Source organism: Pseudomonas taiwanensis DSM 21245, assembly GCF_000425785.1.
GTDB classification, from domain to species: domain Bacteria; phylum Pseudomonadota; class Gammaproteobacteria; order Pseudomonadales; family Pseudomonadaceae; genus Aquipseudomonas; species Aquipseudomonas taiwanensis.
On the sequence record NZ_AUEC01000025.1, the window covers coordinates 1 to 54,451 of the forward strand.

At 63.5% G+C, this 54,451-nt stretch carries 57 protein-coding genes (1 of these 57 cut by a window edge); 24 read left to right on the plus strand and 33 right to left on the minus strand.

Annotated features, from left to right (window positions below):
- Positions 1-90: 90 nt before the first annotated feature.
- Positions 91-864 (plus strand): AraC family transcriptional regulator, encoded by a 774-nt coding sequence (locus tag H620_RS0111980; RefSeq protein ID WP_023381779.1) that lies wholly within the window; start codon positions 91-93, stop codon positions 862-864.
- On the opposite strand, the gene H620_RS0111985 is transcribed toward H620_RS0111980, so the two are convergent.
- On the minus strand, positions 852-1,739 hold the full coding sequence (locus H620_RS0111985) for a LysR family transcriptional regulator (protein WP_023381778.1): 888 nt from the start codon (positions 1,737-1,739) through the stop codon (positions 852-854). The genes H620_RS0111980 and H620_RS0111985 overlap by 13 nt on opposite strands.
- A 208-nt stretch (positions 1,740-1,947) precedes the next feature.
- Here H620_RS0111985 and moaB point away from each other — a divergent pair, with 208 nt between their 5' ends.
- Positions 1,948-2,487: a molybdenum cofactor biosynthesis protein B gene (gene moaB / locus H620_RS0111990; RefSeq protein ID WP_023381777.1), complete on the plus strand. Its 540-nt coding sequence runs from the start codon at positions 1,948-1,950 to the stop codon at positions 2,485-2,487.
- A gap of 41 nt (positions 2,488-2,528) precedes the next feature.
- On the opposite strand, the gene H620_RS0111995 is transcribed toward moaB, so the two are convergent.
- A complete protein-coding gene (locus H620_RS0111995; protein WP_027907421.1) occupies positions 2,529-3,428 on the minus strand; it encodes a bestrophin family protein in 900 nt (299 codons plus the stop codon).
- 20 nt (positions 3,429-3,448) lie between these two features.
- Complete coding sequence (gene moaA, locus H620_RS0112000; RefSeq protein ID WP_027907422.1) at positions 3,449-4,453, minus strand: GTP 3',8-cyclase MoaA; 1,005 nt, start codon at positions 4,451-4,453, stop codon at positions 3,449-3,451.
- 282 nt (positions 4,454-4,735) lie between these two features.
- Here moaA and H620_RS0112005 point away from each other — a divergent pair, with 282 nt between their 5' ends.
- On the plus strand, positions 4,736-7,066 hold the full coding sequence (locus H620_RS0112005; RefSeq protein WP_023381774.1) for an FdhF/YdeP family oxidoreductase: 2,331 nt from the start codon (positions 4,736-4,738) through the stop codon (positions 7,064-7,066).
- A gap of 69 nt (positions 7,067-7,135) precedes the next feature.
- Here the strand turns inward: H620_RS0112005 and H620_RS0112010 are convergent, their stop codons facing one another.
- Positions 7,136-7,597: an Lrp/AsnC family transcriptional regulator gene (locus H620_RS0112010; RefSeq protein ID WP_023381773.1), complete on the minus strand. Its 462-nt coding sequence runs from the start codon at positions 7,595-7,597 to the stop codon at positions 7,136-7,138.
- Between the two features lie 129 nt (positions 7,598-7,726).
- Here H620_RS0112010 and H620_RS0112015 point away from each other — a divergent pair, with 129 nt between their 5' ends.
- Positions 7,727-8,911 (plus strand): trans-sulfuration enzyme family protein, encoded by a 1,185-nt coding sequence (locus tag H620_RS0112015; RefSeq protein WP_023381772.1) that lies wholly within the window; start codon positions 7,727-7,729, stop codon positions 8,909-8,911.
- Between the two features lie 52 nt (positions 8,912-8,963).
- On the opposite strand, the gene H620_RS0112020 is transcribed toward H620_RS0112015, so the two are convergent.
- Positions 8,964-9,200 carry an HP1242/YdcH family protein gene (locus tag H620_RS0112020; protein WP_023381771.1) on the minus strand — a complete coding sequence of 79 codons (237 nt, stop codon included), beginning with the start codon at positions 9,198-9,200 and terminating at the stop codon, positions 8,964-8,966.
- Between the two features lie 116 nt (positions 9,201-9,316).
- Between H620_RS0112020 and H620_RS0112025 the strand changes: the two genes are divergently transcribed.
- The 5 genes from H620_RS0112025 (at position 9,317) to H620_RS0112045 (ending at position 14,043) form a co-directional block, all read left to right on the plus strand.
- Positions 9,317-9,682, plus strand: a complete 366-nt coding sequence (locus H620_RS0112025; RefSeq protein WP_023381770.1) for a 5-carboxymethyl-2-hydroxymuconate Delta-isomerase — start codon at positions 9,317-9,319, stop codon at positions 9,680-9,682.
- 164 nt (positions 9,683-9,846) lie between these two features.
- Positions 9,847-11,484: a phosphoethanolamine transferase gene (locus H620_RS0112030; protein ID WP_023381769.1), complete on the plus strand. Its 1,638-nt coding sequence runs from the start codon at positions 9,847-9,849 to the stop codon at positions 11,482-11,484.
- Between the two features lie 124 nt (positions 11,485-11,608).
- On the plus strand, positions 11,609-12,742 hold the full coding sequence (rnd, locus tag H620_RS0112035) for a ribonuclease D (RefSeq protein ID WP_023381768.1): 1,134 nt from the start codon (positions 11,609-11,611) through the stop codon (positions 12,740-12,742).
- Positions 12,739-13,032: a YcgL domain-containing protein gene (locus tag H620_RS0112040; protein WP_023381767.1), complete on the plus strand. Its 294-nt coding sequence runs from the start codon at positions 12,739-12,741 to the stop codon at positions 13,030-13,032. The genes rnd and H620_RS0112040 overlap by 4 nt, the downstream gene beginning before the upstream one ends.
- A gap of 78 nt (positions 13,033-13,110) precedes the next feature.
- Positions 13,111-14,043 carry a D-2-hydroxyacid dehydrogenase gene (locus H620_RS0112045; RefSeq protein ID WP_023381766.1) on the plus strand — a complete coding sequence of 311 codons (933 nt, stop codon included), beginning with the start codon at positions 13,111-13,113 and terminating at the stop codon, positions 14,041-14,043.
- 76 nt (positions 14,044-14,119) lie between these two features.
- Here H620_RS0112045 and H620_RS0112050 read toward each other — a convergent pair whose 3' ends face one another.
- Entirely contained in the window at positions 14,120-14,713 is a 594-nt protein-coding gene (locus H620_RS0112050) for a nitroreductase family protein (protein ID WP_023381765.1), read from the minus strand.
- A 144-nt stretch (positions 14,714-14,857) separates the two neighbouring features.
- Here H620_RS0112050 and H620_RS0112055 point away from each other — a divergent pair, with 144 nt between their 5' ends.
- The gene (locus H620_RS0112055; protein ID WP_023381764.1) at positions 14,858-15,307 is read left to right on the plus strand and encodes a YcgN family cysteine cluster protein; all 450 of its coding nucleotides are present in this window, start codon (positions 14,858-14,860) and stop codon (positions 15,305-15,307) included.
- A gap of 41 nt (positions 15,308-15,348) precedes the next feature.
- On the plus strand, positions 15,349-16,566 hold the full coding sequence (locus H620_RS0112060; protein WP_027907423.1) for a hypothetical protein: 1,218 nt from the start codon (positions 15,349-15,351) through the stop codon (positions 16,564-16,566).
- Positions 16,567-16,590: 24 nt separating this feature from the next.
- On the opposite strand, the gene H620_RS0112065 is transcribed toward H620_RS0112060, so the two are convergent.
- Positions 16,591-17,061: an RNA methyltransferase gene (locus H620_RS0112065; protein WP_008095669.1), complete on the minus strand. Its 471-nt coding sequence runs from the start codon at positions 17,059-17,061 to the stop codon at positions 16,591-16,593.
- Positions 17,062-17,132: 71 nt separating this feature from the next.
- Entirely contained in the window at positions 17,133-17,504 is a 372-nt protein-coding gene (locus H620_RS0112070; RefSeq protein WP_023381762.1) for a YajD family HNH nuclease, read from the minus strand.
- A 131-nt stretch (positions 17,505-17,635) separates the two neighbouring features.
- Here H620_RS0112070 and H620_RS0112075 point away from each other — a divergent pair, with 131 nt between their 5' ends.
- Positions 17,636-17,914, plus strand: coding sequence for a hypothetical protein (locus H620_RS0112075; protein ID WP_023381761.1), 279 nt, complete (start codon positions 17,636-17,638; stop codon positions 17,912-17,914).
- Here H620_RS0112075 and H620_RS0112080 read toward each other — a convergent pair.
- Together H620_RS0112080 and H620_RS0112085 are read right to left on the minus strand one after the other, a co-directional pair.
- The gene (locus tag H620_RS0112080) at positions 17,911-18,378 is read right to left on the minus strand and encodes a cyclic nucleotide-binding domain-containing protein (RefSeq protein ID WP_023381760.1); all 468 of its coding nucleotides are present in this window, start codon (positions 18,376-18,378) and stop codon (positions 17,911-17,913) included. The genes H620_RS0112075 and H620_RS0112080 overlap by 4 nt on opposite strands.
- Positions 18,379-18,495: 117 nt before the next feature.
- Complete coding sequence (locus H620_RS0112085) at positions 18,496-20,538, minus strand: S9 family peptidase (protein WP_023381759.1); 2,043 nt, start codon at positions 20,536-20,538, stop codon at positions 18,496-18,498.
- Between the two features lie 158 nt (positions 20,539-20,696).
- Here H620_RS0112085 and H620_RS0112090 point away from each other — a divergent pair, with 158 nt between their 5' ends.
- From H620_RS0112090 to H620_RS0112100, 3 genes are read left to right on the plus strand one after another with little or no spacing between them, the layout of a single operon-like run.
- Positions 20,697-21,194 carry a hypothetical protein gene (locus tag H620_RS0112090; protein WP_023381758.1) on the plus strand — a complete coding sequence of 166 codons (498 nt, stop codon included), beginning with the start codon at positions 20,697-20,699 and terminating at the stop codon, positions 21,192-21,194.
- Between the two features lie 14 nt (positions 21,195-21,208).
- Entirely contained in the window at positions 21,209-21,982 is a 774-nt protein-coding gene (locus H620_RS0112095) for a class II glutamine amidotransferase (protein ID WP_023381757.1), read from the plus strand.
- Between the two features lie 9 nt (positions 21,983-21,991).
- Positions 21,992-22,513: a DUF2937 family protein gene (locus H620_RS0112100; RefSeq protein WP_023381756.1), complete on the plus strand. Its 522-nt coding sequence runs from the start codon at positions 21,992-21,994 to the stop codon at positions 22,511-22,513.
- Positions 22,514-22,573: 60 nt separating this feature from the next.
- On the opposite strand, the gene H620_RS0112105 is transcribed toward H620_RS0112100, so the two are convergent.
- Positions 22,574-23,485 carry a LysR family transcriptional regulator gene (locus H620_RS0112105; RefSeq protein ID WP_023381755.1) on the minus strand — a complete coding sequence of 304 codons (912 nt, stop codon included), beginning with the start codon at positions 23,483-23,485 and terminating at the stop codon, positions 22,574-22,576.
- A gap of 129 nt (positions 23,486-23,614) precedes the next feature.
- Here H620_RS0112105 and H620_RS0112110 point away from each other — a divergent pair, with 129 nt between their 5' ends.
- From H620_RS0112110 to H620_RS0112125, 4 genes are read left to right on the plus strand one after another with little or no spacing between them, the layout of a single operon-like run.
- The gene (locus H620_RS0112110) at positions 23,615-24,898 is read left to right on the plus strand and encodes an MFS transporter (RefSeq protein ID WP_027907424.1); all 1,284 of its coding nucleotides are present in this window, start codon (positions 23,615-23,617) and stop codon (positions 24,896-24,898) included.
- A 9-nt stretch (positions 24,899-24,907) separates the two neighbouring features.
- A complete protein-coding gene (locus H620_RS0112115; RefSeq protein ID WP_027907425.1) occupies positions 24,908-25,687 on the plus strand; it encodes a 5-oxoprolinase subunit PxpA in 780 nt (259 codons plus the stop codon).
- Positions 25,684-26,379: a 5-oxoprolinase subunit PxpB gene (gene pxpB, locus H620_RS0112120; protein ID WP_023381752.1), complete on the plus strand. Its 696-nt coding sequence runs from the start codon at positions 25,684-25,686 to the stop codon at positions 26,377-26,379. The genes H620_RS0112115 and pxpB overlap by 4 nt, the downstream gene beginning before the upstream one ends.
- Positions 26,376-27,293, plus strand: a complete 918-nt coding sequence (locus tag H620_RS0112125; RefSeq protein WP_023381751.1) for a 5-oxoprolinase subunit C family protein — start codon at positions 26,376-26,378, stop codon at positions 27,291-27,293. Before pxpB ends, H620_RS0112125 begins: the two co-directional genes overlap by 4 nt.
- 57 nt (positions 27,294-27,350) lie before the next feature.
- Here H620_RS0112125 and H620_RS0112130 read toward each other — a convergent pair whose 3' ends face one another.
- The 3 genes from H620_RS0112130 to H620_RS0112140 form a co-directional block, all read right to left on the minus strand.
- Complete coding sequence (locus tag H620_RS0112130; protein WP_023381750.1) at positions 27,351-28,529, minus strand: vWA domain-containing protein; 1,179 nt, start codon at positions 28,527-28,529, stop codon at positions 27,351-27,353.
- Between the two features lie 12 nt (positions 28,530-28,541).
- Entirely contained in the window at positions 28,542-29,387 is an 846-nt protein-coding gene (locus H620_RS0112135) for an AAA family ATPase (RefSeq protein ID WP_023381749.1), read from the minus strand.
- 183 nt (positions 29,388-29,570) lie between these two features.
- Entirely contained in the window at positions 29,571-30,644 is a 1,074-nt protein-coding gene (locus H620_RS0112140) for an AsmA family protein (RefSeq protein ID WP_023381748.1), read from the minus strand.
- Positions 30,645-30,774: 130 nt separating this feature from the next.
- Between H620_RS0112140 and cysK the strand changes: the two genes are divergently transcribed.
- From cysK to H620_RS0112155, 3 genes are all read left to right on the plus strand, one after another.
- Complete coding sequence (gene cysK / locus H620_RS0112145; protein WP_027907426.1) at positions 30,775-31,749, plus strand: cysteine synthase A; 975 nt, start codon at positions 30,775-30,777, stop codon at positions 31,747-31,749.
- A 161-nt stretch (positions 31,750-31,910) separates the two neighbouring features.
- On the plus strand, positions 31,911-32,846 hold the full coding sequence (locus H620_RS0112150; protein WP_023381746.1) for an aspartyl/asparaginyl beta-hydroxylase domain-containing protein: 936 nt from the start codon (positions 31,911-31,913) through the stop codon (positions 32,844-32,846).
- A gap of 415 nt (positions 32,847-33,261) precedes the next feature.
- Entirely contained in the window at positions 33,262-34,143 is an 882-nt protein-coding gene (locus tag H620_RS0112155; RefSeq protein WP_027907427.1) for a DMT family transporter, read from the plus strand.
- 4 nt (positions 34,144-34,147) lie between these two features.
- On the opposite strand, the gene H620_RS0112160 is transcribed toward H620_RS0112155, so the two are convergent.
- The 18 genes from H620_RS0112160 to H620_RS0112245 all read right to left on the minus strand — a co-directional run bounded on the left by H620_RS0112160 (position 34,148) and on the right by H620_RS0112245 (position 51,455).
- Complete coding sequence (locus H620_RS0112160) at positions 34,148-34,618, minus strand: DUF4265 domain-containing protein (protein ID WP_027907428.1); 471 nt, start codon at positions 34,616-34,618, stop codon at positions 34,148-34,150.
- Positions 34,619-34,953: 335 nt separating this feature from the next.
- Positions 34,954-36,183 carry a hypothetical protein gene (locus H620_RS0112165; protein ID WP_027907429.1) on the minus strand — a complete coding sequence of 410 codons (1,230 nt, stop codon included), beginning with the start codon at positions 36,181-36,183 and terminating at the stop codon, positions 34,954-34,956.
- Positions 36,184-36,568: 385 nt separating this feature from the next.
- Positions 36,569-37,528, minus strand: a complete 960-nt coding sequence (locus H620_RS0112170; protein ID WP_023381742.1) for a PDR/VanB family oxidoreductase — start codon at positions 37,526-37,528, stop codon at positions 36,569-36,571.
- An 8-nt stretch (positions 37,529-37,536) separates the two neighbouring features.
- Positions 37,537-38,571 (minus strand): aromatic ring-hydroxylating oxygenase subunit alpha, encoded by a 1,035-nt coding sequence (locus tag H620_RS0112175; RefSeq protein WP_023381741.1) that lies wholly within the window; start codon positions 38,569-38,571, stop codon positions 37,537-37,539.
- A 20-nt stretch (positions 38,572-38,591) separates the two neighbouring features.
- The gene (locus H620_RS0112180; RefSeq protein WP_023381740.1) at positions 38,592-38,819 is read right to left on the minus strand and encodes a recombinase-like helix-turn-helix domain-containing protein; all 228 of its coding nucleotides are present in this window, start codon (positions 38,817-38,819) and stop codon (positions 38,592-38,594) included.
- A gap of 10 nt (positions 38,820-38,829) precedes the next feature.
- Entirely contained in the window at positions 38,830-39,798 is a 969-nt protein-coding gene (locus H620_RS0112185) for a VOC family protein (protein ID WP_023381739.1), read from the minus strand.
- The gene (locus tag H620_RS0112190; protein WP_027907430.1) at positions 39,795-41,285 is read right to left on the minus strand and encodes an aldehyde dehydrogenase; all 1,491 of its coding nucleotides are present in this window, start codon (positions 41,283-41,285) and stop codon (positions 39,795-39,797) included. Before H620_RS0112190 ends, H620_RS0112185 begins: the two co-directional genes overlap by 4 nt.
- A 10-nt stretch (positions 41,286-41,295) precedes the next feature.
- Complete coding sequence (locus H620_RS0112195; protein ID WP_023381737.1) at positions 41,296-42,099, minus strand: aspartate dehydrogenase; 804 nt, start codon at positions 42,097-42,099, stop codon at positions 41,296-41,298.
- 10 nt (positions 42,100-42,109) lie between these two features.
- Complete coding sequence (locus H620_RS0112200; protein WP_023381736.1) at positions 42,110-43,792, minus strand: thiamine pyrophosphate-binding protein; 1,683 nt, start codon at positions 43,790-43,792, stop codon at positions 42,110-42,112.
- Entirely contained in the window at positions 43,785-44,582 is a 798-nt protein-coding gene (locus H620_RS0112205; RefSeq protein WP_023381735.1) for an SDR family oxidoreductase, read from the minus strand. The genes H620_RS0112200 and H620_RS0112205 overlap by 8 nt, the downstream gene beginning before the upstream one ends.
- A 1-nt stretch (position 44,583) precedes the next feature.
- The gene (locus tag H620_RS0112210) at positions 44,584-45,396 is read right to left on the minus strand and encodes an IclR family transcriptional regulator (RefSeq protein WP_027907431.1); all 813 of its coding nucleotides are present in this window, start codon (positions 45,394-45,396) and stop codon (positions 44,584-44,586) included.
- A 5-nt stretch (positions 45,397-45,401) separates the two neighbouring features.
- Positions 45,402-46,238, minus strand: a complete 837-nt coding sequence (locus H620_RS0112215; RefSeq protein ID WP_244880958.1) for an alpha/beta fold hydrolase — start codon at positions 46,236-46,238, stop codon at positions 45,402-45,404.
- 16 nt (positions 46,239-46,254) lie between these two features.
- Positions 46,255-46,794, minus strand: a complete 540-nt coding sequence (locus H620_RS0112220; RefSeq protein ID WP_023381732.1) for a cupin domain-containing protein — start codon at positions 46,792-46,794, stop codon at positions 46,255-46,257.
- Between the two features lie 14 nt (positions 46,795-46,808).
- Positions 46,809-47,573 (minus strand): SDR family oxidoreductase, encoded by a 765-nt coding sequence (locus tag H620_RS0112225; protein WP_155950782.1) that lies wholly within the window; start codon positions 47,571-47,573, stop codon positions 46,809-46,811.
- On the minus strand, positions 47,573-48,349 hold the full coding sequence (locus tag H620_RS0112230; protein ID WP_023381730.1) for an ABC transporter permease: 777 nt from the start codon (positions 48,347-48,349) through the stop codon (positions 47,573-47,575). The genes H620_RS0112225 and H620_RS0112230 overlap by 1 nt, the downstream gene beginning before the upstream one ends.
- A 28-nt stretch (positions 48,350-48,377) precedes the next feature.
- A complete protein-coding gene (locus H620_RS0112235; protein WP_023381729.1) occupies positions 48,378-49,379 on the minus strand; it encodes an ABC transporter substrate-binding protein in 1,002 nt (333 codons plus the stop codon).
- Between the two features lie 31 nt (positions 49,380-49,410).
- On the minus strand, positions 49,411-50,241 hold the full coding sequence (locus H620_RS0112240; protein ID WP_049818781.1) for an ABC transporter ATP-binding protein: 831 nt from the start codon (positions 50,239-50,241) through the stop codon (positions 49,411-49,413).
- Between the two features lie 335 nt (positions 50,242-50,576).
- Positions 50,577-51,455 carry a DMT family transporter gene (locus H620_RS0112245; RefSeq protein ID WP_023381727.1) on the minus strand — a complete coding sequence of 293 codons (879 nt, stop codon included), beginning with the start codon at positions 51,453-51,455 and terminating at the stop codon, positions 50,577-50,579.
- A 214-nt stretch (positions 51,456-51,669) separates the two neighbouring features.
- Here H620_RS0112245 and aceK point away from each other — a divergent pair, with 214 nt between their 5' ends.
- Positions 51,670-53,385, plus strand: coding sequence for a bifunctional isocitrate dehydrogenase kinase/phosphatase (gene aceK / locus H620_RS0112250; protein WP_023381726.1), 1,716 nt, complete (start codon positions 51,670-51,672; stop codon positions 53,383-53,385).
- Positions 53,386-53,398: 13 nt separating this feature from the next.
- Here aceK and H620_RS0112255 read toward each other — a convergent pair whose 3' ends face one another.
- Complete coding sequence (locus H620_RS0112255) at positions 53,399-54,262, minus strand: DUF6279 family lipoprotein (RefSeq protein WP_027907434.1); 864 nt, start codon at positions 54,260-54,262, stop codon at positions 53,399-53,401.
- Between the two features lie 134 nt (positions 54,263-54,396).
- On the opposite strand from H620_RS0112255, the gene H620_RS0112260 reads away from it, so the two are divergent.
- Positions 54,397-54,451, plus strand: the 5' end (the start) of a protein-coding gene (locus H620_RS0112260) for a CvfB family protein (protein WP_023381724.1). The gene runs 782 nt beyond the window's last position; the window shows 55 of its 837 coding nt (coding positions 1-55); its start codon is at positions 54,397-54,399; its stop codon lies beyond the right edge, outside the window.

The following is a 54,451-nucleotide window of genomic DNA, read 5'->3' on the forward strand; positions in this document are numbered from 1 at the left end:
GTAGGAGCGAGCCTTGCTCGCGATGCACCGCACAGGCGGTGCCGATTCTGAGTGCCGCGAAAGCGCCGTCACAATCAACCGAGAATCCCGATGCCCCACCACGCCCTGTACCAAGCCCTGGAAGCACAGAACCCCGCCACCCTCGAGGTGTTGCTGGCAAGCGTCACCCTGTTGCTCCCGATGCTCGACGTCATCCCAAACGCCGCCATCTTCATCAAGGACACCCAGGCCCGCTATGTCCTGGCCAACCGCACCCTGGTCCAGCGCTGTGGCCTCAAGCAATTGCAGCCATTACTGGGCAAGACCAGCGCGGAAGTGTTCCCTGCACAGCTGGGCCCGGGCTACACCGAACAGGACCGTCGCGTGCTGGAGCATGGCCTGGTGCTGGAAGACCAACTGGAACTGCACCTGTACGGTAGCCGCGAGCCTGGATGGTGCCTGACCCACAAGCGCCCGTTGTACGACCCGCAGGGGCGCATCATCGGCCTGGTCGGCATCTCGGTAGACTTGCAGTCAGCCGCCGATACCCACCCTGCCTACCAGCGTCTGGCCGCCGTGGACGAGCACATTCGTCTGCACTTTCACCAGCCCATCAGCATGGGCCAGTTGACCCGAATTGCTGGAATCTCCGTGGCGCAGCTGGAGCGCTACTGCAAGCGGGTGTTCCACCTCACGCCGCGGCAGATGATCCACAAGGCGCGCCTGGAGCACGCCCATCGCCTGCTGCACAGCGACTTGCCGATCACCGAGGTGGCTTTGCAATGCGGTTACACCGACCACAGCGCGTTCAGCCGGCAGTTCAAGCAACTGACCGGCTTCACACCCAGGCAATACCGCCAGGCGACGGCAACTCAGGAAGGTTGAAACAGGGCGCGAGCTTCGTCGAAACATTGCTCGGCAATCGCCGAGCGTGGCTCGCTGCGACGTAGCAGCAGGCCCACCGGGCTGTGGATGCTGGCGTCAACTACCGGGACGATGCGCATGTGTGCGCTCAGCGCTTCCAGCCCGCAGTCCAGCGGCATGACTGCGCAGCACACGCCGGCGGTGATCGCCTGGACCAGCTGGAAGCTGGAGTCGCTTTCCAGCACCGCCAGCGGCTCCAGGCCGCGGCTGCGGAAACTCAGGTCTAGCGACTGGCGGTAGTGCATGCCCTTGCTCAGCAGGCCCAGCGGAATGTCGGCCAGTTCGTCCCAGTGCAGTCGTGGGGCGTCGAACTGGAAAAAGCGCGTGTCATGCAACAGGCCCATGGTGGTGATGCCCAGTTCGATCACGTCGAAGAAGCTGGTGTTGACCTGGTCCAGGTAGCAGATGCCCAGGTCGAGCTGGTTGCGGCTCAGCCCGTCGATGATCTGCTCGGAGCTGAGCGAGCTCAGCTGAAAGTGCAGCTCAGGGTACTTGGCGCGCAGCGGCATCAGCAGGTGCATGGGGTTGAAGCTGGCTAGCGGTACGGTGCCCAGGCGCAGGCTGCCGACCACCTGGCCACGGCAACTGGCGGCCTCGGCCTGCAGACCGTCGTGGGCGGCGAGCAAGGTGCGCGCCCAGGCCAGGATGCGCTCGCCGGCTTCGGTGAATCCCTCGAAGCGCTGGCCACGCTTGACCAGCACCAGGTCCAGTTCGTCCTCCAGGTTGCGCAAGCGCATCGACAACGTGGGCTGGGTGATATGGCACAGCGCCGCGGCTTGGCCGAAATGGCGGGTCTGGTCGAGGGCGATGAGGAATTTCAGTTGCTTGATGTCCATGGTGCGGCCTGGTGTGCTGGGTAAGTGGACCTTAACCAAGTCTTGGCTGGCTGGCCATTGTTTGATGGTGTCCGGCCGTGTTGCTGGCAAGCCGGTGCCTGTAGCATGGGCCGATAGAGCCGATCGATGAACCCGTTCGCCATATCGATTGGACGCCTGGCGGCCAGGCCTCTAGCGTGGCGGCAATGCCATTCGAGGAGCACACCCTGTGAGCGTCAAACCCGATGCAGTGTTCGTACCGCTGAACATCGCTGTACTCACCGTCAGCGATACCCGAACCTACGACAACGACACCTCCGGCGAGCTGTTGGCCAGCCGCGCGGTGCAGATGGGCCATCGCCTGGTGGCGAGGTCGCTGCTCAAGGACGACCTGTATAAGATCCGCGCCCAGGTCGCCACCTGGATAGCCGACGACAACGTGCAGGTGGTGCTGGTCACTGGCGGCACTGGTTTCACCGGGCGCGACAGCACGCCTGAAGCGGTGCAGTGCCTGCTGGACAAGCGCATCGATGGCTTCGGTGAGTTGTTCCGTGCCCTGTCGATCCTCGATATCGGCACCTCGACGGTGCAGAGCCGGGCAATGGCCGGGCTGGCCAACGGTACCTTGGTCTGTTGCCTGCCAGGTTCGACCGGTGCCTGCCGCACGGCCTGGGAGGGGATCCTGGCCGAGCAGCTCGACGCCCGGCACCGGCCGTGCAATTTCGTACCGCACCTCAAGCCGATTGCGGTGTGCGAGAGCCGCGGTTGATGTCGGCCCTCAGTCGCCGGTAAACCGCGGCGATTGGGGCATCAGCTCAACACATGATCGACCGGTTGCAACGCCTCGGGCAATGGCTCGACCCCAAGCCCCGCCAGCACATCCCGTTCGATGGTGCGCACCATGGCATCGGTGGGCAAGTCGTTCTCATCGCGCCCGAACGGGTCTTCCAACTCATTGCCGATCGCATCCAGGCCAAAGAAGGTGTAACCCACGATGGTGGTGAACAGCGGCGCCAGCCAGCCCAGCGGCTCGGCCAGGGCAAACGGTAGCAACAGGCAGAAAATGTAGATGGTGCGGTGCAGCAACAGGGTGTAGGGGAACGGCAACGGCGTGCCCTTGATCCGCTCACAGGTAGCCTGCACCTGCGAAAGTCCCGTCAATCGCTGCTCCAGCAAGGTGTAGCGCCACTCGCTGATGTGGTTCTGTTCGGCCAGCTGTGAGCACTGCGCGCCGACCTGGCGCAGGATGCCGTCGCAAACGTTGTGCGGGCTGATACCGTGCGTGTCGGCCAGCCAGGGACGTGCCGCGGCAAGGTCGTCTTCATTGCGCAGCCTGGCATTGAGTGCATGGGCGAAGCCACATAGGCTGCGCAGAAACTGGCTGCGCAACTGCTCGTCGGTGATCGCCACGCTCTCGCGCACGAACGAACGGGTCTCGATGATCAGCATGCCCCAGGCCTTGCGGCCCTCCCACCAACGGTCGTAGCAGGCGTTGTTGCGAAAGCTCATGAAGATCGACAACGACAGGCCCAGCAGGGTGAACGGGGTCGCGCTGACCGGGTAGAAGAACGCCGGGAAGTGCCGCTCGACCAACACGATCAGTGCCGCCAGCAAGGTAACCGTGAGGCAACGCAAGGCAATGCGTTTGATGATCGACCCTTTGAGGGTGAACAACACGCGCAGCACATCAGGGCGGGAGTGGACGATCATGGAAGTCCAGAGGCGGGCACTCAGCCGCCGGTCATGTTCATGAAACGCAGGATCTGCACATCGCCGCCGACTTCGAAATGATGGCGGTATGGCTTGAGGTGCAGTGAGTCGCGGATGGCTTTTTCCAGGCGTTCGGGATTGCCCGGATGGGCACGAAGCACGTGCTTGAGGTCCACCGAGTGCTCATTGCCCAGGCACAGCAGCAGGCGACCTTCGACGGTCAGGCGCACGCGGTTGCAGGTGGCGCAGAAGTTGTGGCTGTGCGGCGAGATGAAGCCGACCCGACTGTCCGGCGCCTCGGCCAGGCGCCAGTAACGTGCCGGGCCTTGGGACGATTCGGTGGACTCTACCAGGGTGAAATGCTCGGCCAGGCGCTCACGCACCTCGTCGCTGGAGCAGAACGACTCGCCCCGCTCATGTTCGCTGATAACGCCCAAGGGCATTTCTTCAATGAAGGTGATGTCCAGGTCACGGTCGATGGCAAAGCGCACCAGGTCGACCAGTTCATCGTCGTTGCGCCCTTTGAGCACCACGCAATTGAGTTTGGTCCGGTGAAAACCGGCGCGGCGGGCGGCGTCGATACCCGCGATCACCTGGCTGAGGTCGCCTGTGCGGGTCAGCTGCTTGAAGCGCTCGGCATTCAGACTGTCGAGGCTGATGTTCAGGCGTGAGACGCCGGCGTCGAACAAGGGTTGGGCCATTCGCCCCAGTTGCGAGCCATTGCTGGTCAGGCATAGTTCACGCAGGCCCGGCAGGGCGGCGATGCGCTGGCACAGCTCGACGATACCCTGGCGTACCAGAGGCTCGCCGCCGGTTAGGCGGATCTTTCGGGTACCCAGGGCGACGAAGCGTTCGGCGACCTGGAACAGCTCTTCGAGGCTAAGGATCTGTTGGCGCGGCAGGAACTGCATGTCCTCGGCCATGCAATAGACACAGCGGAAGTCGCAGCGGTCAGTAACCGACATCCGTAAGTAGTCGATTTTCCGGTTGAAGCCGTCGATCAGGGGCCGGCTGTTCTGTTCCACGTTCGCGCTCGAATGAGGTAGGGGCGGCGGACGCCGCGTGTCAGGTTCAAGCTATAACCTGGCGCCACCCCCGTCAAATTGCTTTCTCCGACTAATTGATAAATACCCTCTATCGTGGCTGCACGTCCCGTGTGGCATGGGCTGTAGGGCATCATCGAGCCTGCTTATCGAGCCGTAAGGTATTTCGATTGGACGGCCTCGGTTCGGGCTCCATACGCTGGAAAAAAGCCGGGCAACTGACCTGGCGGCCTTTTTCGAATGCCCCGCGTGAGGATCCATCCCATGAGCCAAGACGAACACATCAGGGACTACAAAGGCCCCGCCGCCGGCTGGGGCGCGCTCAAGAGCGTGACCAAGAGCTGGCTGGGTAGTGACAACGCCTTCAAGAACCTGCGTGCCATGCTCAAGACCAATCAGAACGGCGGCTTCGACTGCCCAGGTTGCGCGTGGGGCGAGTCGCCGGAAAGCGACATGGTCAAGTTCTGCGAGAACGGCGCCAAGGCGGTGAACTGGGAGGCAACCGGCCGGTCGGTCGACCCGGCATTCTTCGCCAAGTACAGCGTCAGTGCCCTGGCCGAACAGACCGATTACTGGCTGGAGTACCAGGGTCGCCTGACCCACCCGATGCGCTATGACGCGGCCTCCGACCACTACGTGGAAACGACTTGGGACGACGCATTCGCCCTGATCGCCCAGCACCTGCAAGCGCTCGACTCGCCGGATGAGGCCGAGTTCTACACCTCGGGTCGGGCCAGCAACGAGGCGGCATTTCTCTACCAGCTGTTCGTGCGCGCCTACGGCACCAACAACTTCCCCGACTGCTCGAACATGTGCCATGAGGCCAGCGGTACCGGCATGTCCGAAACCCTTGGCGTGGGCAAGGGCACGGTGGTGTTCCACGACCTGGAGCTGGCGGATGCGATCTTCGTCATCGGCCAGAACCCTGGCACCAACCACCCGCGGATGCTCGAACCCCTGCGCGAGGCGGTCAAGCGTGGCGCACAGGTGGTGTGCTTCAATCCGCTCAAGGAGCGTGGACTGGAGCGCTTCCAGCATCCGCAGCATCCCTTCGAGATGCTCAGCAATGGCTCCGAGCCGACCAACACCGCGTATTTCCGCCCGGCCCTCGGCGGCGACATGGCTGCCATGCGCGGCATCGCCAAGTTCCTTCTGCAGTGGGAGCGCGAAGCCCTGGCCAAGGGTGAACCCCCCGTGTTCGACCATGTTTTCATCGCGGAGCACACCAGTGGCGTCGAGGCCTACTTGGCCGCGGTGGATGCCACCTCCTGGGAGCATATCGTCGAGCAGTCGGGTTTGACCCTGGCCGAGATCGAGTTGGCAGCACGTATGTACCGCAAGGCCGAGCGAGTGATCATGTGCTGGGCCATGGGGATCACCCAACACCGTCACTCGGTGGCTACGGTGCAGGAAATCGTCAACTTGCAGTTGCTGCGCGGTAACGTCGGCAAGCCGGGCGCAGGCCTGTCGCCGGTGCGTGGCCACAGCAACGTGCAGGGCGACCGCACCATGGGCATCGACGAGAAACCAAGGGCTGGGCTGCTCGATGCGCTGGAGAAGCGCTTCCAGTTTCGCGCTCCGCGTAACCCTGGGCACAACGCCGTGCTGGCGATCAAGGCGATGGAAGAGGGGCGGGCCAAGGTCTTCGTCGCGTTGGGGGGCAACTTCGCCCAAGCCACGCCAGATACGCCCCGTACCCACGCAGCCTTGCGCAACTGTGCGCTGACGGTGCAGATTTCCACCAAGCTCAATCGCTCGCACCTGGTTACCGGGCGCGATGCGCTGATCCTGCCCTGCCTGGGCCGTACCGAGATCGACCTGCAGGCCACCGGTCCGCAAGGTGTTACCGTTGAAGACACCTTCAGCATGGTGCATCTCTCCCACGGTCAACTGCGTCCACGGTCGCCCCATCTGCGTTCAGAACCGGCCATCATCGCCGGCATGGCCAAGGCCACCTTGGGCAACAAGCCCATCGACTGGGAATACGCCATCGCCGACTATGGCCGCATACGCAGTCTGATCGCCGATGTGATTCCGGGTTTTGCCGACTTCAACAAGCGCCTGCAGCATCCGGGGGGCTTCCACCTGGGCAACAGTGCCGCCGAGCGCAGTTGGCGCACCGCCACTGGCAAGGCGCGTTTCAGCGCCAGCCAATTGCCTGAACACCTGGTCAATGCCCAGGTGCTGGCCCGTGGTGACAAGCCGGACCTGATCCTGCAGACGCTGCGTTCGCACGACCAGTACAACACCACGCTATACGGCCTGGATGACCGCTACCGAGGGGTGTTCGGCCTGCGCGAGGTCGTGTTCGTCAATGAGGCTGACATTCGCCGCCTGGGCTTCGAGCCGGGTGAGCAGGTGGACATGGTGTCGCTGTGGGAGGATGGCCGCGAGCGTCGTGTAGCGGGGTTCCGTCTGGTGCCCTATGACGTGCCCGAGGGGCAGGCGGCGGCTTACTACCCCGAGACCAACCCGCTGGTACCGTTGGAAAGTTACGGCGAAGGGACCTACACGCCAACCTCCAAATTCGTGGCCATTCGACTGGAGAAAGCCAAGGCCGTTAACCGGATCGGCACCGTGCTGGCAGCGGACTGAACACAGCCCATCATCGCCGTCACGCTGATGCTGCAGGGGCCGGCGTGCCGGTGATGAGGCTGGCACCTGTCACGAACGATGCACCGGGTACGCCGTGGTGTACTTCATCTGCTCCATGGCAAAACTGGAAGTGATGTTGGAAAGTCCGTCGGTGCTGTTGATCAGTTTCTTGTAGAAACGGTCATATGCCGCGATATCCCCCACCACCACACGCAGCATGTAGTCCCAGTCTCCGGACATTCTGTAGAACTCCATCACCTCCTCGAAGCCGTTCACCGTCGTGGCGAACTGCTCCAGCCATGCGCTGTCGTGGCGTTGGGTCTTGAGCTGGACGAACACGGTCAAGCCCAGCCCTAGCCGCTGCGGGTCGAGCAACGCAACGCGGCCAATGATGTAGCCGTCTTCTTCAAGCCGTTTGACCCGCTTCCAGCACGGGGTGGTGGACAGGTTGACGGCCTCGGCCAGGTCCTTGAGGGAAATCGAAGCGTCGCGCTGGAGCAGGGTCAGGATGTGTTGGTCGAAACTGTCCATGGGCCTCTGGCGATCAAGTGAGAAAAATTATTCTCCGAGGGTAGCGTGAAATAGCAAAAAATACTGCTATAGGAGCCTCTTGCGCGGGTGTGAGATAGTGGCGCTCTTCAACCTGTCTCCCTTCGACCAATGGACCCGACCATGTCCGACAAGCCGCGTAATTTCGCCACCCGTACCATCCACGCCGGTGAACAGTCCAGCGTCGCCGACAATGCGATCTTCCCGCCGATCTACACCGCCAGTTCGTATATCAAGCGCAGTCTGGACGATAACCCCGAGTACGCCTACAGCCGTGTGGGCAACCCGACGCGGCATGCCTACGAAACCTGTGTCGCCGCCTTGGAAGAGGGCGTTGGCGCAGTGGCGTGCGCCTCTGGCGTGAATGCTACCGCCACGGTGCTCGAGCTGCTGCCCAAGGATGCCCATGTGGTGGTTATGAACGGCGTCTATGGCGGTACGTTCCGAATTCTGGAGGACTACCGCGGGCGTACCTCAGGGCTGACCACTACCTACGTCGACCTCAACGACATTCACGCGGTGGAGCAAGCGATTCGCCCCGAGACCCAATTGATCTGGATCGAGTCGCCGACCAACCCCCTGTTGCACCTGGTCGACATCAAGGCGGTGTGCGACCTGGCCCGTTCGCGCGGCATCCTCACCTGCATCGACAACACCTTCTGTTCGCCCTGGAATCAGCGCCCGATCACCCTGGGCGTGGACTTGGTGATGCACTCGGCGAGCAAATACATCGGCGGCCATTCCGACCTCACCGGCGGCGTGGTGGTGGCCGCCAACGAGCAATTGCTGGCCCGCCTGCGCAAGATCAGCATGGCGGTGGGCGCGATCCAGGGACCGTTCGACTGCTATCTGGCCCTGCGGGGGCTAAAGACGCTCGACGTGCGCATGGAGCGTCAATGCGCCAATGCGTTGCAGGTGGCGCGTTTTCTGGAAAGCCACCCGCAGATCGAGAAGGTCTATTACCCGGGGCTGGAAAGCCACCCGCAGCATGAGCTGTGCAAGCGTCAGATGCGCGCTGGCGGAGCGGTGGTGGCGATGAAGGTCAAAGGGGGTGACCGGGCGGCGCTCAATCGTCTGGTGGAGGCGTTGCGGATCTTTGTCCTGGCCGACTCCCTGGGCGGGGTGGAGAGCATGATCAACCATTCCTGGAGCATGTCCCACAATTCGCTGAGCCCGGCGCAGAAAGGCGAAATGGGGATCAGCGAAAACCTGTTGCGCCTGTCGGTGGGGATCGAGGATTACCGCGATTTGATCGAGGATCTGGACGGGGCGCTCAAGGCGTCCGCTGCGGTGTGAAGGCTGGGCCGGCTCCGTTCAGGAGCCGGCCTGCCGGCGATAGGGCGTGGAATCAGGATTTGGGCGGATGAATGATCCGTTCGATCTTGTCCTTGAGCAGTAACCGTTCCTTGCGCAGGCGATTGATCACATCGTCATTGGTGCCGTTGGTTTCGGCAGTCACTACTTCTTTGTCCTTGGCGTTGTATTCCTTGTGCAGCTTGTGAAGTTCCTGGTCCTTGTCGATGAGTGCCTGGAACTGGTCGGCGGATACGTGCAGGTCAGCGAGCAAATCGTGCGGAACTGGCATTTCTTCACCTCTGTCGGGTTGTCGGTAAGGTCCTGACCTTTGAGGATAGCCGCCTTTGCGCAGGTAGGGGACTGGGGTAGGCTGTCGCCTCCCTTCGGCGAACCGGAACCTGCGCCATGCCCCATCTGAACCTGGAATACAGCGACAACCTGCGTGAACTGAATGTCGATACGCTGCTGCTGCGCCTGAACCATGCGCTGGTCGGGAGTGGCCAGTTCGCCGATGAACGGGACATCAAGAGCCGGGCCCAGGCGTTTGCCCGCTACCGGGTCGGCACCGCGCCGGGTGAGCGGGCCTTCGCCCATGTGCGGCTGGCCATCCTCGATGGACGTTCGCCCCAGGTGAAGGCACAACTGTCTGCCAGTCTGCTCGAGGTGTTACGCGACGCCATCCCGCAGCACCCCGGCCTGGACCTTCAGCTGTGTGTCGAGGTACTGGACATCGAGCGAGTGCCGTACGCCAAACTCCACCTGCCAGGCTGAATGACAGCTGAATGAACGGCTTCTAATTTGAAAAAGATGCTGGCTCACGAATTTGTTGGCGTCTTTTTCACGAAAAATTGATGGTTCGCTTTCTAGAGTTTCGCCAACTTTACCAAGGTGCCTTTCAGGCCTTGGCTGATAATCACTCTTGATTGCGAACGCTGATGCTCAACTTCAAATACCTGCGGACCGAATGGGTTACGCTGCTGGCCAGCCTTTACCTGTTGATCGGCTTCAATGCCTTCCTCTGGCAGCACCTGGAGCACATCCTGCCGCCGGGCATGACCGGGCTTTGGTTGGGGTTGGCGTTCGCCCTGCTGATGGTGTTCGCCTTCAATCTGATCTTGACGCTGTTTGCCTTCCGCTACGTATTAAAACCGCTATTGATCCTCTTGTTCATGAGTGGCGCGGGGGTCGCTTACTTCATGAACCAATATGGTGTGCTAATTGACTCGGGGATGTTTCGTAATATCGCCGAGACCAATGTTGCCGAAGTGCGTGACTTGCTCTCCTTGAAGTTTGCGCTTTATATACTTTTGCTCGGTGTATTGCCTTCGGTCCTGTTGTGGAAGGCCCCCATCGCCTACCGCGCCTGGCACCGAGAACTGCTCGGCAAACTGGTGGTCAGCGGTGCCTGTGTCGTGGCCTTGGGCTCGGTGGCGCTGGTCAACTACCAAGGGCTGTCGTCGCTGTTTCGAAACCATCACGAACTGCGCCTGATGCTGACCCCCAGCAACATCGTCGGTGCTTCCATTGGCTATGTCAGCGAGCGGGTTGGTACGGCTGCGCGGCCGTTCGAGAACTACGGCGAAGATGCCCGTCGCGATGCCGCCTGGCAGCACCATGAGCGCAAATCGCTGACCGTCCTGGTCGTGGGCGAAAGCGCACGGGCAGAGAACTTCGGGGTGCTCGGCTACGACCGCGACACCACGCCAAGCCTTGCCAAGGAGCAGGGCCTGGTAGCATTTTCCGATGTGCACTCCTGTGGGACCGAGACTGCCGTGTCGGTGCCTTGCATGTTTTCCGGCATGGGGCGCAAGGATTACGACGCACGGGTGGCCAAGAATCGCGAAGGGCTGCTGGACATCCTCCAGCGCGCGGGTCTTGCCGTGCAGTGGCGCGACAACCAGTCCGGCTGCAAGGGCACCTGTGACCGTGTGCAGTTCGTCGATGTCAGCAACCTCAAGGACCCGACGCTCTGCGCCAACGGCGAATGCCATGACGAAATCCTGCTGCAGGGCCTGGGCGATCTGATCGACAACCTCGACAAGGACACCGTGCTGGTGCTGCACCAGATGGGCAGTCATGGGCCGGAGTACTACAAGCGTTATCCGGCGGACAGTGGTCGCTTTGGCCCGGTGTGCCAGAGCAATGCGCTGGACCAGTGCAGCCAGCAGGAGATCATCAACGGTTATGACAACACCCTTGCCTACACCGACAAGGTGCTGGCCTCGTTGATCGACATCCTGCGCAGCAAGCAGGACAAGGTCGATACCGCGATGATCTACCTGTCCGACCATGGCGAGTCGCTGGGCGAATACAACCTGTACCTGCATGGCACGCCCTACATGATGGCACCGGAGCAGCAAAAGCATGTGCCGCTGCTGACCTGGTTCTCCGACAGCTACCGTGAAGACTTCGGCATCGACAACGACTGCCTGGCCAAGCTCAGCGACGCGCCGTTGTCCCAGGACAACCTGTTCCACTCGATGCTCGGCCTGCTGCAGGTGCACACCGAGGTCTACCAGCAGTCGCTGGACATGTTCGCCAGCTGCCGGCCTTGGCTGGCGGCCAAGCGCTGAGAGAATGTCCAGCCCCCTCATCAAGGCTTCCAGGACACCACTGATCGACCTCAAGGATGGCGCAGGTTTCACCAGCAGTGCCCGCGCCGTATATACTGCGCGCCAATGTTAGTGGGAGAGCCTCGTGGCCATCGAAATACACTGGATTCGTGACGACCAGAGCCTGGCCGAACACTGCCTGCGCTGGCGCGAACTGCCGTTCGTCGCGCTCGATACCGAATTCATGCGCGTCGACACCTTTTACCCCAAGGCCGGTTTGGTCCAGATCGGCGATGGCCAGCGGGCGTTCTTGATCGACCCGCTGCTGATCGGCAATTGGCAACCCTTGGCCGAGCTGCTCGATGACAGCGCCGTGGTCAAGGTGCTGCACGCCTGCAGCGAAGACCTCGAAGTGCTGCTGCGCCTTACCGGCAAGCTGCCGCAGCCGCTGTTCGACACCCAGTTGGCGGCTGGTTACCTGAACCTGGGCTTCTCCATGGGCTATTCGCGCCTGGTTCAGGAAGTGCTGGGCATCGAGCTGCCCAAGGGCGAAACCCGCTCGGATTGGCTGCAGCGGCCGCTGTCGGAAACCCAGGTGAGCTACGCCGCCGAGGATGCCGTGCATTTGGCCGAGCTGTTCGCCGCCCTGCGTCCGCGGTTGTCCGATGACAAGTACGCCTGGGTGCTGGAAGACGGTGCCGAGCTGGTGGCTCAGCTGCGCCGTGAGGTCGAGCCTGAAACCCTCTACCGTGAGGTCAAGCTGGCCTGGAAGCTGTCGCCCCAGCAACTGGCGGTGTTGCGCGAACTCTGTGCCTGGCGCGAGCGAGAGGCCCGCAGCCGCGATGTGCCGCGCAATCGCATCCTCAAGGAGCACTCGCTGTGGCCGATGGCCAGGACCCAACCCGACAGCCTGTCGGGCCTGGCCAAGATCGACGAGATGCACCCGCGCACCATTCGGCAGGACGGCGAGTTCCTGATCCAGCTGATCAAGCGTGCCGCCAGCCTGCCCAAGGAGCAATGGCCGCAGGCGCTGCCCGAACCACTGCCGATCGAAGCCGCAGGCATCCTCAAGCGCCTGCGCGCCGTTGGCCAGGCCGAAGGCGAACGCTTGGGCATCGCCCCGGAACTGATGCTGCGCAAGAAGACCCTGGAAGCCTTGCTCAAGAGCGGCTATCCCAATGGCCCTTATCAACTGCCCGATTCGCTGCGCGGCTGGCGTCGCCAGCGCATGGGCCAGGCCCTGCTGGACAACCTGGCGGGCGCCGGAGAGACCCAATGAAACGTATCTGCTCGATCTACAAGAGCCCCCGCAAGCACGAAATGTACCTCTATGTGCTCAAGGCCGACGGCCTGGAGCGCGTACCCGAAGGCCTGCTGCCGTTCTTCGGCACCCCCGTGCACGCCTTCGACCTGGTGCTGACCCCTGAGCGCAAACTGGCCCGCGAAGACATCGCGAAGGTGCTGGAGAACCTGGAGAACCAGGGCTATCACCTGCAGATGCCGCCACCTGAAGACGACTACATCGAGCACCTGCCCGAAGAGTTGCTGCGCCGTAACGATCCCGCCTGACCCAGGCGCGGTTACCCACTTTTGCCAGGCGGCCCGCAGATCGGGCCGCTGTCGTTATCTGTCAAGGTTGTCACGTCGATGCGCGTTCTGATCGCTGAACAGGATCATGCCACTTATGCCCGCCTGCTGAGTGAGTTGGCCCCGGATCTGGAAATCCTGACCAGCGGCGATTCCGCCGAACTGGCGCGCCAGGCGCCAGAATGCCCGGTATGGCTGGGTCAGCCGGACTTGCTGGCAAGCCTGCTGCGCCAGGGCCACAAACCCGACTGGATGCAATCGACCTGGGCCGGCATCACCCCGTTGCTGGCCCAGGGCCTGCCGCGTGATTACCGTTTGACCCGGGCGGTGGGCATCTTTGGCCAGGTAATGGCCGAGTACATGCTGACCTATATGCTGGTCCATGAGCGCGAAGTGCTGTCACGCCTGGTCAGCCAGGTCGAGCGGCGCTGGGATGATCGTCCTGGGCGTTCGCTGCAAGGGCGCAAGGTGCTGATCGTCGGTACCGGTGATATCGGCCAGTGCGTGGCCGAGTTTCTCCAGCCGTTCGGGGTGACGCTGTACGGCGTTGCCAGCCGTGCCCGCGAGCAGGCGCCGTTCGTCGAGGTGGCTGGCCTGGAGGACTTGCCGCGGCTGGTGGGGCAGGTCGACTACGTGCTCAACCTGCTACCGGATACCCCAGCGACCCATGATGTGTACGACGCAGCGCTGTTCCAGCGGTTCCAGCCCAGTGCGTTGTTCATCAATGCCGGTCGAGGTGTGGCCGTGGTCGATGCCGACCTGGTCGAGGCGTTGAAGCAAGGGCACCTGGCGGGTGCGGTGATCGACGTCTGCCGGCAAGAACCTTTGCCCCAGCGGCATCCGTTCTGGACCGCCTGGGGTTTGCTGCTGACCGGGCATAGCTCGGCACCGACGTCGCCGGTGGCGATGGTGCGCTTGTTCGTCGAGAATGTGCGCGGGTATCAGGCGGGCGAGGGGTTGCGTGGCGAAGTGGCTTTCGCCCGGGGTTACTGAACTATCTGCAGCGTTGCGGCCAACCCCACGCAGGAGCCGGCTTGCCGGCGATCAAGCCGGAAAGCCAGCCAAAGGCTCAGAGGCTGAAATCACCCTCGGCCGCCAACTCGCTCAGCGGTCGGCGTGGGCTCGGCACTTCACGGGCTTGCAGCGCTTCGTCCAGGCTGGCCTTGTCGCCCAGCTTGCCGATCGCCACCATGGCGTGCAACTCGTAGCCCTCGGGAATTTTCAGTGTTTCGCGGGCCAACGCCTGATCGAACCCGGCCATGCCGTGGGTGTGCCAACCGCTGATGCTGGCTTGCAGTGCCAGGTGGCCCCAGGCGGACCCGGTGTCGAAGGTGTGCCACAGGGCCGGCTTCTCTTCGTGGGTGCCGGGTGCGGCGAATGTGGTCTTGGAGATGATCAGCACCAGCGCGGAGGCCTGTTGCGCCCAGCTGCGGTTGAACGGCACCAGCAGGTCCAGGTAGCGCTCCCAATGCGCGGTGTCCCGGCGTGCATAAAGGAAACGCCACGGCTGCGAGTTGTAGGCCGATGGCGCCCAGCGTGCGGCTTCCAGGAAGCTGAGCAAGGTTGCTTCGCTGATCGGCTCGGCGGTGAAGGCGCGGGGCGACCAGCGGTTGATGAACTGCTCGTTGATGGCGTAATCGGCGATGCGAGGGTTGGCGCTCATGGCTGCTCCTGCAATGGGTGGGAAATACCGCACGCTACTGCCTGCGCGCGGGACTGACAAGCGGTCTGGCTTTGCCGAAGGCCAGGCTCTAGACTGGCGCCGCCGCGCGCCGCGGACTCAAGATGACTGCAGGAAACCCGTGTGATGATTGCTGACGACGCGCCGTTCTGGCGGCGCAAGACCCTCGAACAACTCGACCCGCAGGAGTGGGAATCGCTTTGCGACGGCTGTGGTTTGTGCTGCCTGCAAAAGCTCGAGGACGAGGACGACAACAGCGTCTATTACACCCGCATCGCCTGCAAGTTGCTGGACCTGAACACCTGCCAGTGCAGCGACTACCCCAACCGCTTCGCCCATGTGCCCGACTGCATCCAGCTCACGCCGGGCAAGGCCGACCAGTTCAAATGGTTGCCCAGCACCTGCGGCTATCGCCTGGTCAGCGAGGGCAAGGACCTGCCAGCCTGGCACCCTCTGGTGTGCGGTGACCGCAAACAAGTCCACGAACAGCGCATTTCCCAGTCCGGGCGTATGCTCAGCGAGCATGATGTGGATGAAGACGACTGGGAAGACCACCTGATTTTCCGCGCCAGCTGAACGGCGCGCCCAGTCGCCTCTGGGAAACAAGGAGTTTCTGTATGCGTTGTCAGCTGTTGTTGCTGTTGGGCCTCGTGGCCTGTGCCCCAGCCTGGGCCAAGAAGGTCGATCTCGATTACCAGGTGCGCCTGTTGCCCGAACAAGGCCAGGCCGAAGTGCGACTGACCTTGGGCGATGGCAGCGCCGTACGCTCGCTGGATTTCGACTTGGGCAAGGCGGGTGCGTACAGCGGTTTTCAGGCCGATGGGCAATGGCAACAGCAGGGTGAGCGTGGCGTGTGGCATCCGGCGGCGGGCAAGACCAGCCTCAGCTACCGGGTGCAACTGGACCAGAAACTGCGTAGTGGCGCGTATTCATCGCGCATGACCCCGCACTGGGCATTGTTCCAGGGCGAGCAACTGGTGCCGTCGGCGCGCCTCGACCAGCAGGACGGTACCGAGCTGGTGGCGCGCCTGGCATTCGACCTGCCTGCCGGCTGGAAAAGCGTCGAGACGGCGTGGCCGCGTATCGGCAAGGACAAATTTCGCATCGACAACGTGTCGCGCTTGTTCGACCGCCCGACCGGTTGGATGCTCGCGGGCAATCTGGGCAGCCGCCGTGCTCGTCTGGGCGAGACCGAGGTCACTGTCGCCGCTCCGGTGGGACAGGGCATGCGCCGAATGGACAACCTGACGCTGCTGACCTTCGTCTGGCCGCAGTTGCAGGCGGTGTTCCCGCGTAACCCGCCAAAGCTGCTGGTGGTGGGGGCCCGCGATGGCATGTGGCGCGGGGCGATGGCGGCGCAGGGATCGTTGTACCTGCACAGCGCCAGACCTATGGTGGGCGAAAACGGCAGCAGTCCGTTGTTGCGCGAGTTGGTGCAGTTGTTCGCACAGATCCACGGCCACGAGGACAGTGACTGGATCGGCGAAAGCCTCACCGACTACTACGCCAGCGAATTGTTACGCCGGGCCGGCGGTGTCAGCGATGACCGTTACCAGGCCTGGCAGGCGCGCCTGCACAAGCAGGCGGCCAAGGTCTCTCACTTGGGCGGCGAGCACGCGACCCCGGCGCAGGTGGCGCGTGGTGTGCTGTTGTTGCAGGCGCTGGACAAGGAGATCCGTCTTCACACCCAGGCCAAGCGCTCGCTGGATGATGTGGCCCGGGCCTTGATGCGCCTGCCGAGCGTCAGCACCGAGGCGTTCGTACAGATCAGCGAAAACGTGCTGGGGCGCCGATCCGAGGCGTTGCAAAGCAAGGTCCTGGCTTCGGGCGACTGATAGGCCGCCGCCAGCGCGGTTCGCTTATTTGAACTTGGGCCCGGAGCGGGTATTCAACCCCTTGGCCAAGCGATCATACAGCACCACGTTCACCGTCGCCGCCAGGTTCATGCAACCCTCGGTCGGAATGTAGATGGTCTCTTCGCACCACGCCCGAACATCGGCGCTCAGGCTGCCGTCTTCCGGGCCGAAGATGTAGATGGCGCGGTCGGGGTGGGTGTACTCGGGCAGGGGGCGGGCGCCTTCGACCAGCTCCACCGCCACGGGTGTGCACCCCAGCGGAATGATGCGCTGCAGGTCATCGATGCCGATCAATGGGATGTCGTAGTGCACTCGCTTGGTGTCGGTGACGAAGTCACGCGCGCGTTCATACCGCTTGCCCGTGTAGAACACCGAGTTGACGCCGTAGCAACCCGCTGCGCGCATCACCGAACCTACGTTCTCCGCTGATTTGGGATTGAACAGGCCGATGCAGCTGTACCGTTTGTTTGCCACGTGCCGGGGTCCTTCGCAAAAAAAGCGCGATTATACGGGCTACCCGGCGGCAGTGGGGGGCGAAACGACGTTCAGTCTTTCTTGAGCATGCCCGCCAACCCAGCGAATGGGTTGTGGGTGGCCTTGGCGATGCTTGGCGTGCTGGTCGACCCTTCGCTGAAATACTGCTGGTCGGTGTAGCGCGAGTGCTCGTTGTCGTGGCAGTACAGGCACAGCAGCTCCCAGTTCGAACCATCCTGGGGGTTGTTGTCGTGGTTGTGGTCGCGGTGGTGCACGGTCAGTTCGCTCAGGCGCTTGCCGGAGAACTCACGGGCGCAGCGGCCACACACATGCGGGTACATTTTCAGGGCTTTGTCGCGGTAGCCCATTTCTTTGTCGCGCTTGGCGTCGGCCAGGATGCGGTCGAGGCGGGCGGTGGCGGCGGAAGTGGAGGCCGAACTCATGGTGTTTCCTTTGTCTTGATCAGGCAAATGACGGTTCTACTCTTGAGTCTAGCGCGCTTGCGGGGCCCTCGGACAGGCAAAAAGTGCCAGGAAGGCGTAGCCTGTAGATTGGTCCCGACAGGAGGTTGCAGATGGTCCGTGCGATCCTCACCGCGCTGCTGCTCGCCGTGGTGCCAACAGTCGAAGCCGCGGGTACGCCACCGCGGATCAACACACCCGTGCCTGGAGCGCCTGGCACGCCGACGCCAACGCCTTACCCGCAAATCACCCCGAGCACGCCGCCCAAGGCGAATGACAGCCAGCCAGGTGGCCCGCTGTTGCCACCGATGCCGGTGCCTGGACCGCCCAAGGACCAGCCTTTGCCTGGGTTGCGCCCTGAACCGGTGAAACCACCGCCTGACGACGATTAAAGTGCCAGGCGTTGGCCATCCTGCATGCGCAGGCGTTTCGAAAGGGTCACGGCCAGCGCGCGGATGATCCGTGCGGCGATACGGGGTGCCTCATTGAGCATCTTTTCCAGCGAGTCCTTGCCCAGGGTCAACAGCAGGCAGTCGCTGGCGGCGATGCAGCTGGCCGAGCGCCGTTCGCCGTCGAGTACGGCCATTTCACCGAAGGCGCGGCCCTTGCGCAGGGTGGCGATTTCGACCTGGGCACCCGTGCTGTCTGTCTTGCGCACCGAGACCACGCCCTGGTGCAGGATGCACATGAAGGTACCGGCGTCGCCTTCGTTGAAGATGGTATGGCCCTCACGGATTTCGGTCAGGCTGAAATAACCAGCGGCGGCCTGGAAGTCGCTGAGCTGCAGGTTGTCGAACTGGCCGCAGTCCATGAGCATGTCGCGGATTTCGGTGTTCAGAAGGGTTTGGTCGGGCATGTGTCGTTCTTCTTCGCGGCTGTTGTCCGAGAGCGTGGGGCACACCTTCTGGAGCCGGATTGCCGGCGTTAGGACCTTCAGGTGCGCTGCGCTGGGTATGACAACAAAAAACGCGATTTACGCCACGCCCAGCTCATTCAACACGAACGCGTACTCCAAGGCCACGTCCTTGAGCCCTTGGTACCGACCGCTCATGCCGCCGTGCCCGGCGCCCATTTCGGTCTTGAGCAGCAGCAGGTTGTCGTCGGTCTTGCGCGTGCGCAGGCGTGCCACCCACTTGGCGGCCTCCCAGTACTGAACGCGGCTGTCATTGTAGCCGGCGACCACCAGCATGGCCGGATAGGCCTGGGCCTTCACGTTTTCGTAGGGGGCGTAGGCCTTGATCCGCTCATACACCTCTGGCGCTTGCGGGTTACCCCATTCGTCGTACTCGGTGACGGTCAGCGGCAGGTCGGGGTCGAGCATGGTATTGAGAACGTCGACGAACGGCACTTCGGCTATGGCGCAGCGGAACAGCTCCGGGCGCAGGTTGAGCACGGCGCCGATCAGTAACCCACCAGCGCTGCCGCCGCTGATGGCCAGGCGATCGGCACAGGTCACGCCTTCGGCGATCAAGTGCTCGGCGCAGGCGATGAAGTCGTTGAAGGTATTCTGCTTGTGCTCCTGCTTGCCCGCGCGGTACCAAGCCTCACCCAGCTCGCCGCCGCCCCTGACGTGGGCGATGGCGAAGGCTACGCCGCGCTCCAGCAGGCTCAGGCGGGCATGGGAGAACCATGGGTCGAGGCTCTCGCCATAGGCGCCGTAGCCGTACAGGTACAGTGGCACGACCTTGCCGGCATCCGTACGCCGGCGCACCAGGCTGATCGGCACACGGGTGCCGTCCTGGGCGATAGCCCACAAGCGTTCGCTCACGTAGTCGTCGGCGTCGAATGGCCCTAGCACCGGGGTTTGCTTGAGCACTTGCTGGGCACCGCTGGCCAGTTCCAGCTGGCGTACCTGGGCCGGGCGGTTGAGGGCCTCGTAGCGCAGGCGAATGCGGGGGCTGGAAAACTCCAGGCTGTCCTGCACATACAGGCTGTAGGCCGCATCGGGCAATTCGACACGGTACGGCTGCAGGCCCTGTGGACGAACCTCGATGATCGGCAAGCCGCCTTCGCGCAGGCTCAGGCTCAGGGCGCTGGCGTTCAGGCTCAGGCCTTCGAGCATGATTTCATCGCGATGCGGTACCAGCACCTGCCATTGCTGGCGGGTTGGTACCTGGCTGGCCGGTGCGTGGTACAGGGCAAAGTTGATGCCATCCTGGTTGGTGCGGATGAACCAGCGCCACTCACCGTCAAGCTGGCCGTGGTCCGGGAAGTACTCGTGGTCTTCCTGGCGCGGTGCCAGGCAGGTGAATTCGGCTTGCGGGGTGCTAGCGTCGAGCACCCAAGCCTCGCTGGTGGTCTTGCTGTTGAGCAGCAGCACCAGCTGCTGCTCGGAGCTGGAGCGGTAGCAGTGCAGGAAGAAGCGGCCATCGGTCTCTTCGAACACCGTCGCTGCCGAGGCCTCGCCGAGGGTGTGGCGGCGCAGGCGCCACGGGCGGTGGGTGTCGTCCAGCTCGGCGAAGAACAGCGTTTGGCTGTCGTTGGCCCAGGTCATGCTGCCGTCACAGTCGTCGAAGGGCAGGGTGGTGACGCTCTCGTCGGCCAGGTCCTTGACGTACAGCGTGTAGATTTCGTCGCCGCTGGTATCCAGGCTGTAGGCCAGCAAGCGGTGGTCGGGGCTGACGTTGAACGCGCCCAGCGACAGGAAGCCGCCATTGGCCAGGGCGTTGGGGTCCAGCAGCAGCTGCTCGCGGCTTTCATCGACGGTGTTGGCGTCGTCCGCCGGGCGCGGGCAGCGATAGTGCCTGGGGTATTCGTCGCCCGCCGTGGTGCGGGTGTAGTACAGGTACGGGCCCCAGGGCGAGGGCAGCGACAGGTCGGTTTCCTGGATACGGCCCCTGATCTCCTCGAACAGCTGCTCGCGCAAGGGCGCCTGGTCGGCCAGGCAGGCTTGCTGGTAGGTGTTTTCCGCTTGCAGGTAGGCCAGTACTTCAGGGGTGTCGCGTTGTTGCAGCCAGGCGTAGGGGTCGGTTGCCGAGTCTTGGCGGGCGATGGGGGGCTGAGGTTTGCTGGGCATCGGGGATCTCTTGGCTGGGGGCTGTCGGTGCGCGTACCTGCCCCCTCGCGGGGAAACCCGCGAAGAGGCCCTAACAGGCTAGCGCTGTCGCCGGGGGGCGCCTGCGCCCTGAAAAGTGTTTATCATAGGCATCTCTTTGCCTGGCTTGCACGATCACCATGACCGAGAACGACTATACCCTCGCCTGGGGCCTCTACGCCCTTGCCGCCCTGGGCTGCCTGCTGGTGGGCTTCAAACTCACCGGCTGGATGTGGCGCTGGCTGCGTGAACCGCTGCGGGTGATCCTGGCGGTGCTGCTGCTGACCCCAACCATCGTAGACCCGGTCAAGGAAAGCTTCGCCCCGGCCATCGCCATCACCACCCTGGACGTTGCCTTCAAGGTGGGCAACAACGCCTGGCGCGCGGTCTCCGATTTCGCTCTGTACGGCATGATCGCCTTCGCGCTGTATGCACTGTTCGTGCTGGTCCGCTGGCCGCTGGAAAAACGCGCCCGCGAGCGCCGTGCGAATGCCGAGGCTACCGCCAAGCGTCAGGCAGCCGAGGATGAGCAGGTCGCGTCCGAGTCCGCCTTCGGTGCCGACCGCCGCGACCGCTACCGCGACGACCCGGCGCCAACGCCGATGACCGGCCGTGGCCGGGTAGAACCGCGCTTGTAAACGGAGCGACGAGCATGTGTGAACTGCTGGGCATGAGTGCCAACGTCCCTACCGACATCGTCTTCAGCTTTACCGGCCTGATGCAACGGGGCGGGCGTACCGGCCCGCACCGTGATGGCTGGGGCATCGGGTTTTACGAAGGCCGTGGCCTGCGGCTGTTCCAGGACCCGGCGGCGAGTAGCGAATCGGAAGTCGCCAACCTGGTGCAGCGCTACCCGATCAAGAGCGAAGTGGTCATCGGCCACATCCGCCAGGCCAACGTCGGCCGGGTCTGCCTGTCCAACACCCATCCGTTCGTCCGTGAAATGTGGGGGCGCAACTGGTGCTTCGCACACAACGGCCAGCTGGGCGACTTCAAGGGCGAGGCGACGTTCTACCGGCCCGTGGGCGACACCGACAGCGAAGCGGCCTTCTGCGACCTGCTCAACCGCATCCGTGCGGCTTTCCCCGAGCCTGTGGAGGTGGAGCAGTTGCTGCCGGTGCTGGTGGAGGCCTGTGCCGGTTACCGTGGCAAGGGCGTGTTCAATTGCCTGCTCAGCGACGGCGACTGGCTGTTCTGCTTCTGTTCGACCAAGCTGGTACACATTACCCGTCGCGCGCCATTCGGTGCCGCGCGTTTGAAGGATGTCGACCTGATCGTCGATTTTCACACCGAAACCACCCCCAACGACGTGGTCACGGTGATCGCCACCGAAGCGCTCACCGAAAACGAAACCTGGAACCGCTACGAGCCGGGCCAGTGGGCGTTGTGGCGGCACGGAGAGTGCGTTTCCCACGGCCAGAGCTAAGGACGCTGCATGTTCAGAAGTTATCTGCGGTTGCTGCTGTTCACGTTCGGCCTGCTGGCCGGTATCCAGGTTCCGGGGCTGGTCAAGGACTACACCCAGCGGGTCGAGGCGCACCTGTTCGAGTCGCGCCAGGCACTCGACGGTTTCAAGCAGACGGCCGAGCGGTTCTTCAACGGTGACCTGCAGGCATTGCTCAAGCACTATCGCGGCAGCGACGACCCGGTGTTCAACAGCGATGCCAACAGCATCGAGAGCCTGTTGATTCGCAACCAGTTGCTCGAGGATGAATGGCAGGCGTTGCAAGGCTCGTGGGTGAGCCGCACCTGGCATGTGCTGGTGCAGCCAGAGCCACAACTGCGCGAGGAGACGCTCAAGGGCTACAGCTACCAGCTTCTGCTGGTGCCTGAAGCGATTGGCTGGGGGATCGGCACTGGATTCGTGCTGGCGTTTGCCGTCGAGAGCCTGCTGGTGCTGCTTGGCTGGGTGATTCTGGGTGGACGGCGCAAGGCAGTCAAAGAGAGCTGGCGCTAGTCGATTGTCGCCAGCGCCTGCAACGCACCCGCTACAGGGGCGTCCTGGGCGACAAGACCGTCAGACCAGCACGATCCGCTGGCCGCCGACATCCCGCGCATAGCCCTCCAGCACTTGCCTGCACACCCTGACCACTTCGTCGACCAAGGCCACCCCGGTCTGCCACGCCACCACCAGTTCCAGGCTCGGCGGCGGTTGCAGGCCTTCGATCAACACCAGCTCGCCGCGACTCAGTTCCGCATCCACCAGCGCAGGCGGCAGCGCACCAATACCAAAGCCGTCACGCAATAGCCGGGTAATCGCCGCCACCGAGTTCACGCAGTTCAACCGGGGCATCTCGCACCCCGCGCCCTGGAGGAGGCTGAGCACTTCCTGATGTGGCCGCGAATTTCTGGAAAACGTGACGATCCGTTCGCGTCCCAGTTCGGCGAGCGAGGCGTATTCGCGGTGGTGGCTGGAGCCTGTGGCCACCACCCAGCCCATCGGGTAACGGGCCAGGTCCAGGCTGCGAATCGACTGCTCGCGCAGCAGGTCGGTCTGCAGAATCACGTCGAGAAAGCCCTTTTGCAGCTGTTCGCGCAGGTTCAGCGCGGTGTCGGCCACCAGTTCGATTTCCACGTGCGGATAGCGCTCGGTCAGCTCGGCCACCAGCGCGCTCATCCAGGTGTGGATCACCGTGTCCATCACCCCGATGCGAATGCGTCCGACCTTGGTCCGGTCGCTGTCCAGCGACTGTTTCATCGCTTTGGCGGTATCGAGCATGTGCTCGGCGTACTCCAGCACCTTGCTGCCTTCCGGTGTGAGGCTGACGCCCCGCGAGTCGCGCAGCAGCAGCTTAACCCCAAGGTCCGCCTCCAGCGCGGCGATACGGCTGGAGACCGAGGCCTGGGTGGTGAACAGCTTGTCCGCGGTGAGGCGGAAGCTCTTGAGCCGCGCGACCCAGACGAAGGTTTCGAGGAAACGGAGGTTCATGATCAGTTTTTCTTGTTCCAGACCGGCGGTTTTTCTCGTTGGACTCAAGCCGCACGGCCTCTGAACAATGGTGACAGGCCGCGACGCCAGACGTCGTCCATAAAACAATACCAACAAGCCGAGGCAAGCATGAACCCATCCGGCGTGCAACAGGTGTCTTCCCCCAGCTCGACCGGGCCATTGGCCTGGTATCGCGACATCGACAAACAGCAACGACGCACCTTCTGGAGCTGCAAGATTGGCTATGGCCTGGATGGCATGGACACGCAGATGCTCAGCTTCGTCATTCCCACGCTGATCCTGATGTGGGGCATCAGCACCACCGAGGCCGGGCTGATTCATACCAGCACCCTGATCGCCTCAGCCATTGGCGGGTGGATCGCCGGTATTCTCTCCGACCGCATCGGTCGCGTGCGCACCTTGCAACTGACGGTGCTGTGGTTTGCCTTCTTCACCTTCCTGTGCGGCTTCGCCCAGAACTACGAGCAGTTGCTGATTGCCCGTACCTTGATGGGCTTCGGTTTCGGTGGCGAGTGGACCGCTGGCGCGGTGCTGATCGGCGAAGTGATCCGCGCCCAGGACCGTGGCAAGGCGGTGGGCATGGTGCAATCCGGCTGGGCCATCGGCTGGGGGCTCACGGCGATTTTGTACGCGCTGCTGTTCTCCTGGCTGCCGGCGGAGCAAGCCTGGCGGGCGTTGTTCCTGCTGGGGCTGGTGCCGGCGGTGTTCGTGATCTTCGTCCGTCGTCTGGTCAAGGACCCGGAGGTCTATCGTGCGGCCAAGGCGGTGGAAAAGGCCGAGGCGCCTGCGCATTTCTACGAGATCTTCGCCCCCGGCATGCTCTGGACCACCGTGCGAGCCTCCCTGCTGACCACTGGCGCCCTGGGCGGCTACTACGCCATTACCTCCTGGCTGCCGACGTTCCTCAAGAACGAGCGCGGCCTGAGCGTGCTGGGCACGGGCGGTTACCTGGCCATGGTGATCGTTGGCTCGTACGTGGGCTATGTGGTCAGTGCATACCTGTCCGATCTGCTGGGGCGCAAGAAGAACTTCATCCTGTTCGCCGTGGGTTCGTTCGTCATCGTGCTGCTGTACACGCAGATGCCGGTCAGCGATGGCGTGATGTTGTGGTTGGGCTTCCCACTGGGCTTCTTCGCCTCGGGCATCTTCAGCGGCATGGGGGCGTTCCTGACCGAACTGTTCCCCACGCGTATCCGGGGATCGGGGCAGGGTTTTTGCTACAACATCGGCAAGGTGATCGCCGCGCTGTTCCCGTTGATGATCGGGCTGCTCGGCCAGAAGGTGCCCTTGGGGCTGGGCATTGGCGTGTTTTCCGCAGTTTCGTACGGCGTGGTGATCCTGGCGGCGCTGAGCCTGCCGGAAACCCGCGGCAAACAGCTTCAGGCACGTTAAGGTAGGCATATGAACATCGACACGGGAGCACGCAAGGTGAAACGCCTGCTACTCAATTGCGACATGGGTGAGAGTTTCGGCAACTGGCGCATGGGCCTGGACGCTGACGTCATGCCTTACATCGACTGCGCCAACATTGCCTGTGGTTACCATGCCGGTGACCCGAGCATCATGCGCCGTACCGTGGCCATGGCGCTGGATCACGGAGTGACCATCGGTGCCCATCCGGCCTATCCAGACCTGGTTGGCTTCGGTCGCCGGTCGATGGCCTGCAGCAACGAGGAAATCCGCGATCTGTTGCATTACCAGATCGGTGCGCTGGACGGCATCTGCAGGGTGCTTGGCGGCCGGGTGGCTTACGTGAAGCCCCATGGTGCGCTGTACAACGACATGATGGCCGACCCAATCAAGCTGCGCACCGTACTCGAAGCCGTGGCGGCCTATGACGCCGGTTTGCCAGTGATGCTGATGGCCACCGCCGACGACAGCGCGGCCCAGGCGCTGGGTGATGAAATTGGCGTGCCGCTGTGGTTCGAGGCGTTCGCTGACCGCGCCTACACAGCCAGTGGGCATCTGGTCTCCCGCCGCTTGCCGGGCGCTGTTCACCACGACCCGGCGCTGGTGGTCGAACAGGCCCTGCACCTGGCCCATGGCGAGGCCCTGGTCGCCAGCGATGGCAGCGCGCTGCGCCTGAACGCCAGCACCCTCTGCGTGCACGGCGACAACGACAGCTCCGTGGCCGCCGTGCGCCAGATTCGCCAAGCCCTCGATGCGCTGGAGCGCGCATGAAGGTGCGTATCGAGGTCGTGGCCATCGACAGCCTGATGGTGCGCCTGTTCGACGCCATCGACGAAGCCAACATGCCGTGGATCCTGGCGGCCAGCCAGCGGCTTCGGGCGGCCTTCGGTGAGCGCCTGGTGGATCTGGTGCCGTCCTATACCACGTTGATGGTGCAGTGCGACCTGGCGCCGGCAGAGGCGAGGAGGTTGATCGTACACGCGCTGGAAGGTGTGCAGCCAGATACAGGCAACAGCGGGTATCGGCATGAGATTCCGGTGTGGTACCACGCCAGTGTCGGCCCTGAACTGCCGGTGCTGGCCGCCCGCAGCGGCTTGTCCGAGGACGAGGTGATCCGTTTGCACAGTGAGCGCGAATACCCGGTTTTCGCCTTGGGCTTCGCCCCCGGTTTCGGCTTCATGGGGCTGGTGGACGAGCGCTTGGCCTCGCCACGCCTGAGCACTCCGCGCAAACGCGTGGCGGCGGGCAGCGTCGGTATTGCCGAGCGCCAGACCGCGGCCTACCCGGCAGTATCGCCAGGGGGCTGGAACTTGATCGGGCGCACCCCGGTTCGTTTGTTCGACCGACAACGCGAGGGCTACAGCTTGCTGCAACCGGGTGACCGGGTGCGCTTCGTGGCGGTCACCCATGCCCGGTTCCTGGCGTTGGGTGGCGATGACAGCCCGCTGGAGGCACAGGCATGAAGCAGTTGAGGATCGAAACCAGCACCGCGCTGTGCCAGGTGCAGGACGCAGGGCGCTTTGGCGTCCGGCATCTGGGGGTGACCCAGGGCGGGGCGTTGGATTGGGTGGCGATGTACTGGGCCAACTGGCTGCTGGGTAATCCATTGGGCGCGCCGGTAATCGAAGTGGCGCTGGGCGGTTTTACCGTCCTGGCCGAGCAGGATTGCGTGCTGGCCCTGGCCGGCGCTGACCTGGATGCGCGGCTTGACGATCAACCTTTATCGCCTTGGCGCGCGTTCACGCTGGCCAAAGGGCAGCGGCTGACACTCAGGCAGCCTAAACAGGGCGTTCGAGCCTACCTGGCGGTGCCCGGTGGGGTCGATGCCGAAGCTGTCCTGGGTAGCTGCGCCACGGTCGTGCGTGAAGCATTGGGCGGCGTCGATGGTTGCGGGGCGCCTTTGAGCAAGGGGCAGGTGCTGACGTTCGAAGGCAGCGCATCGGCCTTGAGTGAGGTGCCCGAAACGCTGCGTCCAGGCTATGGCGCAAAGCCTGTTCTGGACCTGGTGATGGGCGCGCAGATCGGGGATTTCAGCGGCACCAGTCTGTTCGAGGCGTTCAATTCGGACTGGACGCTGGACAGCCGCGCCGATCGCATGGGGATTCGCCTGTTGGGACCGCAATTGGTCTACCAGGGCGCGCCGATGATTTCCGAGGGTATCCCCCTGGGAGCCGTGCAGGTGCCACCGGATGGGCAGCCGATCGTGCTGCTCAATGACCGTCAGACCATTGGTGGGTATCCACGACTGGGGGCATTGACGCCGCTGGCACTGGCGCGATTGGCCCAGTGCATGCCGGGGGCGACGGTGCGGTTCAGGGCAGTGCTTCAGGAGGATGCCTGGCGGGAGCAGCAGGCTTACCTGCGCCGTTGGGGGTAACGCCAAAGGCCCTGTCGCCCCGACGACCCGTGGCGACAGGGCCGCTATCGACCGAGCCTACTTCGACAGATACCGCATGCCATCCTCCAACCCCTGCAAGGTCAGCGGGTACATCTTGTCCTCGATCAGATCCCGTACCAGATGCGTCGAAGCCGTGTAGTCCCAGGCTTGCTTAGGATAGGGGTTGATCCAGATGATCTTCTTGAATTTCTCCATGAAGCGCTGCATCCACACATACCCGGCTTCTTCGTTCCAGTGCTCGACGCTGCCACCGGGCTGGGTGATTTCGTAAGGTGCCATCGCCGCATCCCCGACGAACACGACCTTGTAGTCATCGCCGTACTTGTGCAGCAGGTCGAAAGTGGAGAAGCGCTCCGAGGTGCGGCGCAGGTTGTTCTTCCACACCGACTCGTACACGAAGTTGTGGAAGTAGTAATACTCCAGGTGCTTGAACTCGGTCTTGCAGGCCGAGAACAGTTCTTCGCACACCTTGACGTGGGCGTCCATCGAACCGCCGATGTCGAACAGCAACAACAGCTTGACCGTATTGCGCCGCTCGGGGCGCATCTGGATGTTCAGCAGCCCGGCATCGCGGGCGGTGTGGTCGATGGTGCCGTCGATATCAAGCTCTTCGGCGGCGCCTTCGCGAGCGAACTTGCGCAGGCGGCGCAGGGCCAGCTTGATATTGCGGGTGCCGAGTTCGACCTGGTCGTCTAGATTCTTGTACTCGCGCTGGTCCCAGACCTTGACCGCCTTGCCCTGGCGCTTGCCGGCCTCGCCCACGCGAATGCCTTCGGGGTTGAACCCGCCCGAGCCGAACGGGCTTGTGCCGCCGGTGCCGATCCACTTGTTGCCGCCGGCGTGGCGTTCCTTCTGTTCTTCGAGGCGCTTCTTGAATTCCTCGATCAGCTTGTCCAGGCCGCCCAGGGACTGAATCTGCGCCCTTTCCTCATCGCTGAGCGAGCGTTCGAACTCCTTGCGCAGCCAGTCCTCGGGGATCAGCGCCTCAAGGTGTCGGTCGAGGTTTTCCAGGCCCTTGAAGTAGGCCGAGAACGCCCGGTCGAACTTGTCGAAATGACGCTCGTCCTTGACCAGGATGGCCCGTGCCAAGTAGTAGAATTCGTCCATGTCGGCGAACACCACACGCTTTTGCAGGGCATTGAGCAGGTCGAGCAACTCGCGCACCGACACCGGTACCTTGGCCGCGCGCATTTCATTGAACAGGTTGAGCAGCATGGCCGGCTCCTGTCAGCGGTTGCCGCGTCGGCTCATGAAGGCCAGGCGCTCCAGCAGTTGCACATCCTGTTCATTCTTCACCAATGCCCCGGCCAGCGGCGGGATGGCCTTGGTCGGGTCGCGCTCGCGCAGCACCGCTTCGCCGATGTTGTCGGCCATCAGCAGCTTCAGCCAGTCGACCAGCTCGGAGGTAGACGGCTTCTTCTTCAGGCCCGGTACCTTGCGCACATCGAAGAACACGTCCAGCGCTTCACTGACCAGCGATTGCTTGATGTTCGGGAAGTGCACGTCGACGATCTGCTGCAGCGTGTCGCGATCGGGGAAGGCGATGTAGTGGAAGAAGCAGCGGCGCAGGAAGGCGTCGGGCAGCTCTTTTTCGTTGTTGGAGGTAATGATGATGATCGGGCGCTGCTTGGCCTTGATGGTCTCGTCGATTTCGTAGACGTAGAACTCCATCTTGTCGAGCTCTTGCAGCAGGTCGTTGGGGAACTCGATGTCGGCCTTGTCGATTTCGTCGATCAGCAGGATCACCCGCTCGTCAGCCTCGAACGCCTCCCACAGCTTGCCCTTTTTCAGGTAGTTGCGCACGTCGTGGACCTTGTCCACGCCCAGCTGCGAATCGCGCAGGCGACTGACCGCATCGTACTCGTACAAGCCCTGGTGGGCCTTGGTGGTGGATTTGATGTGCCAGGTGATCAAACGGGCGCCGAAGGAGGCGGCGAGTTGTTCGGCGAGCATGGTCTTGCCGGTACCCGGCTCACCCTTGACCAGCAACGGGCGCTCCAGGGTGATCGCTGCGTTGACTGCCAGTTTCAGATCGTCTGTGGCGACGTATTCACGGGTACCTTCGAACTTCATGAACCGCTCCTCGGTGGGTGTCCGTACTGGCCCTCGCGGCGTACCGGAGGGAGCCGGGTTGTCGGCGACAGGGCCGAAACGGACAACACAGGTTTGTCATTTGCCAGCGACTATAACCCGCGCCCAGGCAGCTGGAAACGCAGACCGGGCATTCAGTCTCTGAATGGTGCGTCGCGCTAATATTCAGTCGGAATCAGGAGAAGGCTGCTCATAACGTGCATTGAATGCTTCGATGAAGCCATTGCGCAGTATCTGCAGGAAGGCCTCGAAGGCGCTGACATCCTGCTTGTGTACGCTGCCACTGAGTTCCACGCGGGTGGCGAACTGGTTCTTGGGCTGGTTTTTCAGCACGGTTTCGCTGGCACCGACCAGCACCTCCCAGATCGAGCGGAACCAGCCTTTGTTCTTGTTCTCGACATCCTGCTGCCAGTCGAACACATCGACATCGCGCAGCAGCGGCTTGATGTAGCCGCTTAGCCTGCCGTCGCTGGCCTGGGCTTCGATCACCAGGTCGCCATGGCCGGCATTGAAGTCGAACTTGCCGTAGGCACTGGCAAAGTCGTTCAGTCGGCGCAGTTCGATGCCGGTGGCACGCAGGCGGAATTCGAAGTTGTCGAAGTCGCTGAACGGGTCGAAGGTCGCGCGGCTTTCTACCCGCGCATCGCCCAGCAAGCGAGCGCTGCCGTCGAAACGGGCGTCACGACGGCCTTTTTCGTTGCGTACGTTGGTCAGGTTGAGCACCTTGGCGTTGAGCTGGGTGGCCTTGAGGTCGACCGGCGGTCTGGAGTTGAAGTTATGAAAGTTCAGGGTGGCGTCTTCGATACGTACCTCATTGAGGGTGATGGGCAGCAGCTTTTCCAGCTGTTGACGCCAGTCGGTACCCTGGCCGGTCTGCGAGGACTGTTTGTTGCCACCATCGACGAAGTTAAGCTCGGGGCGCACGAAGGTGACCTCAGCGACGACTGCCCGGTCATACCACAGCGAACGCCAGCTCACCGAGAGGTCGATCAGGGGGGCGTCGAGCAGGGGCACTGGCACCTTGCCGGTGGTCTTGACGATCTTCAGGCCGTTGATCTGGTAGGCCCCTCGCCACCAGGCAAGGTCCACATCGCTGACCTGGCCGCGGTAGTCGCCCATATCGGCAAGTTTTTCGTTGAGGTAGTCGCGCACCAGGTAAGGCAGTGCCAGGTGCAGGGCCGCCAGCAGCACGAGCAGGCTGGCCAGGCCGACCAGCGGCCAACGGTAGCGAGCGGTCATTGGGGCTCTCCTGGGCAGGTTGAAGGGTGGACCACGGGGCTGGCGGGGGAGTTCGAACAGGCTTTACTGGCCACCGGGGCAGGCTTAACCTTGAAGTCTTTCCCTGCATCTCATGTTCAAGGACACTGCCATGAGCCGTATCTACGCAGACAACGCCCATTCCATCGGCAATACGCCGCTGGTGCAGATCAACCGCATCGCCCCGCGTGGGGTGACCATCCTGGCCAAGATCGAAGGGCGCAACCCTGGTTATTCGGTGAAATGCCGGATTGGCGCGAACATGGTCTGGGACGCCGAGAGCAGCGGCAAGCTCAAGCCGGGCATGACCATCGTCGAACCCACCTCGGGTAACACCGGTATCGGCCTGGCTTTCGTTGCAGCGGCCCGAGGCTACAAGCTGATCCTGACCATGCCGGCGTCCATGAGCCTGGAGCGACGCAAGGTGCTCAAGGCCCTTGGTGCCGAACTGGTGCTCACCGAGCCTGCCAAGGGCATGAAGGGGGCGATCGAGAAGGCCAATGAAATCGTCGCTGGCGACCCTGCTCAGTACTTCCTGCCCGGCCAGTTCGACAACCCGGCCAACCCGGCGATCCACGAAAAGACCACCGGCCCGGAAATCTGGAACGACACTGACGGCGCCATCGACGTGCTGGTCGCAGGCGTTGGCACCGGCGGCACCATTACCGGTGTATCGCGCTATATCAAGCACACCCAGGGCAAGTCGATCCTCTCGGTGGCCGTGGAGCCGGTGGCTTCGCCGCTGATCAGCCAGACCCTGGCCGGCGAAGAGCTCAAGCCCAGCCCGCACAAGATCCAGGGCATCGGCGCAGGCTTCGTACCGAAGAACCTCGACCTGTCGATCGTCGACCAGGTGGAGACGGTCACCGACGAAGAGTCCAAGGCCATGGCCATCCGCCTGATGCGCGAAGAGGGCATTCTTTGCGGCATCTCCTGCGGCGCGGCCATGGCGGCGGCGGTGCGCCTGGCCGAAAAGCCGGCGATGCAGGGCAAGACCATCGTGGTGATTTTGCCCGACTCCGGCGAACGCTACCTGTCGAGCATGCTGTTCAGCGACATGTTCAGCGAGCAGGAAAACCAGCAGTAAGCTGACACCGGGCAATACTCGGCGAACCGGTTTATTACAAAATCTTTAATACAGCCATCCCGTTCCGGTTGTTTTTACCGGAGCGGGATCGGTTTATGATGGCCGGATGATTTTCGTCAGCATCAGGCAGCGCTGGCCTGCTGCTCAGCAAGGAGTGTTGCATGACCTTTTCCTTCGTCGCCAAGGCAGGTGTGCTGCTGGTGTTCTTCGGCAGCGTGCTGTTCGTGCACCTGCGTGGCAAGGCGCGGCTCCCGGTGTTGCGCCAGTTCGTCAACCATTCGGCACTGTTCGCCCCCTACAACGCGCTGATGTACCTGTTCTCCGGAGTGCCGTCCAAGCCTTACCTGGACCGCACACGCTTTCCTGAGCTGGATGTGCTCAAGGATAACTGGCAGGAAATCCGCGAAGAGGCCATGCGCCTGTTCGACGAGGGCTACATTCGCGCTGCCGAGAAGGACAACGACGCTGGCTTCGGGTCGTTCTTCAAGAAAGGCTGGAAGCGCTTCTACCTGAAGTGGTACGACAAGCCGCTGCCATCGGCCGAGGCACTGTGCCCCAGGACCGTCGAGCTGGTCAGCAGCATTCCAAACGTCAAGGGCGCGATGTTTGCGCTGTTGCCCGGAGGCAGCCACCTGAACCCGCACCGCGACCCGTTCGCCGGCTCCCTGCGTTATCACCTTGGGCTGTCCACGCCGAACTCCGATGCCTGCCGTATCTATGTCGACGGGCAGGTGTATGCCTGGCGTGACGGTGAGGACGTGATGTTCGACGAGACCTACGTGCACTGGGTCAAGAATGAAACCGACGTCACCCGCGTGATCCTGTTCTGCGACATCGAGCGCCCGCTCAGCAGCTCGCTGATGACCCGCATCAACCGTAAGGTCAGCGCCTTCCTCGGGCGTGCCACCGCGCCGCAGAACACCGATGACGAGCGTGTTGGCGGCATCAACCAGGCGTACGCCTGGAGCAAGCGCTTCAGCAACAAGATCAGCACCCGCATGAAGCAGTTCAAACGCGCCAACCCCAAGGCCTACCGCATCCTGCGGCCAGTGCTGGCAGTGGTGGTGGCGTACTTGCTGTATCGCTGGTTGTTCTGATTGTTGCGAAAGGTCGCCCTGGGGCCGCGTGGCGGCCCTTTCGCGACACAAGGCCGCTGCCACCGCTCATCGAGTGCTTGTCGCAGGAACAATCCACCGCTATAGTCCTTCGCAGTCATTTCCTCGAAGACCCTGTTCATGCCTGCCATCCCTACCACCACATGCTTCGCCATCGCGCCAGTCGCGGGCAGGGGCGTGCGTGGCAGTCAGCAGCCGGTCATGATCAGTCATTACCCACCACCTGTCAGTGGCGTCGTAGGCGGCGTAGCTCCGCCTCGCTGCGGGGTCGTGCTGGGCTGATCGGCTTCTGGCCGTCTCCCTTCGCACCCGCAACCTACTGAACACGGTCGGCGACTTCCCTCACTGAAGCACACGCCCTCCGTTCGGCTTTTTTGCCCGATTACAGGTGGCATACATGTCTGTCTTTTCCAAAGCGTCCGTGGCCTCGGCGGCCACGACCAGTGTGTTCGTCCTGCTGTGGAGCAGCGGTGCGATCGTTTCCAAGCTCGGTCTGGCCCATGCCAGCCCGTTTGCCTTTCTCCTGCTGCGCTCGGCGCTGGCCTTGGCCGGTCTGCTGCTGATCAGCCCGTTGCTCGGACTGCGTTGGCCGCGAGGCTGTGCGGCGGTGCTGCGGGCCTTGGGCACCGGTTGCGTGCTGCTGGGCGCCTACCAGATCTTCTACCTGCTGGCGCTCGACACCCACGTCACCCCTGGGGTGATGGCCACGGTGATGGGCGTGCAACCGATCCTCACCGTGGTGATCATGGAACGCCAGCGTTCCTGGAGCCGGCTGTTCGGTCTGGGCCTGGGGCTTGGCGGGTTGGTGATGGTGGTGTTTCAGGGCATCAACCTGGGCGGGGTATCGCTGGCCGGCATGCTGTTCGCATTGCTGGCGCTGGCCAGCATGACGTTGGGTTCGATCCTGCAAAAGCGCATCACCGACAACCCCATGGGCACCTTGCCGCTGCAGTACCTGGCCGGTTTTGCCCTGTGCGGGCTATTCGCACCGCTGCAACCGCTGCATGTGCAATGGAGCGGTGGCTTCATCGGCGCGCTGCTGTGGATGGGGCTGGTGGTGTCGTTGCTGGCCACCTTACTGCTGTACCGGCTGATTGCGCGGGGTAACCTGGTCAACGTCACCAGCCTGTTCTACCTGGTGCCTGCGGTGACGGCGGTGATGGACTTGCTGATCTTCGGTAACCGCCTGGCGCCGCTCAGCTTGTTGGGCATGGGGCTGATCGTGGTCGGTCTGCTGTTCGTGTTCCGCAAGCCGGCGGCACGGTTGGCCGAGGCGTAAGCGCTTAGCGGAACTCTTCGGGGATGGTGTGGCGCAGCACGCCTTCCTCGAAGTCCAGTGTGCCGGCTTCGCGCTGGGTCAGCAGATAGTAGAGCACGGTGTCGAGTGAACGTGCAGGCGGGACTTCGACGGCCAGCATCCTTACCGCCTTTTCGACTTCGCAGGGGCAGCCAAAATCCTCGAGCGCTGCGCGCACTTGTTCCAGGTCGCCTGCGGCTTTTACCAGGATGCGGAACACCGAAGCACCGCCGCCGTGCAGCAGGGTTTCGAACCAGCATTGTTCGCCGTCTTCACGGATGCTGATGGTGTCGCCGGGTGCGATGCCGTAGGCATAGAAGGGAATGCTGTCGACCTTGTAGCCAGCTACGGTGGGCTTTGCCCAGAGGCCTTCGACCGACGCGGGTGGGTAACCTTGGGCATCCTGCTCCAGGCGCCAGAGCACGATCTTGTAGGCTGGGGTTTGCTCGGGGGGCATGGGGCGTTACGTGTCGGGAGGGCTGCCTATCGTAATGCGGTTTGGCTTGGGTGTCTGTACCGATTGAGATTGGGTAGGGGCCACCTGGGGCATGCCGAGCGTTTTGTTGCGTATTCGAAACCGAGCGCCGCCCGCGCGGCGCATCGCGAGCTACGCTCGCTCCTACGTTTGTATTCGGCCAATAACGCCTGTGACAGGTGCGCGCGACCGCCTTGTGTGTACGTCGCGCGCAATTCGCGCAGGCATAATTGGCCCGAAACAAACGTAGGCGCTCGCGATGCGCCGCGCGGGCGGCGCTCGATCTCAAACGCGGCACAATGCCACCGACAAGCCCATCAAAAATAATACCCAATATTGATATTGGTCCGGTAATACCAGTCATTGCTACCCACCGAGCGGGTGCTGGTCCAACCGGTCCCGTTCTCCGCGCCGCCGAAAGGGTTGGCATTGCGTGCCCAGGTCAAATCGACCCAGGCCATGATCGGCATGGCCAGGAACTGGGCGCCGACCGTGAACATCTGCGAGTCGTCCCAACCGCTTTTATCTTTCATCATCCGGCTGTAGTCGGTGTAGAACTTGATCTTCTTCAATTGCCCCAGGTTGGGCGTGAACACGTCGTAGCCGACGTTCACCGCACCGATGGTCGCCTTCGAGGCAATCAGGTAGGCCGGCGTCAGGCCGTTGCCTCCCATCAATACGGCGTCGTCACTGACCCCTGTCGGGTTCTTCGGGTCGTACGCATAGCGGATCGCCTGGCCAGTGATTGTCCATGGCCCGTGATTGAATAGGGCATGCACGCCGCCAGCCCAGTAGTCGCCGTCATCGTCAGTGGTGGCGTTGTACAGTTCAGCCGCTGCCAGCGACGCGCCGAGTTCGGATTTCCAACCTTCGCCACTGAACGTGCGGGCCACGCGCGCGTTGACCTGGTGGCGCTTTTCGTTGTCCTGGCGAGACTGGGTGAAGGGAACGGCGTTGTCGTTCAAGTCGGCATAGCGCCCGACTTCTGGCGAGTAACGCAGGCTGGAGGGCAACATGCGCGGGAAGTACCCCAACTGCAGGTCCCATCGATCATCCTTGTAGCTGTATTTGAGGCCCGTACCGGCACTCACGCCGTAGCCCATGAAAAATGGAATGTGATAGCTCCAGCCAAATTGCGGGTAGGGTTCCAGGCCGAAGGGTTTGAACGGCGCGCCCAGTTGCAGGTTGGCTTGCGGGCTGAGGCGGTAGCCGACGAAGCCGCGGTCGATGGAGCGTTTGCCGTCATCCTGGAACCAGTAGCCGACATCGCTGAATAACTGGCGGTGGCTGGCCTGGACATCCAGGCGGAAGGTGTCGAACAGGAAGCGGCCATTGTTCTCGGTGGTGTCCCAGTGCTCGTCGCGGTAGTTGATGCGCAGGGCTCCGCCGATATCCAGGCTGCTTTGCCCATCGTCACTGCGCCAGGCGATGTGTGGGAACGGCTTCTTGACCGCTGGCGGCTGGTCGGGGGCGGCGGGGCCGGGTTCGGAGGCGAGACTTGCGCAACTGCCGAGAATGAAACCGAGGCTTATCACATATTTGTTCATGCCATGCCCTGCAAGATTAAGTAGTTTTCCCCAGGCAATAAGGGAGCGTCGCCCTGGATTGCGGGTTTTTTGTTTCAGGGGTGATATGTTGTTTTGCACAGGGAATGGAGCAGGTTTTGTGCCAGTGTTTTAAAGTTGTAAAATATCCATGTAAAACAGTTATTTATATTTGAAACGCATTATTTTGTGCCGTATCTGGAACAGGCCGGAAGTTGGGTTACCGATCTGCCCAGCGAATGGGCGAATGTGCACCAGCGTGGTTCTGTTGCCCGTTCAGGCCGGTTCACGGGTGAACCCGCTAAATGCACGCCCCCCTAACCAGGCGCAAAAAAAACCGGCCGTGAGGGCCGGTTCAAACGACGCGTGAGCAAGCACGAGATTTACTTTAAAGATCTAGCACCAAACGCCGGCTCTTGCACCCGGACACACACACCATCATCGAACCGTTGGCGGCGCGCTCGGCCTTGGTCAGCACACCGTCACGATGGTCGATATCGCCTTCGATGACCCGTGTCTCGCATGAACCACACACGCCTTCGCGGCAGCTGTAGTCGATGTCGCAGCCTGCTTCGAGCAGTGCATCCAGCAGGTTCAACCCAGGCTCGACGGTGACTGTCTTGCCCGACCGGCTCAGCTCGACACTGTAGCTGACCTGGGCATCCTCGGACGGCGCCACTTCCACAGCCGTAAAGCGTTCGATGTGGGCATGGGGGTAGCCCAGGTTTTCGCAGGCCTGCTCGAAGGCATCGAGCATCGGCGTCGGTCCGCAGCAGTAGAAGTGCGTGTCGCTCGGGCGCCCGGCCAGGTAGCCCGCCAAGTCCGGCAGACAGCCCTTTTCGTCATTGAAGTGGTAGACCACCTTCGCCCCAAGCCCGGCGATGTCCTCCAGCAGCGCCGCCTCCTTGCGCGAACGGGCGCAATAGATCAGCTCGGCCGACCTGCCGAGCGCCAAGAGTTGACGGAACATGCAATAGATCGGCGTGATGCCGATGCCACCGGCCACCAGCACGCTGTGGCTGGCGCGGGTGTCCAGGGCGAAGTTGTTACGCGGCTGCGAGATCTGCAATTGCATGCCCACCCGCAGTTGCTCGTGGATGTAGCGTGAGCCCCCGCGGCTGGCGCGGTCGCGCAGGATACCGACCACGTAACGGCCCTGATCGCTCGGCGCGTTCAGCAGTGAGTAGCTGCGCACCAGGCCGTTGGGCAGGTGCAGGTCGATGTGCGAGCCAGCCTCGAACGGCGCGAACACCGTGTCGCCCCAAGGGCGCAGCTCGACGCTGATGATGCCTTCGGCTTCATGGCGCAGGGTGTGCACCAGGGCACTGATGGTGGAGGAGTTGGACATCGGTCACCTCAGCCCAGTTGCTTGGTTTCGATCAGGGCCAGTTGCTCCTTGGCCTTGCTCTTCAGGTAACGGCGCAGGCGCACCACACCCAGGTCGTGCTGGTAGAGGTTCTCGCGCTGGTTGGCGTCCGGCTCCATGAATTCCAGCAGCACCCGGTCCTGCTCCAGCACCGCCCAGTGGCGGGCCTCCAGGCGGTTCTTGTAGAGGAAGCGCCAGGTGTCGCGCTGCCAGCCGGTCAGTGGACGGGCGCGCCAGTGGAACACGGCGGACAGGGCACGGCTGCTGGGGGTGTAGCTGCCGATGATGGTGAAGTTGCCGCCAGGGCCGCCGGTCTTCGGGTAAGGGATTTCCAGGCGCAGCCAGTGGCAGCCGTTGTCGAGGAATTCGGTCCAGTCGAAATTCACCCCGCGCTGGCCCTCCTTCTCGAAGAAGAAGCCTTGCTCGGTGTCGCGGGTGACGAACTTGGCGGTGGCTTCGCCTTCGCTCATGGAGTGGGACATCTTGTGCAGGTAGGTGCCGTGCATTGGGTCCATGACGTTGTCGAGCACATAGCGATAATCGCCTTTCCACTCGGTGTAGCAGAGGAAGCTGCTCCACTCGGGCGAGGTCAACTGCTCGGGCAGTACCAGCGCCGGAGGCGTTTCCAGATGCGGGTCGGCGGCGTTGAACAGGAAGATCGCGCCCGCCGCCTCGCGGGTGTGGAACATTCGCGTCGGGCGGCTGCCTTCGAGCTTGCAGCCGGGGCTGCCGGGCACTTTGGTCACGGTGCCGTCGCAGCGCACTTCCACACCGTGGTAAGGGCATTGCAGGCGATCGCCCAGCACCGGCCCTTGGGACAGCGGCGCGCCACGGTGCGGGCAGTGGTCTTCGAGGGCATGGACGCTGCCATCGTTGTCGCGCCACAGGGCGATCTTGTAGCCCAGGCGGCGAATCGAGACGGGTTTCTCGCCCAGCAGTTCCGACGGCAAAACCGGGAACCAGAGGTCTTTCAGGCCGTTGGCCAGGTGTTGCTCAACAGGATCGACGGTTACGTGCATGTTCATCTTGTTCTACCTCCAGCGGATCACTCGCCCAGCCGAGCCATCAGGGTTTTGAAAGCGTCTTCGGTCCACTCGCCACTGGTCAGCGGGCAGGGCGGGCCGGCCAGGTTGAGGTGGGCGAGCAGCTCGCCCAGTTCGCTCACACCATTGCCGTAGGCGCGTTCGATGGAGTCGCCGAGCAGGTCCTCGAACGGCGTGTTGGGGCGTTTGCGCGCCTGGTGCGGCTGCAGGTAAACCTCGGTCGTGCTCATGGAATGCACCTCAATTGTTCTTTGGCTTGTCGGTGAGGAATTTGCCTTGTGGCGCTTCGACGTGCTGCTGGCGCCGGGTGTTGCCGTCGATACCGCCGGCAATGGCCCATTCGGCAAAGACCGTTGGGCCCGGTTCGAATTCGCGTGGTTGCCACTCGCCGGTCAGCTGGTCTTCGTCGGCGTAGTACTCGACCAAGGCGCCGGCCGGGTTCTTGAAGTACCAGAAGAAGGCCGACGACACCGGGTGGCGGCCGGGGCCGATTTCGGTGGCCCAGCCGCAGCGGGAGATGTGCATGCCACCACCGAATACCTCGTGCAGGTCGCGCACGGTGAACGCTACATGGTTGAGTCCGGCGCGCGGTGCGGGTAGTTGCAGCATGAACAGGTCGTGATGACCGCCTTCCTCGGCAGTACGCAGAAAGGCACCACGGTTGGGGTAGCGGTCCGAGGCCTGGAAGCCGAAGCGCTCGTGGTAGAAGGCTTCGCAGGCGTTGACGTCCTTGACGAAGAACACCACATGGCCGACCTCGATCGGCGTGGCGCGGTCGTAGATGGGCGATGGCTTGTTGATGCGGCCCTTGGTCTGCCAGGTGTTGTGGCCGCTGCACTCGATGTCCAGCGCACGCTTGCGAGTGACCTGCAAGCGGATGGCCAGGCCGTTGGGGTCGGTGCAGCCGATGCGGCCGTTGCCCTCGACGAAGCCTGGGTCGTTGGCGATACGCTGGCTGTACAGCGCAAGGTCGGCTTGGCTCTCAACACCCCAGACCACCTCACGCACGGTCGAGCCAGGCTCGATGGCCGGTGGCAAGCCCGGCTTGTCGTGGGCGGCGAGTACCACGCGGCAGCCGTTGAGGGTTTCGAAGATCACTTCATCGTCGTGCTCGCTGACCTGGGTCAGGCCCCAATCGGTGAAGAAGCGTGCGCAGGTGGCGAGGTCCTCCACGCCGTAGGTGACTTCGTCGATGCCCAGTACGCTCATTGTCCTGTCTCCAGTCCGGCCCAGGCCAGCGGTTGATCGTTCATGCCCCAGTAAAGGCTCTTCTGTTCCATGTATTGCAGGATGCCGAGGCGGCCTTTTTCGCGGCCCAGGCCGCTGTCGCGCCAGCCGCCGAAGGGGGTCGAAATGGAAAATTGCTTGTAGGTGTTGATCCACACGGTGCCGGCCTGCAGCTTGCGGCCCAGTGCCCAGGCGCGCTTGTAGTCACGGCTCCAGATACCGGCGGCGAGGGCGTACAGGCTGTCGTTGGCCTGAGTGATCAGCGCTTCTTCATTGTCGAAAGGCATGGCCACCAGCACCGGACCGAAGATTTCTTCCTGGCAGACCTGCTGGTGATTGCCCAGGCCCTCGAGGATGGTCGGTGGGTAGAAGTAGCCTTGGTCGAACACGCCACCTGCGGGGCGTTCGCCACCCAGTCGCAGGCGGCCACCTTCGGCCAGGCCCAGGGCGACGTAGCGCTCCACCGATTCGCGGTGGGCGGCGCTGATCAGCGGACCCATCTGCGTACGTTCGTCGGCCGGGTCGCCCACGCGCAATTGTGCGGCAGCGGCAGTCAGGCGTGCCATGAACGGCTCGTACAAGGAGCGGGCGACGAACAGCCGGGAACCGGCGATGCAGGCTTCGCCCGAGGAGCTGAAAATGCCATACAGCACCCCGGCCACCGCGTGGTCGAGGTCGGCGTCGTCGAGGACGATGGTCGGTGATTTGCCGCCCAGCTCCAGGGACACTGGCATCATCTTGTCGGCGGCGATATGGGCGATGTGCTTGCCGGTGCGGGTGCCACCGGTGAACGACACACGCTTGACCAGCGGGTGGCGGGTGAGGGCGTCGCCCAGCACCGAGCCCTTGCCCGGCAACACGCTGAGTAGCCCTTTAGGCAGCCCGGCCTCCTCGCAGATACGCGCCAGTTGCAGGGCCAGCAGCGGGGTGATTTCCGCCGGCTTGATCACCACGGCGTTGCCACCGGCCAGGGCCGGGGCCACCTTCTGCGCTTCGCTGGCGATCGGCGAGTTCCATGGCGTGATCGCCGCGACTACGCCCATCGGCTCGTAGACGCTCATGCTGACGAAGTCGCCGCGTGATGGGGTGATGGTTTCTTCCAGCGTTTCGCAGGCCGCAGCGAAGAACTGGAAGGTGCCAGCGGCGCTGGCGACCAGGGCGCGGGTCTCGCCGATTGGCTTGCCGTTGTCCTGGCGCTGCAACTGTGCCAGCTCCTCGGCGCGTTCGCGGATCAGCCCCGCGATGCGATACAGCACCGTTGCGCGCTCGTGGGGTTTGCGCTGTGCCCAGCCGCTGTGCAGGAAGGCCTGATGCGCGCCCTGCACGGCGGCCTCGACGTCGTCCAGGCTGGCGGCGTTGAGCCAGGCCACCGGCTCGCCCGTGGCTGGGTAGCAGGTGGCGTAGCGCTCGCCGCCGCCCAGACGCCAGGTGCCGGCGATGCAAATGGGTAAGGTCTGTTCCAGAGTCATTGACAGTCCCCTAGATGGATATGGCGTGGGCGTGGTTGCCTAAGGCGCGGACCACGCTGTACACGGTCAGCGCCGAGGTTTTCGGGTTGGCTTCCAGCGGCTTGCCGCGCAGGCTCATCTCGAAACCGCCGAAGGCGCCACGGGCTTCGAAGTGGTGGACGTTGTCCTCGCTCAGCGGGTCGGCGATCAGCGTCACCCGGGTGCGGTCCAGGCCGATGCCAGCCAGCGACAGGGTCGCGGCGACATTGGCGTTCTTCGGGTACAGCTGTGCGGCTTCTCGGGCGCTGCCGTGGAAGATCACCGTTGGCTCGCGCAGCTCGTCCAGTGCGCAGACCTGTTCGGCAGGCGTGTTCTTCCACGCCCGAGCCGGCTTGCGGCCGATGTAGTCGACCGTGTCCAGGCCGCCGACCTTGGCGGCCGAGAGCGCATCGATGCCACCGATGGCGCCAGGCAGCAGCTCGATGCGGGTGTTACCTCGTGCCGCTGCCGCTTCCAGGCGCTCGACCAGGCCAGGTTCGGAGAGCGCCCCGACCGAGACCACCAGGCAGGCGATACCACGCTCCAGTGCCGGCAGCACATGCTCTTCGATGGCCTTGTGGCCGGCGCACTCGACGAGCAGGTCGGGACGGGCGTCGGCCGGTAGCGCCGTGAGCACTGTCGGCGGCTGACGGAAGCTGGCCAGGCGTTGACGCACCAGGTCTTCGGAACCGGCCGAGGCGATCACCGCGTCAACGTGCAACTGCGGGTCTTTCTCCAGCAGTTCGAGCACGCTGATGCCAATGGCACCGCAACCGATCATGGTGATGTTGAGCATGACGGGGTCCTCAGGCCGTGGCCTTCTGCGCCTTGGTTTCGCTGTTGGGCGGGCCGGCGAAGCGGGTGGCGAAGCCGCCGACGCTGAGCATGTCCACTTCCAGCAGGAATGGGCCGTTGGTCTGCAGGGCGCCACCGAGGACGCTGCTGAAATCCTTGAGGTCCTTGACCAGGCCGTGGCGCAGGCCAAGGGATTCGGCGAGCTTGCTGTAGTCGGGGGTATGCAGATCGACATAGGCGTGGCGGGCGCCGTAAATGGCGTCCTGGATGTTGCGGATCACGCCGTAGCGCTGGTCGTTCATCAGCAGGATGACCACGTTGGCCTTTTCTTGGACCAAGGTCGCCAGTTCGCCCAGGTTGAGGATGAAACCACCGTCACCGGCCAGGGCGAAGACCTTGCGCCCCGGCGCGGTTTCAGCGGCGGCTACCGCCGCACCAATGCCCATTGCCAGGCCCTGGCCAATGCCACCGCCCAGGGCGTGCACGCCTGACAGCGGGTGGTACAGGTTGAGTAGGCGGTTGCCCCAGATACTGTTGGACAGCGTGACGTCGCGTACCCAGGTGAAGTTGCGGCCGGTCTGGGCCTGCAGTTGTTCGACCATGGCCGAGTACGGGCCGAGGTCGGCCACCAATTGTTGGCGAGCCTGGGCACGCACCGCCTTGAGCTCGTCGATGAAGTTCGGGTCGATGTTCAACCGGCCCTGCAGACGATCGGCCAGGCCTTCCAGGGCCAGGGCGGCATCGCCGCAAACGAACAGGTCGCTGGGGTAGCTGCGGCCTTCGATGGCCGGGTTGACGTCGATGCGCAGCGTGGTGCGTGGCAGCTTCAGGGCGTACTTGAAGGTTTCGTTGCTGCGCAGGCGCGAGCCGGCCACCACCAGTGCATCGCAGGTCTGCATGAAGCCTTCGACCAGCTTGTTCTGCGAGAACGCACCCAGGCAACGCTCGTCGTCTTCGTTGACCACGCCACGGCCCTGGGTCGAGGTGATCACGCCGACGCCCATCGCCAGCAAACGCTTGACCTGCGCCCCGGCATGGCGGGCGCCGCCGCCGAGCCACAACAGCGGACGGCGGGCGCTGGCCAGTCGCTCGGCGACCAGGTCGAGGGCTTCGGCGGCAGGCGCGGCGACTGGAATCGGCAGCGGTGAAAGGTCGGTCGGCATGGGGATGAAAGCCGACTGGATGTCGATCGGGATTTCCACGCTCACCGGGCCGGTCGGGGCGGTGAGGGCGGTCTGCACGGCCAGCTTCAGGGTACTCAGTGCAGTCTCCACGCTGCGCACACGGAACGCGGCCTTGGACACGGCCTTGAGCATAGTCAGCTGGTCGCGGGCTTCGTGGATGTAGGCCAGTTCCTGGTCCAGGTAGGGGGTCTCGATCTGCCCGGTGATATGCAGCAATGGCGTGCCGGCGGTCAGTGCCTCGACCATGGCCCCAGCGGCGTTGCCAGCGGCGGTGCCGGTGGAGGTCAGGCAGACGCCCAGGCCGCCGCTGCTGCGGGCATAGGCATCGGCCATGTTGGTGGCGCCGGCTTCGCCACGGGCCATGACGAAGCGGATGTTGCCGCGTACGGCGAAGGCATCGAGGATCGGCATGTTGTGGATCGAAATCACCCCGAACGCAGCCTTGACGTCGCATTGTTCGAGGAACGCGGTGATGACGGCACCGACGGTGACGGTGTTTTCGTTACGCATGGCGGGACAGGCCTCCGGATACATCGATATGACTGCCAGTGGTGTAGGCCGACAGCGGCGAAGCCAGGAACAGGATGGCCTGCGCCGCTTCCTTCGGCAGGCCAAGGCGGCCCAGGGGTATGTGCTTGCGTTGCGCCAGCTGCGCGGTCCATTGCGACCAGTTCAGGTCGCGTTCTTCGCGGGCCTCGAAGCGGCGGCGCCATTGCCCGGACTCGACCAGGCCGATGAGAATGCCGTTGACCCGGATGCCGTGTTCGGCGAACTCGAAGGCCATCGAACGCACCAGGTTCTTCAGCCCGGCGCGGGCCGCGGAGGTGGCGACCATGTGCGGCTCGGGCTGGCTTGCCAGCAGCGAATTGACGCAGACGATCGAGGCATCCTGCTGGCCCTGCAGCTGCGCCATGAAGGCGCGCACCGGGTTGATGACGGAAAAGAACTTGAGCTGCAGTTCTTCGTTCCAGGCCTCGTCGGTGGTGTCGGCGAAGGTCGACACACGGCCTTGTCCGGCGTTGTTGACCAGTGCCTGGGCCGGGCCCAGCGCGTCCAGGCTGGCGGCGGCGAATGCCTGCACCGAGCCGGCATCCAGCACGTCGCACACCTGAGCCAGCAAGTGGGCCTCGGGGAAGCGTTCGCGCAGGCGTGCTTCGGCACTGCGCAGGCGCTCTTCGTTGCGGCCGCAGAAGGCTACGCGGGCGCCGGCTTCGAGCAGCAGTTCGACACAGGCGTAGCCGATGCCGGACGAGCCGCCGGTGACGATCACCGTGCTGTCGTGAAGTCGATAGGGGTTCATCTCAGTCCCTCATCAACGCGGTGACATGGCCACTGCCGGGTCGGTAGTTGAGCAGGCGCGACAGTTCGTCGGCGCTGCCACGCACCTGGCCGAGCAGGTTGTCGAAGTTGACGTGGCCGATCTGCACCGTGGGGATGGTCAGGCCGAGGGCTGCGACTACCTGGCCGCTGGCATCGCGCACCGGCGCCGCCACCGTGGAGATGGTCGACTCGAAGAAGCCCTCGCCGCTGACATAGCCACGCAGGCGGTCGGCCTGCACCAGGTCGAACAGCTCCAGCACGGTTTTGGGCGTGCACGGCGAGTACTGCTCCAGATGCTCTTCGGGGTACAGCTCACGCAGTTCGGCCAGGCTCAGGTCGGCCAGCAGGATACGTCCGAGCACGGTGGCATGGGCTGGCAGGCGGGTACCCACGGTGACCGCGCTGGAGAACACCGAAGGCGGCGAGACCTTGGCCACGTAGACAATTGAGCGGCCATCGCGTACCACCAGATTGCTGGGGTAGTTGAGGTGATCGCACAGCCGCGCCAGCAACGGCTGGCCAAGCTCGGTCAGCTCCAGCGAGGCCAGGTACTCGAAGCCCAGGCGCAGCACCGACATGCCGAGGCGGTATTCGTTGCCGCTGCGGGTGACGAACCCCATGGTTTCCAGGGTGGTCAGCAGGCGGAAGATGGTCGAGCGTGGCAGCGACAGACGCCGGGCCAGTTCGGGGGCGGTCAGGGTGCGGTTCTGCCGGCTGAATTCGCACAGCAACAGCAGGCCGCGCTCCAGGCCCGGGACGATGTACTTGTCCTGGTTTTCCTTCAACGGATCCATTTCGTTCATAGCACGCTACCTGTCAGAGAGGCGTCGAGGGCGCGGGCCAGCAGGCCCGTCACCGTGTCAGGTTGTTCGATGGCGCAGGCATGGCCGGCGCCCGCAATCAGGTCGAAGGGCGCGGCCAGTGCAGCGGCGAGTGCCGCGCAGTCCTCGGGCAGGGTGATGCCGTCTGCGCTGCCGCAGTGCACCTGGCACGCAACCGCCAGGGGCGCGTAGCGCAGCAGGTCGTCGCCGCACAGCAATTCGATGGCTTGGCGGTAGCCATGGGGCTTGAGCCGCGCCATGTTCCAGTGCACCCAGGCCTGCGCCTCGGCGCTGGCGTTTGCCGACAGCAACCGTGCGCTGCGCTCGCGGGCCATGCGTTCGATGCCCAGTTGCCCAAGGTTGTGCAGGCGCTCGGCGCGCACCGCCCGGCCTTGATCCGGCACAGCGCCGTATCCGCGCGCCGGGCTGATCAGTACCAGGCGGTTGACGCGCTCAGGGCAGGCCTGGGCGAAGGCGCTGGCGGTCAGTGCCCCGAGGGAGTGGCCGACCAGCACGCAACGCTCGATACCCAAGGTATCCAGTGCCTGCAGCAGGCGTCCGGCATAGTCCCGTGCGCTGGGCGCAGCCATCGGCAAAGGCGAGGACTGGCCATAGCCCGGTGCGTCCCAGGCCAGTACCCGAGCCCGCTCGCTCAAACCCATGGCCACGTGCAGCCAGCTGGCCGCGCCCGAGCCGATTCCGTGCAGCAGCACCACGGCGTCACCGTCGCCGACTTGGCGCACGGCCAACTGGCCGCCATCCAGGCGCAGCAGACGTTCGGCGAAGCGCTGATCGAGCAGGGAGGGGGTGGGCATGAGCGGTATCATCGGCTTACCCGCGCTTGATCGAGGCCAGCGGGTGCGCTGGCGGGTAGGTCGGGGTCACCGGCTTCTTGGCACCGAGCATCACGCACATCAACGCATCTTCGTCGCCGATGTTGATCTCTTCGCGGTACACCCCAGGCGGTACCGAAATCAGGTCACGGTCGGTCAGCACGGTTTCGAAGCGCTCGCCGTCTTTCTCGATGACCACCTTGAGCTTGCCGCGCAGCACGAAGAACACTTCTTCGACGTCGGTGTGCAAGTGGGGTGGGCCTTCGTGGCCGGCCGGGATGACCATGGTCGAGAAGGTGAAGTGCTCGGACGCGATGGTGTTCATGTCACTGCCCACGCCGGTGCCGCCGGTGCCCACGTAGCGCATCTGCGCGCGGCGGAACTTGGGGTCGTAGTCGGCCTGGAACTTCAGCGCGTCCCAGTCGTAGCGACGGGTCTCGTAGCGGGCGATGCGGGTCTGCATCCAGCTGGCGAGGTCGGCGCCGGCGGGACGGTCCCAGGATTTCGGGGCGTCGTTCTGCATGGAAAGGTCGGTCATGGAGGTCTCCTTGCTCAGGGCATGACGAACCCGCCGTTGACCGGCAGGGTTTGTCCAGTGATGAAGCGCGACAGGTCGGACAGGGCGAACAGCACCGCGCCACTGACGTCGTCGGGCAGTTGCGGGCGCTGGATGGCCCGTTGTTCGGTGTACAGGCGGTGGCGGGCCTCGGGCACGTAGGCAGTGGCCTCGACCAGCACCAAGCCTGGGGCGATGGCATTGACGGTGATGTTGGCGTTACCCAGTTCGCGGGCCAGGCTGCGGGTCATGGCGATCACCGCGCCCTTGCTGGCGACATACGCCAGCAGGTTGGGCGCGCCCCACAGCGGTGTGTCGGAGGCAAGGTTGATGATCGCGCCTCGGCCGCTCTCGCGCAGGGCGGGCAGGGCGGCACGGGTCATCAGCCAGGTGCCGCGCACGTTGACCTGCATGACTTGGTCCCAGGTCTCGATGTCCAGCTCCTCGCAGCACTTGCCGCCGGAGTTGGTGATCGAGGCGTTGTTGACCAGGCCGTCGAGGCCACCCAGGCGCTTGACCGTGCGTTCGATGCAGGCGTCGATCGACTCGGGGCTGGCCAGGTCCAGGCTCACGCCGCTGACGTCCAGGCCCATGCCGCTCAGTTCGCAGGCGGCCTGTTGCACGCGGCCGGCCAGCACATCGGCGATCACCACGCGGGCACCGGCCTGGGCGATGGCTTGGGCGAAGGCATAGCCCAGTCCACGGGCGCCACCGGTGACCAGCACACGACGGCCTTGGAGAAGGTTGGGGAAGGTGCTCATCATTGGCTGCTCAGCATGGCTTTGGGGAGGTAGTGAAGAACGCGCTTCTCGGCCCAGACCACAGCGCCGTAGGCGAGTACGCCGATCAGCGTGAGCATGACGATGGCCACGAACACCCCAGCGGTATTGCCCTGGCCTTCAGCGTCCACCAACAGGAAGCCCAGGCCCTGGTTGCCGCCGACCAGTTCACCGACGGTCACGCCGATCACCGCCAGGGTCGAGGCGATGCGCAGGCCCGAGAACAGCGCGGCCATGGCCGAGGGGAACTCCACCAGGCGGAAGATCTGCCAGCGGCTGGCATTCATGGTGCGCACCAGGTTGATCATGTCCGGGTCGACGGTACGAATGGCCGAGAGCACGTTGATCATCACCGGGAAGAACACGATCAGGATGGCGATCAGGATCTTCGGGTAGATGGTGTAGCCCAGCCACATCACGAACAGCGGCGCGAAAGCCACCTTCGGCGCGATCTGCAGGGCCAGGATGTAGGGCGACAGCATGGCCTCGGCCGATGGCGACAGGCCTAGGGATACACCGATCGCCACGCCAAGCAGGGCGCCGAGGGCGAAGCCGACGATGATCTCGAAGGCGGTGATCAGGGTGTGCTCGAACAGGTTGCCGGACTGCCACATCAGCAGGCTCTCCTGGGCCACGCGGCTCAGTTGCGGCATGACGAATTCGGGCATGCCGACCAACCCAGGGCCCCATTGCCACAGCACCAGGAACAGGACCAGCAGGCCAACGCTGCCGGCTACGGATGGATTGAGGTTTCTCATCGGGCGTTACCTTGTGATTGCTGGGCCGTCACTGGGCCGCGGTCGTGGTTTCGATGAACTGGTTGCTGTACAGGTCGTCGAGCTTGGGTTCGCGGGGGACGATGCCTTCGCTGACATAGAACTTGCGCACTGCCTCCAGGCGCGCCGGGTCCACGCGTCCGGGCACCGGCTGGCCGGCATAGACGTACTCCACGTACAGACGCAGGGTCTTCTCCAGCGAGGCTTCCTTGCCGGCGTAGGCCGGTACCGCACGGGCGAAGCTGGCGGCGGCGGCCTTGGGGTCGTCGATGATGTCCTTGAGGCCACGCAGGGTGGCCTGGACCACGCCACGGACGATCTGCGGGTGATGCGCGATGGCGTCGTCGGAGGCGAGAATCGCCTGGGCCATGCTCTCGAATACTTGTTCGCGAGGGATCAGCGCATATTTCAGGCCCGCGTCCTCGGCGTTGACCACCCAGTCCGGCACGCCGGCCATGGCCTGGGCCTTGTTGGCCGAGAACAGTTGCCACACGCCCGAAGGGCCGGCGGCCTGGATGTCGACATCGTCCTTGCTCAGCCCAGCCTTGCGCAGCGACGCGAGCAGGGCGTAATAGGTGGTGTCGGAGTAGGACATCACGGTCAGGGTCTTGCCCTTGAGCTGGCTGACCGAGCGGATGTTCTCACCCGCATTGGTGGCGATCATGGTCACGCCGCCGCCACCGAGCACCGCCACCGCGCGCACCGGAATGCCGTTGGGGCGCACGATGATCGGGGTATCGCCGATGGCTCCACCGACCAGTGCATTGCCGGCACCAATCTGCTTGGCGACGTCGACCCCGCCCTTGGCGGCGATGAAGGTCAGGTCCAGGTCCTGGGCCTGGTAGTAGCCTTTTTCCTTGGCGATGATCCATGGCGCGAACGCAGGCAGGCTGGGCGGCGCCGGCAGCAGGTAGGTGACCTTGGTCGGTTCGGCCTGGGCCTGTGCGGCCAGGTTCAGGGCGAGCGCGGCCAAAGCTGCGTGCGCCACGCGCTTGAAGGTAGTGGTGAACATGCTAACTCCCAAGAGGTGAGTGAGGCGTCGGTCAGTGCAGGTCGTGGTCTTCGCCGACCTTCAGCAGTTCCATCAGGCGGCCTGCCAGAGGGCCGATCTCCGGAAGCTTGCGCCGCTCCAGCGGGTTGTCGCGGTGCGGCAGGTCGATCTCGATTTCTTCGATGATGGTGCCGGGGCGGGCGCTCATCACCAGCAGGCGATCGGACAGGGCGATGGCCTCGACCAGATCATGGGTGATGAACAGCGCGGTCTTCTTCTCTTCGAACAGCATTCGCGCCAGGTCCTGCTGGAGAATCATCTTGGTCTGGGCGTCGAGGGCCGAAAACGGCTCGTCCAGGAACAGCACCTGCGGGTCGATGGCCAGCGTGCGGGCCAGCGCGGCACGCTGGCGCATGCCCCCCGAGAGCTGGAACGGGTAGTGATCGGCGAAGCCTTGCAGGTGGCAGCGTTTGAGCAGGTTCTCGGCGATCACCTTGCGCTGTGAAGCCGCCATGCCCTGGATTTCCAGACCCAATTCGACGTTGCGGCGAATACTGCGCCAAGGCATCAGCAGGTCCTTCTGCAACATGAAGGCGACCTTGCTCACCGGCCCGTCGACCCGTTCGCCGCTGACCAGCACTTCACCTTCGGTTGGTCTGTACAGGCCCGAACCCATGTTGAGGATGGTGCTCTTGCCGCAGCCGGAAGGGCCGATGATCGAAACCACTTCACCGCGGCGAATCTGGAAGTTCACGCCGCGAATGGCGAACGGCGCTTCGGTCTGGCCTTTGGTGGGAAACGCCTTGCCGACATTGCGAAATTCGATTTCAGTCGGTGCCGGGTCGGGGCGTGGTGCATTCCACTGCGAGGCGATTGCGTACATCTCTTTCACAGCCATGGGATTAGTCTCTGGTCTGTTTTATAGGTGATACGCCGTTTAGTGCATGAACAATGCCAGGTGTGTCATTTCTCTTAAATAATAAGAAATCCCTTATTTATTATTAAGTTACAGATATGCAGTGTTTTCCAGCATGTTTTATATATGAAACAGAGTTTTCTATATGGCACGAAAATGCCCAGCAACCGCGCACGAAAGGTGTCGAATGCGAGGGAGTTGGGCATTTTGGGTAACGGGCGTGTGCGAGGTTTCGCGGGTGAAACAGCCCCTTTGTCGCAGGTGAGCGCCCGCTTGCCGGCGATTGGGCCGCGCCGCAGCGCTCAGGATCGCCGCGCAGGCCTGAGCACCAGCCACAAAGCCACACCGATCAGCAGCCCGCCGTACAGGTGCCCCATGGACAACGACTCGTCCAGCAGCCAGGCGCCCCACAGTACACCGAACACTGGAATCAGGAAGGTCACGGTACTGGCCTTGACCGGTCCGATTTCGGCCAGCAGGCGGAAGTAAAGAATGTAGGCGAATGCCGTGCACACCAGCCCCAACCCCAACAGCGACCACCAGACCTGCCAGCCGCCCCAACTGGCTGGCGGCTGAGTCAGTGCGCTCCAGGCGAACAGCGGCGTCATCATCAGGGTGGCGCCGAGCATGCTGCCCAAGGCCGAGAGGCGGCTGTCCAACCCACTGATCCAGCGCCGAGCGAGAAAGCCGGCAAAGCCATAGCAGGTGGTGGCGGCGAGACACGCCAGGGCGCCCTGCAGCAAGGCCAGATCCAAGGCAACGGGGCCGGCGCCGCTGAGAATGCCTACGCCGAGCAGACCGAGGAAAATGCCGCACAGCTTGGGCAAGGTCATCGGCTCACGGAAGCACAGCGCGCCGATCAGCACGCCCATCAGCGGCGTGGTGGCGTTGAAAATGGCCGAATAGCCGGCGGGCAGCACCTGGGCAGCGACCGAATAGAAGGTGGCCGGGATCCCTGAATTGATCATCCCCAGCACGAGGCAGGCCCCCAGTTTGCCCTGGAAGTTCCAGCGTACTCGGGCCACGGCGAGGATGGCGATCAACCCCAGGCAGGCGATCGAAACCCGGAAGAACGCGGTGGGCACGGTCCCCAACTCCGGCGCGATGATGCGCATGAACAGAAAGCTCGCCCCCCAGACGGCGGCAAGGGTCAGCAGGCGGGCTAGGGCGATGGGGCTCACAACGATCTCCGGATACAAGGCAGGGCGCGAGTGTACGTCACGGGGCGGGGCGTTTCTTGTGCTTTCTTGCGGTGTAAATCCGCTATCGCAGGGGCCGCAGTGGATCGGCGCGATTCAGGGACCGCCGACTCGCCGGCCATGCGCCAAGGCGGGCATCGCAAATTGCAAGGGGCGACTAAGCTGTCTATCTCACCCCGCACCTAGGTGTCCGCGCATGACCCAGCACTGGCCGGCCCACGAGATCGCCCGCATGATCCTCGATGGCTTCGACGACTACCGCGAGCATTTTCGCCGCATCACCCTCGGGGCCCGCGAACGTTTCGAGCAGGCCCGCTGGCAGGATATCCAACTGGCCGCGGCCGCGCGGATCAACCTGTACGAGCAGAAAGTCGGCGAGGTCAACGGTTGGCTGCGCGACGGTTTCGATGAAGAGGTGCTGCTGGAGGTAGGCCAGTGGCCCTTGGTCAAGAGCGCCTACATCAGCCTGATCGACCCGCGCCTTGACGATGAGCTGTCGGAAACCTGGTACAACTCGCTGTTCTGCAGCCTGTTCAGTCATGACCAGATCAGTGATGGCTGCATGTTCATCCACACCACCCGGCCCTCGTTGCGCAACCGCGAGCGCGCGGCACAAACCCACACCTACACGGCGCACGGCGGCCTCAAGGGCCTGCTGCGTTCGATCCTGGCCGATTACCCGTTCGATGTGCCCTACGCAGACCTGGAGGGTGACCTGGCACGACTGGAGGAGCAGCTGCGCGAAAGCCTGCCGGACTGGGTATGCAAGGACCCGGCCCTGGCGGTGGAGCTGTTCTGGCCGGTGTTGTACCGCAATAAAGGCGCCTACCTGGTGGGCCGCCTGCATACACTGGACGAACAATGGCCGCTGGTGATTCCCTTGCTGCACCGCGAAGGCCACGGCATCGAAGCGGATGCCGTGATCACCGACGAGGCCGAGGTGTCGATCATCTTTTCCTTCACCCGTTCGTACTTTATGGTCGATGTGCCGGTGCCAGCGGAGTTCGTCAACTTTCTCAAGCGCATTCTTCCCGGCAAGCACATCGCCGAGCTGTACACCTCCATTGGGTTCTACAAGCACGGCAAGTCGGAGTTCTACCGGGCGCTGATCAACCACCTGGCCGGCAGCGAAGACCGCTTCATCATGGCCCCGGGCGTTCGCGGCATGGTCATGAGCGTGTTCACCCTGCCGGGGTTCAATACGGTGTTCAAGATCATCAAGGACCGCTTCTCGCCGTCCAAGACCGTCGACCGCGCCACGGTCATCGACAAGTACCGTCTGGTGAAGAGTGTCGACCGCGTGGGGCGCATGGCCGACACCCAGGAGTTCGCCGATTTTCGCTTTCCCAAGGCCAAGTTCGAACCCGATTGCCTGGCGGAGCTGCTGGAGGTGGCTCCGTCCACGGTCGCCCTGGAGGGCGACACCGTGCTGATTCGTCACTGCTGGACCGAACGCCGCATGACGCCGCTCAACCTGTACCTGGAGCATGCCAGCGACGCCCAGGTGCTCGAGGCGCTGGAGGACTACGGCCTGGCCATCAAGCAGCTGGCGGCGGCGAACATTTTCCCCGGCGACATGCTGCTGAAGAACTTCGGGGTAACTCGCCATGGCCGCGTGGTGTTCTATGACTATGACGAAATCAGCTTTCTCACCGAGGTGAACTTCCGCCACATTCCGCCGCCGCGTTACCCGGAAGACGAGATGTCGGGCGAGCCGTGGTACTCGATCGGGCCGCACGATGTGTTTCCCGAGGAGTTTCCGCCGTTCCTGTTTGCCGATATCGGTCAGCGACGGCTGTTCAGCCGCTTGCATGGGGAATTGTACGACGCCGATTACTGGAAGGGATTGCAGGCGAAGATCCGCGATGGGAAGGTGATCGATGTGTTTCCGTATCGGCGCAAGGTACGGTGAATGATGTGCGCTGTCAGGGGCTGCGCAGGCACTTGAGCTCGCTGAAGTCGGTCCGCACTTCAGCCAGGCGTTGCTGCAGGAACGTGCGCTGGGCAGGCGTGCTCAGGTGCATCAGGTCGACCAGCAGGCTGCGCGCCTGCCGTTCGGTGTTCTGATAGGCGATGCGGTAATTTTCCGTCCACAGGCTCTCCTTGCGTTGCAGCAACTGCGCCAGGCGGGGTTCGAAGCTGGCGTCGTTGCGCTGGTTCATCGCCAGCATCAGTTGCTGCTGCCAGTGGGCGCGGTTGGTGATCCATTCGCGGTTCTGGTCGCCCAACGACTGGGACCAGGCCTGGATACGCTGGCGTTGCGCGGTGTTGAGGTCGCCGAACCAGGGCCTCAGACGCTTTTCCATGCGTTCGGTGCGCCGCGTGATCTGTTGCTCCAGCGGCGTATCCACGTACTTTTTCTGGCGTTCGCTGATGTCCTCGCGCAACGCCTCGCGCATCTCTTCCACCTGGGCATCGCTCATCCCCCGCAACAGTTCGGCCGCCGAAGGGGTAATGGCCTCGGTGACGCGGCCGATGGCCTGGCGGGCTTCCTGGGTGCGTTGCTGCAGCGCTTGGTCGGTCACCTGGTCTTCGGCGACCATCGTGCGCACCCGGTCGAGCCAGTCAAGGTAGCCGGGCAGCTGGGTCTTGCAGTGCCAGGCCAGGTGCTGCTTGAGGCGCTCATCGAGCAAGGCCTTCTGGTCGCTGTTCATGTCCAGGTAGTCGGCCAGTGACCAGGGTACCAGTCGGTCCAGGTTGCGGTAGGCCAGGTCGATACGGTTGCACGCCACCAGCGCCAGGAGCGAGCCGATGGCAATGAGCAAGACTTTGAGCAGGCGAACGTGCATGGGCGAGTCCTTGCAGGGGTTGGCCAGTCGATGGATATGAACAGGCCACGGCGACTGCGACGAATGAATCAGCGGTCGGGCAGCGCGGTGGCTTCAGGTGTAGAATAGCCGCCTTGTCTTGAGGAACATCGGAAATGGCTCTGCTTGGGCGTTACAACAGTTTGCAAATCGTGAAACACGTGGACTTCG

What these genes read in the sequence shown, in the direction of transcription:
- H620_RS0111995 (WP_027907421.1), bottom strand. Translation starts at nt 3,428, where the DNA reads ATGATCGTCCACTCCCGCCCTGATGTGCTGCGCGTGTTGTTCACCCTC.
- H620_RS0112125 (WP_023381751.1), top strand. Translation starts at nt 26,376, where the DNA reads ATGAAGCAGTTGAGGATCGAAACCAGCACCGCGCTGTGCCAGGTGCAG.
- cysK (WP_027907426.1), top strand. Translation starts at nt 30,775, where the DNA reads ATGAGCCGTATCTACGCAGACAACGCCCATTCCATCGGCAATACGCCG.
- H620_RS0112170 (WP_023381742.1), bottom strand. Translation starts at nt 37,528, where the DNA reads ATGTCCAACTCCTCCACCATCAGTGCCCTGGTGCACACCCTGCGCCAT.
- H620_RS0112195 (WP_023381737.1), bottom strand. Translation starts at nt 42,099, where the DNA reads ATGCTCAACATCACCATGATCGGTTGCGGTGCCATTGGCATCAGCGTG.
- H620_RS0112025 (WP_023381770.1), top strand. Translation starts at nt 9,317, where the DNA reads ATGCCCCATCTGAACCTGGAATACAGCGACAACCTGCGTGAACTGAAT.
- H620_RS0112095 (WP_023381757.1), top strand. Translation starts at nt 21,209, where the DNA reads ATGTGTGAACTGCTGGGCATGAGTGCCAACGTCCCTACCGACATCGTC.
- H620_RS0112190 (WP_027907430.1), bottom strand. Translation starts at nt 41,285, where the DNA reads ATGACTCTGGAACAGACCTTACCCATTTGCATCGCCGGCACCTGGCGT.
- H620_RS0112240 (WP_049818781.1), bottom strand. Translation starts at nt 50,241, where the DNA reads ATGTACGCAATCGCCTCGCAGTGGAATGCACCACGCCCCGACCCGGCA.
- H620_RS0112225 (WP_155950782.1), bottom strand. Translation starts at nt 47,573, where the DNA reads ATGAGCACCTTCCCCAACCTTCTCCAAGGCCGTCGTGTGCTGGTCACC.
- H620_RS0112060 (WP_027907423.1), top strand. Translation starts at nt 15,349, where the DNA reads ATGCGTTGTCAGCTGTTGTTGCTGTTGGGCCTCGTGGCCTGTGCCCCA.
- H620_RS0112235 (WP_023381729.1), bottom strand. Translation starts at nt 49,379, where the DNA reads ATGTTCACCACTACCTTCAAGCGCGTGGCGCACGCAGCTTTGGCCGCG.
- H620_RS0112215 (WP_244880958.1), bottom strand. Translation starts at nt 46,238, where the DNA reads ATGCCCACCCCCTCCCTGCTCGATCAGCGCTTCGCCGAACGTCTGCTG.
- H620_RS0112030 (WP_023381769.1), top strand. Translation starts at nt 9,847, where the DNA reads ATGCTCAACTTCAAATACCTGCGGACCGAATGGGTTACGCTGCTGGCC.
- H620_RS0111980 (WP_023381779.1), top strand. Translation starts at nt 91, where the DNA reads ATGCCCCACCACGCCCTGTACCAAGCCCTGGAAGCACAGAACCCCGCC.
- H620_RS0112205 (WP_023381735.1), bottom strand. Translation starts at nt 44,582, where the DNA reads ATGAACCCCTATCGACTTCACGACAGCACGGTGATCGTCACCGGCGGC.
- H620_RS0112160 (WP_027907428.1), bottom strand. Translation starts at nt 34,618, where the DNA reads ATGCCCCCCGAGCAAACCCCAGCCTACAAGATCGTGCTCTGGCGCCTG.
- H620_RS0112090 (WP_023381758.1), top strand. Translation starts at nt 20,697, where the DNA reads ATGACCGAGAACGACTATACCCTCGCCTGGGGCCTCTACGCCCTTGCC.
- H620_RS0112155 (WP_027907427.1), top strand. Translation starts at nt 33,262, where the DNA reads ATGTCTGTCTTTTCCAAAGCGTCCGTGGCCTCGGCGGCCACGACCAGT.
- H620_RS0112185 (WP_023381739.1), bottom strand. Translation starts at nt 39,798, where the DNA reads ATGAGCGTACTGGGCATCGACGAAGTCACCTACGGCGTGGAGGACCTC.
- H620_RS0112140 (WP_023381748.1), bottom strand. Translation starts at nt 30,644, where the DNA reads ATGACCGCTCGCTACCGTTGGCCGCTGGTCGGCCTGGCCAGCCTGCTC.
- H620_RS0112100 (WP_023381756.1), top strand. Translation starts at nt 21,992, where the DNA reads ATGTTCAGAAGTTATCTGCGGTTGCTGCTGTTCACGTTCGGCCTGCTG.
- H620_RS0112175 (WP_023381741.1), bottom strand. Translation starts at nt 38,571, where the DNA reads ATGAACATGCACGTAACCGTCGATCCTGTTGAGCAACACCTGGCCAAC.
- H620_RS0112050 (WP_023381765.1), bottom strand. Translation starts at nt 14,713, where the DNA reads ATGAGCGCCAACCCTCGCATCGCCGATTACGCCATCAACGAGCAGTTC.
- H620_RS0112110 (WP_027907424.1), top strand. Translation starts at nt 23,615, where the DNA reads ATGAACCCATCCGGCGTGCAACAGGTGTCTTCCCCCAGCTCGACCGGG.
- H620_RS0112255 (WP_027907434.1), bottom strand. Translation starts at nt 54,262, where the DNA reads ATGCACGTTCGCCTGCTCAAAGTCTTGCTCATTGCCATCGGCTCGCTC.
- H620_RS0111985 (WP_023381778.1), bottom strand. Translation starts at nt 1,739, where the DNA reads ATGGACATCAAGCAACTGAAATTCCTCATCGCCCTCGACCAGACCCGC.
- H620_RS0112055 (WP_023381764.1), top strand. Translation starts at nt 14,858, where the DNA reads ATGATTGCTGACGACGCGCCGTTCTGGCGGCGCAAGACCCTCGAACAA.
- H620_RS0112080 (WP_023381760.1), bottom strand. Translation starts at nt 18,378, where the DNA reads ATGCCCGACCAAACCCTTCTGAACACCGAAATCCGCGACATGCTCATG.
- H620_RS0112010 (WP_023381773.1), bottom strand. Translation starts at nt 7,597, where the DNA reads ATGGACAGTTTCGACCAACACATCCTGACCCTGCTCCAGCGCGACGCT.
- H620_RS0112070 (WP_023381762.1), bottom strand. Translation starts at nt 17,504, where the DNA reads ATGAGTTCGGCCTCCACTTCCGCCGCCACCGCCCGCCTCGACCGCATC.
- H620_RS0112230 (WP_023381730.1), bottom strand. Translation starts at nt 48,349, where the DNA reads ATGAGAAACCTCAATCCATCCGTAGCCGGCAGCGTTGGCCTGCTGGTC.
- H620_RS0112040 (WP_023381767.1), top strand. Translation starts at nt 12,739, where the DNA reads ATGAAACGTATCTGCTCGATCTACAAGAGCCCCCGCAAGCACGAAATG.
- H620_RS0112180 (WP_023381740.1), bottom strand. Translation starts at nt 38,819, where the DNA reads ATGAGCACGACCGAGGTTTACCTGCAGCCGCACCAGGCGCGCAAACGC.
- H620_RS0112105 (WP_023381755.1), bottom strand. Translation starts at nt 23,485, where the DNA reads ATGAACCTCCGTTTCCTCGAAACCTTCGTCTGGGTCGCGCGGCTCAAG.
- H620_RS0112220 (WP_023381732.1), bottom strand. Translation starts at nt 46,794, where the DNA reads ATGACCGACCTTTCCATGCAGAACGACGCCCCGAAATCCTGGGACCGT.
- aceK (WP_023381726.1), top strand. Translation starts at nt 51,670, where the DNA reads ATGACCCAGCACTGGCCGGCCCACGAGATCGCCCGCATGATCCTCGAT.
- H620_RS0112115 (WP_027907425.1), top strand. Translation starts at nt 24,908, where the DNA reads ATGAACATCGACACGGGAGCACGCAAGGTGAAACGCCTGCTACTCAAT.
- H620_RS0112210 (WP_027907431.1), bottom strand. Translation starts at nt 45,396, where the DNA reads ATGGATCCGTTGAAGGAAAACCAGGACAAGTACATCGTCCCGGGCCTG.
- H620_RS0112135 (WP_023381749.1), bottom strand. Translation starts at nt 29,387, where the DNA reads ATGAAGTTCGAAGGTACCCGTGAATACGTCGCCACAGACGATCTGAAA.
- H620_RS0112015 (WP_023381772.1), top strand. Translation starts at nt 7,727, where the DNA reads ATGGACCCGACCATGTCCGACAAGCCGCGTAATTTCGCCACCCGTACC.
- H620_RS0112005 (WP_023381774.1), top strand. Translation starts at nt 4,736, where the DNA reads ATGAGCCAAGACGAACACATCAGGGACTACAAAGGCCCCGCCGCCGGC.
- H620_RS0112020 (WP_023381771.1), bottom strand. Translation starts at nt 9,200, where the DNA reads ATGCCAGTTCCGCACGATTTGCTCGCTGACCTGCACGTATCCGCCGAC.
- H620_RS0112200 (WP_023381736.1), bottom strand. Translation starts at nt 43,792, where the DNA reads ATGCGTAACGAAAACACCGTCACCGTCGGTGCCGTCATCACCGCGTTC.
- H620_RS0112165 (WP_027907429.1), bottom strand. Translation starts at nt 36,183, where the DNA reads ATGAACAAATATGTGATAAGCCTCGGTTTCATTCTCGGCAGTTGCGCA.
- H620_RS0112150 (WP_023381746.1), top strand. Translation starts at nt 31,911, where the DNA reads ATGACCTTTTCCTTCGTCGCCAAGGCAGGTGTGCTGCTGGTGTTCTTC.
- H620_RS0112130 (WP_023381750.1), bottom strand. Translation starts at nt 28,529, where the DNA reads ATGCTGCTCAACCTGTTCAATGAAATGCGCGCGGCCAAGGTACCGGTG.
- H620_RS0112085 (WP_023381759.1), bottom strand. Translation starts at nt 20,538, where the DNA reads ATGCCCAGCAAACCTCAGCCCCCCATCGCCCGCCAAGACTCGGCAACC.
- H620_RS0112045 (WP_023381766.1), top strand. Translation starts at nt 13,111, where the DNA reads ATGCGCGTTCTGATCGCTGAACAGGATCATGCCACTTATGCCCGCCTG.
- pxpB (WP_023381752.1), top strand. Translation starts at nt 25,684, where the DNA reads ATGAAGGTGCGTATCGAGGTCGTGGCCATCGACAGCCTGATGGTGCGC.
- H620_RS0112075 (WP_023381761.1), top strand. Translation starts at nt 17,636, where the DNA reads ATGGTCCGTGCGATCCTCACCGCGCTGCTGCTCGCCGTGGTGCCAACA.